Consider the following 57,671-nt stretch of genomic DNA (forward strand, 5'->3'; position numbering starts at 1 on the left):
ATTGGCCATCTCTGTCATCCAGCCCTTCACGATCGGCGTTAACAGTTCAACACGCGCTTTAGCCGCCGTTTGATCACCCTCGATGTGCGAACGATCAATCTCAGCAGCAGCAACTAGGGCCAATGCACGCATCGATTCACAGCCCGAGCGCATCGCCATCAACATGCGACGCACATCGGGATGCTCAATAATAGGGATTTTCGAACCATCTTTACGACTGCCCTGTGTGCGCTCTTTCGCGTAGGCAACCGCTTGCTGATAAGCACGTTCAGAGATCGACAAACCCTGCAGACCCACCGACTGACGTGCATGGTTCATCATGGTGAACATGTAAGCCAAGCCTTTGTTCTCTTCACCGACCAGGTAGCCTACTGCACCGCCATTATCGCCAAAACTCATCGTACAGGTTGGCGAACCATGAATGCCCAATTTGTGCTCTAGAGAGATGCATTTTGCATCGTTTAGCTCTGCAGGCTCTCCGTTCTCATCCAGCAAGAACTTAGGCACGATAAACAGCGAAATCCCTTTTACACCGGCCGGTGCATCTGGAAGTCGCGCCAAGACTAAATGCACAATGTTCGGGGTCATCTGATGATCGCCCCAAGTGATGTAGATCTTCTGGCCTGAGATCAGGTAGTGATCGCCATTCGGTACCGCTTTGGTTGAAACGGCTGCTAAATCTGAACCCGCGTTAGGTTCAGTCAGATTCATGGTGCCGGTCCACTCACCGCTGACTAAGCGCGATAGGTACTGATCTTTTAGCTCATCACTGCCGTGAGCGATCAGTGCTTCAATCGAACCCTGAGTCAACATCGGGCAGAGTGCAAACGCCATATTGGCCGAGTGCCACAACTCATTGACTGCCGTACCTACAACATTTGGCAAGCCCTGGCCGCCAAACGCTTCAGGAGCTGTCAGAGTTGCCCAACCGTTTTCCATATATTGTTGATAAGCATCAGAGAATCCCGGAGTCTCAATAACCTTGTCACCCTCAAGGCGTGCGCCATTTTGGTCACCCACTGCATTGAGCGGAGCCAGTACTTCAGATGCGAGCTTACCCGCCTCTTCAACGACGACATTGGCCAGTTCAAGATTAACTTCATCCAGGCCCATCGCCTGGCAAAGTTGATCGAATTCAACCAATTGATCCAATACAAAAGCGGTGTCCTGTGCAGGCGCGTTATAGATACTCATAGAATAGATTCCCGATTTGGAAAGCGTTGGAAAGCTCTTAAAAACAGAGGGCAGCTAGGCTGCCCTTGTTTGATTTAGATTTTCGATACTAGCTCTGGAAGGATCTCGTGTAGATCACCCACTAGACCGTAGTCTGCAATGCCGAAGATTGGCGCTTCTTCATCTTTGTTAATAGCAACGATAGTGCCTGACTCTTTCATACCTGCAAGGTGCTGGATAGCGCCTGAGATACCTACAGCAATGTATAGCTTAGGCGCTACCATCTTACCTGTCTGGCCAACCTGCATATCGTTTGGCACAAAGCCGCTGTCGACCGCAGCACGTGATGCGCCCACTGCAGCACCAAGCTTATCTGCAAGTTCGAATACCTTAGCGAAGTCCTCTTTAGAACCTACACCACGACCACCTGAAACAACGATATCTGCAGATTCAAGTTCTGGACGATCTGATTCGCTCACCTCTGCACCTACGAAACGTACTTTCGCAGCTGGGACAGTCACTGATGCCGCTTCAACAGCAGCTGAACCGCCATTACCAGCAGCAGCAAATGCAGTACCACGAACAGTCATCACTTTAAGCGCGTCGCTGCTCTTCACAGTCGCGATAGCGTTACCAGCGTAGATTGGACGCTTGAACGTATCTGCATCGATCACTTCGATAACTTCAGATAGCTGATTCACACCGCAAAGTGCAGCAACACGTGGTGCCAAATCTTTACCGAAAGTGCTCGCACCTAAAATAACGTGCGTGTAATCACCTGCAAGCTGCTTAGCGATTGGTGCAACAAACTCAGCAAGTGAGTGTTCAAGAGCAGAATCTTCAACTGTTAGGACACGATCAACACCCGCAACTGAAGCTGCCTGCGCTGCAGCCGCAGCTACAGAAGAACCTACCACTAGCACATCAACTGGCGCGCCTAGTTTAGTTGCAGCAGTCACTGCAGAAAGAGTTGCACCTTTAAGTGACTGACTGTCGTGTTCAGCAATAATCAACGTTTTCATCATCAACTCTCCCTTAAATAACCTGTGCTTCGTTACGTAGCTTGTCGATCAGTGCATCTACTGAATCAACTTTGATACCGCCGCTACGCTCTGCTGGAGTCTCAACAGAGATAAGCTCTACGCTGTTTGTTAGCTCAACGCCAAGGTCAGCTAGAGTCTTAACATCCAGTGGCTTACGTTTAGCCTGCATGATTTTTGGCAGTGCTGCGAAACGTGGTTCGTTCAAACGAAGGTCAGTAGTGATAACTGCTGGAAGATCCATCTCAACAGTCACAAGACCGCCATCCACTTCACGAGTTACCTGAGCTTTACCGTCTGCAATTTTTACTTCAGATGCGAAAGTTGCCTGTGGCACATCTAGAAGAGCCGCAAGCATCTGACCAGTCTGGTTATTATCAGAGTCGATCGCTTGTTTACCAAGAATAAAGATGCCAGCATTTTCAGACTCGTTCACTTTCGCAAGAATGCGAGCAACATCAAGAGAGTTTAGTTTGCCTTCCGCTTCGACCTGCACACCTCGATCTGCACCTAGTGCCATTGCGTAACGCATCTGCTCCTGACAAGACTTGTCACCAATTGAAACCACAACGATCTCAGACACGACACCCGCCTCTTTAAGACGTACAGCTTCTTCAACTGCAATCTCACAGAATGGGTTGATCGACATCTTAGTGTTTGCCAAATCTACATCGCTGTTATCCGCTTTAACGCGAACCTTAACGTTGTAGTCAATAACGCGTTTTACTGCGACTAATGCTTTCATGTTAACTCCTTAAATCCTGGCCACTAAGACCAGTCTACTAAACTGTGTTACAGCGCGTTTGCTTGATCGCGCAGTACGAACTTCTGAATCTTACCGGTCGACGTTTTTGGTAGCGGACCGAAAACAACATTCTTAGGTACTTTGAAACGTGCTAGGTGCTCACGACAGAACTCGATCACATCCGCTTCACTTACCTCTGGCGCACCCTCTTTTAGAGTGACGAATGCACACGGTGTTTCGCCCCACTTCTCATCATTCTTCGCTACAACTGCAGCCTCTTGAATGTGAGGGTGAGAATAAAGAACACCTTCAACTTCGATACTCGAGATGTTCTCACCACCCGAGATGATGACATCTTTCGAACGGTCTTTAATCTGCACGTAGCCATCTGCATGCCATACCGCCAAATCACCCGATGCGAACCAGCCGCCTTTGAATGATTTTTCAGTCGTTGATGGGTTCTTCAGATAGCCCTTCATGACAAGGTTACCTCGCATGAAGATCTCACCCATGGTCTCACCATCTTTAGGCACAAGTTCCATGGTCTCTGGATCCATAACCACCATGCCTTCCATCATTGGCGAACGCACACCTTGGCGAGCTTTAAGCACAGATTTTTCTGCAGGTGATTTTTCATTCCACTCATCTTTCCATGCACAAACAGCACATGGACCATAGGTCTCAGTTAGACCGTAGACATGAGTTACCTCAAAACCAATTGCTTCCATACCAGCGATAACTGGAGCTGGAGGAGCAGCACCCGCGGTCATTACTTTAACTTTGTGGTTGATGCCCGCTTTCATCTCAGCAGGAGATGAGTTCAGCATATTAAGAACGATTGGCGCACCACAGAAGTAGCCAACCTCTTCTTCTTTGATTAGTTCAAAAATCTTATCGGCACGGACATGACGCAAGCTCACACTGACGCCCGCTTGTGCGGCAATGGTCCAAGGGAAACACCAGCCGTTACAGTGGAACATTGGTAGAGTCCAAAGGTACGATGCGTGAATTTCCATACCCCAAGATAACGCATTGCTTGCAGCATTCAGGTAAGCACCACGGTGGTGGTAAACAACACCTTTCGGATCACCTGTAGTACCTGAAGTGTAGTTTAATGAGATCGCATTCCACTCATCAGTAACGCGCGGGAAATCGTATTCCGGATCACCACCAGCGATAAACGCTTCGTAGTCCATCTCACCGATCATCACACCGCCATCATAGCTAGCATCATCAATACCAATCACAAGCGGTTTGTTGTCTAGCATACCTAGAGCAGCCGTAGCCAATTCACCAAACTCTTTATCGACTAGAAATACTTTTGCTTCAGCATGCTGAAGGATAAACGCAACAGCTGCCGCATCTAGACGAGTATTAATTGAGTTGAGTACAGCACCAGCCATTGGTACACCGAAGTGCGACTCAAAATGCTCAGGAAGGTTAGATGCAATGATTGATACAGCCTCACCCTTTTTAACACCCGCTTTATTGAGGGCGCTCGCTAACTGCTTACAACGTGTGAGAGTCTCTAACCAAGTACGACGAACAGCGCCATTCACTGTTGCAGTTCGATCAGGGTAGATGAACGCAGAACGCTCAAGGAAGCTGATAGGTGTTAATGCTGCATAGTTTGCAGAGCATTGATCAAGGTTGGTCTCAAAGGGTGAGTTTTGCATCTAATTTGTTCCCTACATTTTTATTAGTTTAGGCTATCTCTTTGGATAGCTAACATCAACTCGATCACTGAGCATACAACCCTTTAAAGCTGCATGCATCAACTACTGATCATATCGATAAAAACCTACTCCACTCTTACGTCCTAACTGCTGATCAATAACCATTTCACGCAGCATAGGAGCCGGTAGATAACGCGGATCTTTTAACTCAACAAACATCAGATCCAAAATACTTAAACAGGTATCTAGACCGATCATATCTGCAAGCGCCAAAGGCCCCATTGGGAAGCCCGCGCCTAGCGTCATAATCTGATCAACCTGTTCCGCTGTAGCCGTACCCTCTTCAACCACACGAATCGCTTCGTTAATGGTAGGTAGCAAAATGCGGTTTAACACAAACGCCGGGCGATCTTTAACAACCACAGCCGTTTTACCAAGACGCTCTGACAACTCTGTTACAGCAGCAACGGTTTTTTGCGCGGTCGCTTTCGCTTCAATCACCTCAATCAATGGCATAAGCGGCACTGGATTCATAAAGTGCACGCCAATCATGCGCTCTGGATGATCGATAATTGCCGCAAGGCGTCCGATTGAGATAGAGGAGGTATTGCTCGCAAGTATCGCGTCAGACGAGCAGATCTCATTGAGCGAAGAGAAGATACGACGCTTAGTCATCTCATCCTCAGTCACCGCCTCAATTACCAATTCACAATCAGCAACCTGACCCATCTCGGTAGTTACAGATATATTTGGCAGCGGATTAACCTCAGCTGCCAATTTGCCACGCTCTTTAAGCTTAGCGATGCTCGCTTCAGTTGTAGCTAGAGCGGTATCGAGCTGATCCTGTGAGAGATCGACAAGTGTTACGGCAATATCAGCACAAGCGAGCACCTGAGTAATACCTTGCCCCATCTGCCCTGCACCAATAACACCAACACGTTTAATCATCATTCACACTCAAAAACTATATGGAGAAGATTATCTCTAGTTAACCACTAGTAGGAAATGACCATGAAAGACTATTTATTGATATTTTCGGACACAAAATCAATGTATATTGACCAAATAAGACGTTAGTACAACTTAAATAGTTATTTTTTCGGTCAAAAAACATGCGCCATTACGAGAATCACAGTATCTCCTCGCATTTCGCCATCACCACACTGAAATCAGCTTCACGTATGGGACTCGATATTGGCGCACTGCTGCACGACTCTAATCTCGATGGCGAACTGATTGGAAACCCCAAATTTCGGTTAACCCCAAATCAGTTTGGCACACTGTCTCGCCTGACTTGGGAACGTGGTGATGATGAGTTTATGGGTTGCTGTGAACGTCCAGCCAAATACGGAACATTCAGTCTATTTGCGCGCGAAGCAGTGCGAACTCAGAACCTGCGCGACGTATACCAGCACCTTTGCCGATTCTACCGACTTGTGAACGATGGCATTGCACTTAATCTTGAAGTGAGCGATTACCAAGCGACGCTAGAGATGAAGTTTTCGAAGCCGGGGCTGGATCCAGACTACCTGCTTCGTGACTTCTTGATGCTGCTTTGGCACCGTTTTCCGAGCTGGCTGATAGGCCGTAGGATTAATCTATTTGAAGTTCATATGATTGGCCCAAGACCTAGCCATGGCGACGAATATCGTCTGATGTTCCCCTGCCCTGTGAGCTACAATGAATCTGCTAATAGACTTATTTTTGAAATTGAAGCGCTAGACGCTCCAATCATTCAGAACCTAGAGACACTGCGCGAACACCTTCGCAGCGCCCCACTTCAGTGGTTTACTCGCCAAGAGTACCTACCGGTATATACTCGTCGAGTTCGCGACTTTTTAGCGACGATCGAGACAGGTGAGATTGACATGGAGCGCGTTGCCGACGAGTTAAATATCACAGTCCGCACGCTTAGACGTAAACTAGAGAGTGAAGGCACTCGTTTTCAAGAGATCAAGGATGAACTTCGCCACGATAATGCAGTGCATCTACTTAACCAGTCATCCATGTCCGTACAGGAGATAGCGCAACGCCTAGGTTTTTCAGAAACCGCAGCGTTCACACGCTCATTTAAAAAGTGGACAGGACAAACCCCAAGAGCCTTTAGATCTGGTACAAAGTAAATCCGAAAATATCTCTTTTACACTCTTATAGTGCATGATGAAGACTTATGTCCATTTAAGTTTTGTGTAAAAAACCGTCAATGCCATCAACTGCAGATTGGCACATCATATTTTCAGCCATAACATCGCCAGCAAATGCGTAGGCATCTGATAGAGCCATCTGACGTTGCGGATAGAACATTGCTTTGCCAAAGCGGATTGCATCAGGGCTCTTTTCGGTAATTTTAGCAACCTTGTCGGCCACAGCTTGATCAAGCTCTTCATCATCTACGACCTGACTGACTAGACCCCAGTCATACGCTGTATCAGCATTGATAAAATCACCGGTCACGAGCATATCGAAAGCTCGCTTTGGTGCGATAGATCGAGACAACGCTACCGCAGGAGTCGAACAGAAGAGCCCTAGCTTGATACCCGATACTGCGAAGCGGGCAGAACTTGCCGCAATTACCAAGTCACAGCTAGCAGCCAACTGACATCCTGCGGCAGTCGCAATTCCATGAACCTTCGCTATTACAGGCACAGGAAGCGCCACAATGCTTTGCATTACTTTACCACAACGCCCGAAGAGGTCCTGGTAATAACTCTGCTGAGGATGAGCGCGCATCTCTTTCAGGTCATGCCCAGCACAAAAACCGCGACCGCTACCTGCTATCACCACACAGCGCACACTTTCATCCTGTGCAATATCATCGAGTTCGTGCTGCAGCGCTTCAAGCAATGCTTCAGATAGAGTATTGAAGTGATCAGGGCGATTAAGGGTTAGCTTCACCACACCACTTTTGTCTTCACGTATTAAAACTGTCATCACATCATTCCTCTTATTGTTGGTCTGTGACTAGATTAGTTTTCAGAAACTGTTCGATACTCTCAAGCACCTGCTCTGCATTTGTTCTATGCGGAACGTGAGCACAATCGGGAATTATCACCTGGTCAGAGGGGCCTGCACTCTGATCATGAATATATTGGGGAAATGCCTGCGAGCCATACTCGTCCAATTCACCATGAATAGCGAGCACTGGAGATTTTAGCTCATTAAGCGCATCGGTTAGACGCCATTCAGCGAAGTCAGGATTTAGCCACACATCGGTCCAGGCACTAAGTACCCACCGAGCATTCGCACCATGCCAACGTTCAAGCTTTTCGAGCTGACCATCCTGCGTAAAGAGTAACTTTGCTTCGCTGATAGATTTAAGCGTCTGCTTCTCCACAAAAGCCTGTGCTGCAATCGTAATTACCGCCAAACAATCAGGGTCCGAAGCACCAATTTCCACAGCCATCGCACCTCCCACTGAGTGGCCCAAAACTAGATACTCTTTAAACCCTAAAGCAGTTTTAATTTGTGGAAAGTAGTGCTTAGCTTCTTCAGCTATAAAGTCGAGGTTAGGTAATACTGCTCTGGAGTCGGAGTTTCCAAATCCGAGACGGTCATATGCGATAATAGGTCGTTGGAGTCGTTCGAGAAGCTGTTCTGGAAATTCACGCCACAAGTTAACCGAACCAAGGGAATCATGCATAAGTACCAGGGGCGCAATTTCGGGATATAGCTCTGCCCCCCAGATCTTTATGCTAACCAGCCCCTGATCGGTAGTGACCTGTTTCTCCACCCTATTACTCCTGCAACTCTGCTAAATTCTTGAATAGCTCTAGAGCGCGCGGATTCGCTAGCGCTTCCACATTATTAACCTTTTCGCCTAAGACAGTTTTGCGCACGGCCAGTTCGACTATCTTACCGCTAATTGTGCGAGGGATTTCGGAAACCTGAATAATTACAGCAGGCACATGACGCGGCGTTGTATTTTTTAGAATCTGCTGTCGAATCTTCAGTTTGAGCTCATCATCCAGTCGAAAATCTTCACGAAGCACGACAAATAGAACGACCCTCGTATCATCTCTGTACGGCTGCCCAATACAGACACTCTCGAGCACCTCTCCTAACTGCTCAACTTGACGATAGATCTCAGCTGTTCCTATACGCACACCGCCAGGATTCAATACTGCATCAGATCGCCCATGAATTATTAAACCGCCCTGCTTCGTAATTTCGCCGTAGTCACCATGAGCCCAGATATTCTCAAATCGATCAAAATAGGCAGAACGATACTTCACTTGGCCGGGGTCATCCCAAAAACCGATTGGCATTGATGGAAAGGGGTCGCAGCAAACCAGCTCTCCCTTCTGTTCAACTACTGTTTCGCCTCCATCGTCGAGTATTGCCACAGCCATACCCAAACCGCGACACTGCAACTCGCCAGCGTATACAGGCAAAATTGGACAGCCGAGTGCGAAGCAGGAAATAATGTCTGTACCTCCAGAGATAGAGGCGAGTAAAAGATCTTCTTTAATGTCACGGTATACATATTCGAAGCTCTCATTGCTAAGAGGAGAACCCGTCGATAGTATCGTTCGTAGTTGCGATAGATTATGAGACTCACGCGGCTTAAAGCCAGTCTTTTCCAGCGCTGCCAAATATTTAGCGCTCGTACCAAAGATAGTCACAGACTCCTGTTCCGCTATATCCCACAACACGCGAGGTCCAGGAGCGAAGGGAGAGCCATCGAACAACATTAGTGTGGCGCCTGTAGCAAGACCACTCACTAACCAGTTCCACATCATCCAGCCACAAGTTGTGTAGTAAAAGAGGGTATCCTCGCGCCTCAGATCAGTGTGTAACTGATGCTCCTTAAGATGCTGCAAAAGTGTCCCACCGATGCCATGCACTATGCATTTTGGCTGGCCAGTAGTGCCTGATGAATACATAATATAAAGCGGATCATCAAAGGCCATTCGCTCAAACCTGATGTCGGAAGCTGTCTTATCAACAAAGTCTTCCCAGTGCAACGCCTTGCTAATCACAGAGAGTTCAACGTACTCGTCAATGTAGGGAATCACTACCAACTGCTCTACAGACGGTAAAGCATCTACAAGCTGTGCGCTCTTTTCCCACGTTTCGATACGTTTGCCGTTATAGAGATAGGCACTAACGGTGAAAAGAACTTTAGGAGCAACCTGACCAAATCGATCGAGAACCCCCTGAAAACCAAAATCCGGAGAGCAGGATGTCCAGGTTGCACCTAGACTTGTTGCAGCCAGCATAGCAACGCAGGTCTGCGGCAGATTTGGTAAGAAACCAGCAACTACATCGCCCTTCCCAACACCAAGATTACGCAGAGCGGATGCACATTGAGCAACACTAGTATACAAATCAGAGTAGCTTAGGCTCTGTCGCCCACCCTGCTCATTGCGAAATAAAATCGCAGTGCGATTATCACGAAACTTAAGCAGATTTTCTGCAAAGTTTAGCTTTGCGCCGGGAAACCAACGCGCTCCAGGCATTTTTTGCCTATCTACCAGATAAGGCTCACGCCCTTTATCGCCTAACACATCAGCCGAGTCCCAAATGTCAGACCAAAACTGCTCAGAGTTCTCAACTGACCATTCGTGAAGTTGAGAATATTCCTGCAGAGTTAATGAGTATTTGCGATTAACGGTCTGCATAAATTGCCACACCTGAGTATGTTCAATCTGGGACTGAGTCGGTTGCCAAAGTTGTTTAGCCATAATAGGAATCTCTTTTGCGCTAAGGCTTATCTTCAGGTCGACGTTTAAGCATATTAGTCACAAGATAGCTCACGACCTTCTCTCTATGCTGATTAAAGCCCTCTATGCGGTAACGTACGATGCCGATGTTTGGTTTTGATTTTGAAGGGTTTAACTCCTCGATCTGCGCTTCACACCTCAAGGTGTCACCTGGACGCACTGGGATCAAAAAACGGAGCTCATCGATTGCTGGCCCACCCATAGAGCAGGCCCTAAAGTGATCCCGCTGAATAAATAGTCTGAAACAGAGGGCAATCGTTTGAAAGCCACTGGCAATCAAACCTCCAAAATGGCTTTCAGCTGCCGCCTGGTTATCTACATGAAAACTCTGCGGATCATACATCATCGCGAAGTCTATAATCTGAGCTTCAGTTAACGTTGCACTGCCGCCTTCGAGGCGCTCTCCAATAGTGAAATCATCGAAATAACGCATAAAATATAGCTCCGTTGCTCTTACTAGATTCTTAGCCCGCCATCCATCTCAACGATTCGACCGGTGAAGAAGTCATTTTCAATAATATATTGTAGAGTGTGAGCCATCTCTTCGGTTTCACCCAAGCGACGTAGCGGTACAGATGAAATCATCCTGTCGATCGCTTCTGGTTTCATCTGCGCAGTCATTTCTGTAGCAATAACACCTGGTGCAATTCCACCAACACGAATCTTATGACGCGCCAACTCACCCGCCCAGCTTGCTACCATTGTTGCAACAGCCGCTTTAGTTGCCGAGTAGTTGGTCTGACCGATATTACCCGCACGTGAAACTGAGGAGATATTTACAATAACGCCGCCTTCACCCTGAACCGCCATAATCGCAGCAGCCTCACGACCACACAGGAAGCTACCAAGCATATTAACGTTCACAACAGACTGGAACTGATCGAGTGACATCTTGTCTTGCAACTCGCCATCCTTAACTTTTATCAACATACCATCGCGCATGAGTCCTGCGTTATTCACTAATCCATTGATCTTTCCAAACTCTGTTTTGATCTTAGCAAAGCAGTCTTCTACCGCGGCCTCATTAGTGATATCGCAAATATATCCTCGCGCTTCACCACCTAAAGCCAGACACGAAGCAACGACTTCCCTGAGGTTTTCTTCACTCAGATCGATAAGAGCCAAACCAGCCCCCTGCCTAGCAAGACTTTCGGCCATTGCTCGGCCAAGTCCACGTCCACCACCGGTAATAACAAACACGTTATTTTTTATTTGCATGTTGATTTCACCCTGTCTTAAATCATTTCAATCGCGACTGCAGTAGCCTCGCCACCACCAATGCAAAGCGAAGCTAAGCCACGCTTTTTCCCGCTCTGTTTTAGAGCATGCAGAAGAGTCACAAGGATTCTCGAGCCGCTTGAACCTATCGGGTGTCCTAGCGCACAAGCACCACCACGAACATTGACTTTAGAACCATCTAAACCTAGTTCACTAATCGCCAACATGGTCACTACCGCGAAGGCTTCATTAATCTCAAAGAGATCAATGGAATTTAGATCCCAGTTAGCACGTTCAGCTGCTTTCTTAATCGCACCGATTGGCGCAATTGTGAACTCCGCAGGTAGTTGAGCATGGGTACTGTGCGAAGCTATCCGAGCCAACGGTGTGAGCCCCTTAGCCTTAGCCGTGGACTCTCGCATAAGTAATAGCGCAGATGCTCCATCAGAGATCGAGCTAGAATTGGCAGCTGTGACTGTGCCATCTTTTTTGAATGCAGGCTTAAGAGAACGGATCTTATCAATACGAGCGTTACCGGGTTGCTCGTCAAAATCGACGATCACCTCTCTCTTACGAGTTTTAACATTCACAGGAACGATCTCTTCTGAAAATTCCTTACGATCTATGGCACCAAGAGCCTTTTCGAGTGAAGCAATCGCGAAGTCGTCCATTGCCTCTCTAGTAACCTGATAATCATCAGCGCTTTTTTGAGCGTAGAGACCCATCAAGCCACCTTCGTAGGCATCTTCAAGACCATCACAAAACATATGATCAATCACCTGTGAATGCCCCATACGCATACCTGAACGCGCATTAGGAAGTATGTATGGCGCCTGGCTCATATTTTCCATACCTCCAGCCACCATAACATCAACCATGCCTGCCGTAAGCTGATCATGAGCCAACATAACCGCTTTCATACCTGATCCACACATCTTATTGATAGTTGTACAGCCGGCAGCATCAGGTATACCAGCCCCGCGTGATGCCTGACGAGCAGGCGCCTGACCAAGGCCTGCTGGAAGGACACAACCCATGACAACTTCATCAACATCGGCTGGTGCTATACCTGCACGTTCGATGACCGCCCTTATCGCCGTAGCCCCAAGCTCTGGCGCCCTCACGTCTGAAAAGACACCCATCATCCCTCCCATAGGAGTTCGGGCTGCACTTACTATTACAATTGGATCTTGGTTCATGGCTTACCTATCTAAATGAAAGTTTACGTAAACGTAATCCTGAGATTAAAAAGAGAGAGGCAGTGCCTCTCAATTAGTTAACTAAAATTCTTCCTCATGAACTTCTGGAATTCACCCACGATTCCGCTACGGAATGCCAGCACACAGACAACGAAAATTAGCCCCATGATGATATGAATGTAATTACCTAACTCACCACCCGAAAGATAGTTCTGAATAGTAACTACAGAAGCTGCCCCAACAAGCGGCCCCAACAGCGTTCCCATGCCACCCAGAAGGGTCATAAGTACAACTTCTCCTGACATATGCCAGTGAGCATCAGATAACGACGCAAGCTGAAACACCAAGGTTTTTGTCGAACCAGCCAAACCAGCCAGACTCGCCGAGATAATAAATGCGACCCACTTATAGTCATTCACATTGTATCCAAGAGAAACAGCACGAGGCTCATTCTCGCGTATCGCTTTAAGTATCTGGCCAAAGGGTGAATGGATAGTACGGTTTATTAACCAGAAGCCGAACAGGAAAATTACCAGAACGGTGTAGTACATATTTAGACTATCACTTAAGTCGATAAAGCCAAATAATTCACCGCGCGGTATACCCTGCATGCCGTTTTCGCCACCCGTAAATGGGGCTTGTAGATAGAAGAAGAAAGCCAACTGCGCGAGCGCTAAGGTCACCATTGCGAAATAGATGCCCTCTCGCTTAACTGCCAACTTACCATAAAGTGCACCAAGCAAGCCTGCGGCAATGGTGCCACAGAGTATGCCTAGCTCAGGCGACAAGCCGGTCTCCATAACCAAGTAGCCAGTTACATAGCCACCGGTACCCAAGAAGGCTGCATGTCCAAATGAGAGCAAACCTACATAACCTAGTAGCAGGTTAAAAGCCATCGCGAACAGACCGAAACACAGCACTTTCATCACAAAAACAGGGTAAAGGAAATAAGGCGCAATCAGACCCAAGGCCACAAGAATAAGTGTCGATTTAGAAATTTTAAACATCTTAACTCCTACGCCTCTTTACCAAAAAGACCCGACGGTTTAAGTAACAGCACGATCACCATTACGACAAAAATAATCGTGGTTGAAGCCTCGGGATAGAAGTACTTTGTTAATCCTTCTAAAATGCCCATTGCCAACCCTGTAAGAATCGCTCCACCAATAGAGCCCATTCCGCCAATAACTACTATCGCAAAAACAACGATTAATAGATCAGCCCCCATGTATGGAGATACCGAATATATAGGGGCAGCCAGTACGCCACCCAAACCTGCAAGGCCAACACCAAATCCAAAGGTCAATGTGACAATCAATGGCACATTGATACCAAATGCCTGCATCAATTTGGGATTTTCAGTGCCTGCGCGTAGATAAGCGCCCAACTTGGTTTTTTCAATCATGTACCAAGTCAAACCACACACAAGTAACGAGACTACGATAATCCACGCACGATAGGTCGGTAGGTACATGAATGGCAGTTTGAAACCGCCTTTTAACTCGGCAGGAATCTTGTACGACAAGCCTGACGAACCAAATATATGAGTAAATACGCCCTGAAGAATCAGCGCTATACCGAAGGTTAGTAGAAGACTGTAAAGATGGTCTTCATTAGAGATGCGGCGCAATAGAAAACGCTCCATTATTACGCCTATTAAACCGACAGCCAAAGGAACAATAAAAAGAGCTGCCCAATAATTGATTCCAAAATACTGAAGCACCATCCATGCCATGAAGGCACCCAGCATATAAAGTGCACCTTGAGCAAAGTTAATAATTTTTAGCAAACCAAAAATTATTGCCAGTCCTAAACTCAGAAGCGCATAAAATGAGCCATTAATAAGGCCGATTAGAAGCTGCCCAAAGAGCCCGAAAACATTAATATCAAAAAGTGACGCCATTACCTTTTCCTTTGAGGGAATGGCTGATGGGTCATAAAACCCATCAGCACACGTTGGTCAGATTACTTCGCTGCGAAGTTACACTGATCCATCATTGGACCAAATGCCTGGTCACCAGGGACGACATTCTGCACTTCGAAGATGTCATCGGCAGAGCTTCGCTCATCACCTTTTTTGATACGCACTTGGTACATATCATGAACCATACGACCATCGGCACGAAGGTATGCATTGCGTGCGAAGAAGTCGTTAGGCTTGTTCTTCTTCATCACAGCCATAACTGCTTCAGCCTCATCAGTACCCGCTTCTTTAACCGCGTTTAGGTAATGCATGACCATAGAGTACTGCCCTGCCTGTCCCATTGCAGGGATAGAACCATGACGCTCTTTAAAACGCTTAGACCATGCACGTGTCTGCTCATCTAGATCCCAATAGAAACCTGTAGTTGTAAGCATTCCTCCAGCAACTTCTGGATCTAGTGCCTGTGCGTTAGGTGTAAATACCAACAGACCAGCTACATCAGCCGATTCAGTCAAACCAAACTCTGCAGCCGCTTGAAGTGAGTTAACGAAATCAGCGCCCGCATTTGCTAGTGCGACAACATCTGCGCCTGACGACTGAGCCTGAAGAATGAATGAAGAGAAGTCCGTTGTACCAAGTGGTGCACGAGCTGCACCTAGCACCTCACCACCATTATCAGTAACAACTTTACTAGCTACACCCTCAAGCGCATGTCCAAATGCGTAGTCAGCAGTAATGAAGAACCATTTCTTCTTACCAGACTGAACCATTGGCTTAACTGTACCGTTTGCTAGTGCAACTACGTTGTAGGTCCAATGAGCGTTGTAAGGTGAACATGCTTTAGTTGTAAAGGCATGCGATGCAGATGTAGAAATAAGAGCAAGCTTACCTTTCTCTTTTGTAACTTCTGTAACAGCACCAGTTACCGAGGATGCCACCAAACCTGAAACAGCATCAACGCCTTCAGTATCAAGCCACTTACGGGTAATTGAAGCACCAACATCGGCTTTGTTTTGGTCATCTGCACTAACTATTTCGATTGGTTTACCTAATACAGTACCCCCAAAATCTTCTACTGCCATCTGAGTAGCAGTAACACAACCAGCGCCACAGATATCAGCGTAAACACCACCCATATCTGCAAGCACACCAATTTTAACAACATCACCACTAATGCCAGCAGCGCTTGCAGCACTGATTGACATAGCCGCACCGATAGCAGTTGCTAATAGCTGAGGTTTAATTGATTTCATGGATATATCCTTCATTTTTATATTTATTAGCCTAAGGGCCGAAGTAACTTCACCGATAGTTCTTGAGGAAATTCAAAAACTGCTCAGTTCGTTTACACACCAAGAAGTGTGTTTAACAGAGGCGTTTTAGCTTCAAGCTCATGCTTAGCGACCTCTTCGACTATATGGCCATGTTCAACCACATAATGCCGATCTGCGATAGGAGCAGCAAAACGGAAGTTTTGCTCTACCAATAGTATTGTTAGTCCGCGACGTTTTAGCTCAACTAGAACCTCACCCAGCTTCTTGACAATTACTGGAGCCAACCCTTCAGTAATCTCATCAAGCAATAGAATATTGGCACCAGAACGCAAAATACGTGCAATCGCCAACATCTGCTGTTCACCACCCGATAAACGAGTGCCCTGACTAAAGCGACGCTCTAAGAGATTAGGAAAGATTTCGTAGATTTCCTCCACACTCATCCCATCACTACGAACTGTCGGTGGAAGCATAAGATTCTCTTCAACATTTAAACTCGCGAAGATGCCACGCTCTTCAGGACAAAACCCAACGCCAAGATGAGCGACACGATGAGCAGGAAGTTCAAGGGTCTCAGTACCATTAATATTGATGCTACCTGTGCGACGCCCGACCATATTCATAATTGAGCGCAACGTCGTTGAACGACCAGAACCGTTACGACCCAGCAGGGTTACAAGCTCACCCTGCATTACATGCAGATCAATACCGTGAAGGATATGAGACTCACCGTAGAAAGCATGCAAATCACGAATCCGGATTTTTTCATTACCAGTCATCATGCTTCAGCCTCCTCTTCGCTAACACCAAGATAAGCTTCTCGTACCCGGCTATCGGCAGAAACAGTTGCATAGTCACCCTCTGTAAGGATAGCGCCTCGCTGTAGCACCGAAATATTATCGGCAAGTTTTGAGACAACATGAAGATTGTGCTCGACCATCAATATCGTTCTATCCTTCGATACCTTTTTAATCAATTCAGCAACCGTCTCAACATCTTCATGACCCATACCCTGAGTTGGCTCATCCAGCAACATCAACTCAGGATCTAGCGCCAACGTAGTTGCAATCTCAAGTGCTCGCTTGCGACCGTATGGCTGATCAACCGTTAAAGAGTTCGCATGGTCCGCCAATCCAACCGAATCTAATAGCTCGATAGCTCGATAGCTCGATCATTTAATCGATCTAAAACTTTCTCAGACTTCCAAAAATGAAAGCTATTACCCTCTTTGCGCTGCAATGCAATACGAACATTTTCCAGGACTGTCAGGTGAGGGAATACCGCAGAGATCTGAAAAGAACGAATCACGCCACGACGTGCAATTTCAGCGGAACGCATATTCGTAATGTCGTTGCCATTAAAAAGAATCTGCCCCGAGGTCGGGATCAAAAATTTGGTTAACAGATTGAAGACCGTGGTTTTACCAGCCCCGTTAGGACCAATAAGCGCATGAATACTTCCGCGCTCAATGTTCAAGTTCACATTATCTACAGCAGTGAATCCCTTGAACTCTTTAATCAGATTCTTCGTCTGCAATACGTAATCGGCACTCATGAAGCTTAGCTTTTCCCGTCTATTCGATGTTGTTTTTATTGCAGCACAGCATGAGAAAACGACTTTCAAAATGCTTTAGCTTGAGCGTAAACTTAGCAAGTAATAACCCGGAAAGCAAAGTACTACTTTAGTAATGCGAGAGGGTATTTTTACTAAAAAAACTCAATATTATTATTATTTTTCAACAACTTAAGAAAAAATTCACATCATTAAAAATAAATAAAGGTTTTCACTTATTAATGTTTACGTAAACGTAAAGCTGGGTTATTGTAGCTTTATATATTTTTTATAAGGCAGCCCATGACCGAGCAAACCACCTTCTCAATTAGCGATCTTGCAAAAGAGTTTGACCTAACCACCCGAAGCGTTCGCTTCTACGAAGACCAAAATCTTCTCTTCCCAACAAGAAGAGGACAGACACGAATTTACTCCAAGCAGGACCGCGTGCGTTTGAAGCTTATTCTACGAGGCAAGCGCCTAGGCTTCTCTTTAGCTGAGATAGGCGAGCTATTCTCTCTCTGGGACGAAACTAGTTCGGGCAGTGAAAAGCAACTCAAGCGACTACTAGAGGTAATCAACACCAAGCGAGCAGAACTGGCACAACAGCTTGAAGATATAGCCAACCTCCAAACCGAACTTTCCGCTGCCGAGGTTCGATGCCTCGAGGCACTTAACGAACTTCGTGAGCAATCAACAAACAAACGCAACGCTGTTTAATACAAATAATAGGAATATACGATGATTTCACAATACTCTGGACTCAACTTTGGCCTTGGCGAAACCATTGAAATGATGCGTGACCAAGTCAATGCTTTTGCTGCAAAAGAGATCGCACCTCGCGCAGCCGAAATTGATCTTAATAACGAATTCCCCAAAGACCTGTGGCGCAAGTTTGGAGACATGGGTCTGTTAGGCATTACTGTTAAGGAAGAGTATGGCGGCGTTGACATGGGCTACCTTGCACACGTAATAGCAATGGAAGAACTTAGCCGAGCTTCTGCATCTGTTGCCCTATCATACGGCGCTCACTCCAATCTTTGCGTAAATCAGATTCACCGAAACGGCACTGAAGAACAGAAACAGAAATACTTACCAAAGTTAATTAGTGGGGAACACGTAGGGGCTCTCGCAATGTCTGAGCCTAATGCTGGTTCCGATGTTGTATCAATGAAATTAACTGCGCGTGATAACGGCGATCATTACCTACTTAACGGTAATAAAATGTGGATCACAAACGGACCAGACGCTGATACATATGTTATCTACGCAAAAACAGATACATCTGCTGGAGCAAAAGGCATTACAGCATTTATCGTAGAGCGTGATTACCCTGGTTTTTCGCGTCACCAGAAGCTTGATAAATTAGGTATGCGAGGATCCAACACTTGTGAACTAGTTTTCATCGACTGCCCTGTTCCTAAAGAGAACATTTTAGGCGAGCTAAATGGTGGTGTTCGTGTACTTATGTCTGGATTAGATTATGAGCGTCTAGTTCTAGCTGGTGGGCCTCTGGGAATTATGGAAGCGGCGATGGATATCTCCATCCCATACATCCGTGACAGACAGCAGTTTGGCCAAGCCATTGGTGAATTTGAACTAGTGCAAGGAAAGGTGGCTGATATGTACACGTTGATGAACGCATGTAAGTCATACACATACACGGTAGCTCAAGCTGCGATGCGTGGTGAAACAAGCCGTAAAGACTGTGCTGGTGTTATCTTATACACAGCAGAGACGGCGACAAAGCTAGCACTCGATGCTATTCAACTCCTCGGCGGCAACGGTTACATCAATGAATTCCCTACTGGCAGACTTCTTCGCGACGCTAAGCTTTATGAGATTGGCGCCGGCACATCAGAAATCCGTCGAATGCTTATTGGCCGAGAGCTGTTCCTAAACAAGTAACAGAACCAATCAGAGGTGGAGAGTCATTCATCACCTCATCATCATTTGATACAAGTTGTGAGGAACAGTGTATGCCTATCCTGCAAAGCAAGGTTAATAAACGTGCAATTGAATTTATTAACAACAACACAAGCATGACCAATGCAGTCAACGATCTTAGAGAAAAAGTAAAGCTAGTCGAACAAGGGGGTGGCGCTAAGTATCAAGAGCGCCATCTTTCACGCGGCAAGCTGCTTCCTCGAGATCGAGTAAACGTCCTTCTGGATGAAGGTTCACCTTTTCTAGAGCTATCACAACTAGCAGCCTATGAAGTTTACGACGATAACGTACCTGCTGCAGGCGTTATTACTGGCATTGGCAGGGTTAGCGGCCAGGAATGCATGATTATCGCAAATGATGCGACGGTTAAGGGCGGCACCTACTTCCCTCTTACGGTTAAAAAGCATTTGCGTGCGCAAGAGATTGCCGAGCAAAACAATCTACCTTGCATCTACCTTGTAGACTCAGGGGGTGCGAATCTACCCCAACAAGATCAAGTATTTCCGGATCGTGACCATTTCGGTCGCATCTTCTTCAATCAGGCCAGAATGTCAGCAAAAGGGATACCGCAGATTGCGGTAGTAATGGGGCTTTGTACGGCAGGTGGAGCTTATGTTCCTGCAATGGCGGACGAATCAATCATTGTACGCAATCAAGGCACTATCTTCCTAGCAGGCCCTCCCCTCGTAAAAGCCGCTACAGGTGAAGTGGTGAGCGCTGAAGATCTTGGCGGTGCCGATGTTCACTGTAAAATTTCAGGCGTAGCAGACCACTATGCAGAAAATGACGCACACGCTTTACAGATCGCACGAACCTGTGTGGCTAACCTAAACCGCCGCAAGCAGGTTGAAGGAGATATCCGAGCACCAAAAGCACCACTTTTCGATGCGAATGAAATCTACGGAATTGTAGGAACAGATCTTAAAAAACCATTCGATGTTAGAGAAATTATCGCTCGTATCGTCGATGGTTCTGAATTCGATGAATTCAAAAAGCTATACGGCACAACACTTATTACGGGATTTGCCCACATCCACGGATATCCAGTAGGCATCTTGGCCAATAACGGCATCCTGTTTAGCGATTCAGCCCAGAAAGGGGCACATTTTATTGAGCTATGTTGCCAAAGAAAGATTCCTCTTATCTTCTTGCAAAATATAACTGGATTCATGGTTGGACAAAAAAGTGAATCGGAAGGTATTGCCAAGCATGGTGCGAAACTAGTCACAGCAGTTGCTTGTGCTGATGTTCCTAAGCTTACAGTTTTGATTGGCGGCTCATTTGGTGCTGGTAACTATGGAATGTGTGGCAGAGCCTATAGCCCTAACTTCTTGTGGATGTGGCCGAACGCTCGCATATCTGTGATGGGCGGTGAACAAGCAGCAGGCGTTCTAGCCACAGTAAAAAGAGACGGTTTAGAGCGCCAAGGACAAACCTGGTCTGCTGAGGAAGAGGCTGAGTTCAAAAAGCCTGTGTTAGACACATATGAGCGTCAGGGGCATCCATACTATGCTAGCGCTCGACTGTGGGATGATGGCGTCATAGATCCAGCACAAACTCGTGAAGTTCTAGCTATGGGGCTCTCTGCAGCGCTAAACAAACCGGTCCCGGACACTAAGTTCGGCGTATTCCGTATGTAAGAGGTGAATATGTCTGAATCTTTAGTTCTTCTCGAAAAAACCAAATCAGGCTGTGCGAATCTTGTAATCAATCGTCCTGAAGTCCACAACGCTTTTGATGACACTATCATCGAGCAGCTCATTACTGGACTTAAAGAAGCCGAAAACGATCCCGATGTTCGCGTCTTAGCACTACGATCTAATGGTAAGAACTTTTCTGCCGGGGCTGATCTTGGCTGGATGAAACGGATAGCAAATAACAGTTATGCAGAAAACCTCGTTGATGCAGGCCGACTTGCCGAGCTGATGCGTTGTCTTTACCAATTTTCTAAACCAACTATCTGCCTCGTTCAAGGTGCTGCTTATGGCGGTGCGGTTGGACTAGCCGCATGCTGCGATATCGTGATTGCTGAAGAAGGAAGTCGATTCTGCTTGAGTGAAGTGAAAATCGGACTAATTCCAGCAGTTATATCGCCATATGTCGTTCGTGCAATTGGCGAAAGACAATCACGAAGATTTTTCCTAACTGCTGAGCCATTTAATGCACTTGAAGCATATAGATTTGGATTAGTTCATGAGGTAGTGAGTGACTCAACTCAATTTGATGAGGCCCTAGAAAAGTTCACAAGCATTTTGATCGGGAACAGCCCTCAGGGAATGCATGCAGCTAAAGATCTCATCTTTGCCGTTAGCAATAAAGAAATTGATGAACCTCTAATAAATGATACAGCTCGCCGCATAGCAGAAATTCGTGTAAGCCCAGAAGGTCAGGAAGGACTAGGTGCCTTCCTTGAAAAGCGCAAGCCGAACTGGATTCAGGAGTAACCCAAGATGTTTAGTAAAATATTAATTGCAAACCGTGGCGAGATCGCATGCCGCGTTATTCAGACAGCACATCGTTTAGGCATAAAATGTGTTGCGGTTTACTCAGAAGCAGATGCGAATGCGCGACATGTAACCATGGCCGATGAAGCATTCCTATTAGGCCCTGCACCTAGTTCAGAAAGTTATTTACGCACAGATGCGATTATAGATATCTGCAAGCGCTCAGGTGCACAAGCAGTCCACCCAGGCTATGGTTTCTTATCTGAAAACACCTCTTTTGCAGAAGCTCTTGAAGCACAGGGAATAACATTCATTGGCCCTCCTTCGTCCGCTATTGCTGCGATGGGCTCCAAATCTGCCGCGAAAGCAATTATGGAAGATGCAGGTGTTCCATTAGTTCCTGGCTACCATGGTGAAGATCAATCACCTGAGTTGCTGCGCAAAGAGTCAGAGCGTTGTGGTTACCCACAGCTTCTCAAAGCCATTGCGGGTGGCGGTGGTAAAGGGATGCGCGTTGTAAATTCATTAGAAGAGTTTGATAGTGCATTGCAGTCTGCTCGCCGAGAAGCGCAAAACGCTTTTGGCAATCCCGACATGCTTATTGAACGCTATCTTACTCAACCTCGCCACGTAGAAATTCAAGTTTTCTGTGATCAATTAGGTCATTCAATTTACCTTGCTGAACGCGATTGTTCTGTGCAGCGCCGCCATCAAAAAGTAATCGAGGAAGCTCCTGCTCCAGGACTTTCAGATGAAACCAGGCGTGCGATGGGAGAGGCCGCTGTTCGAGCAGCAGAGGCTATTAATTACGTTGGCGCCGGCACAGTTGAATTTCTGTATGACGTAGATGGCTCCTTCTACTTCATGGAGATGAATACACGTCTACAAGTAGAACACCCTGTAACAGAAATGATTACAGGCCTAGACCTAGTCGAATGGCAACTTCGTATAGCTAGTGGCGAAGCACTTCCTCTTGCTCAGAACGAACTAACAATTAAAGGGCATGCACTTGAAGCGCGCATATATGCTGAAGACCCAGAGAATGACTTCCTTCCAGCTACAGGCAAACTGAACTACCTGAGAACGCCTGTAGAAAGCAATCATGTCCGAGTTGACACTGGTGTTGTTGAGGGTGACGAAGTCAGCATCTATTACGACCCTATGATTGCTAAATTGATTGTATGGGATGAGTGCAGAGAAAAAGCCGTTGATCGCATGGTACAAGCACTTGAGGATTATCGTATTTCAGGTGTTAAAACTAACACCCAATTCCTTCATGCACTTGCTGATTCAACTCCATTTAGAGAATGCGAATTAGACACAGGATTCATTGAAAAACACGAAAAACTAATTTTCAAATCACAGTCTGCAGATAAAAATCGCTTACTTGCTATTGCTACGGCTTTCTTTTGCGAATCTGAACGAAGCAACTCAATCATTCCAGGCGACCAGTTCTCCCCTTTCAGCTCAACTAGTAGCTGGCGTTTGAACTCTTCATATTCTCGGCCAGTTACGTTAGTGATTGATGATGAGCACTATGATCTTAATGTATTAGAGATAGGAAATTGCTATCACCTCAGTCTCGGTGATATCCACTATGAAGTGAAAGCTTGCCTATCGGAGGATCTCCTTTCTCTGGTGATTGATGGCCATAAACTCTCTGTTCATGGGAATTTAGATGGAGACAAGCTGGCACTATTTTACCAAGGCGAACAATTTGAATGTATTCGCCATCGTCAGACATTTACTGATACAAATGAGAACAACGAAGGTTCACTCTCAGCTCCAATGAACGGAGCGGTGGTAGCCGTTCTAGTCGAAGAAGGTCAAGAGGTGACTGCGGGACAGGCGCTTGTGATTATGGAAGCTATGAAAATGGAGCATAAAATTTCCGCACCGTACGACGGGAAGGTAAGCTCAATTTTTTATGCTGATGGTGACATGGTTAGCGAAGGCGCAGACCTTATTGCGATAGAGCCACTCGCGGAGGTTGAAGCTTAATGAATTTACCCAATTCAGTAAGAATCGTTGAGGTAGGCCCCCGTGATGGTCTTCAAAATGAAAAAGGTGAATTCATTAGCACCGAGGTTAAGGTTGAACTGATCAATTCCCTGGCGGATGCTGGGCTCACTCATATTGAAGCTGCAAGCTTCGTTTCACCGAAATGGGTGCCTCAGATGGCAGATGCTACTGAAGTCATGAGTGGTATTGAACGCAAGAAGGGTGTGACCTATTCAGCATTAACTCCTAACTTGATTGGCCTTGAAGGCGCAATTAGCGGTCGCGCTAATGAAATTGCCGTATTCAGTGCAGCTTCTGAGGCGTTTACTGAAAAAAACATCAACTGTTCAATAAGTGAAAGTTTAGAGCGTTTTAAGCCCGTCATGTCCGCCGCCGAAAAGGCTGGTATTCCTGTTCGCGGATATGTCTCGACAGTAATTGGCTGCCCCTACGCTGGAGATATCGATCCAGAGGCTGTGGCGAAAGTTGCGGAAGCTATGTACAAAATGGGCTGCTATGAGATATCGCTAGGTGATACGGTAGGGGTCGGAACTCCATTAAAAGTGAAGCGCATGCTGGCCGCAGTGAGTGCTCTCGTCCCTAAAGAGCGTTTGGCTGTTCATTTTCACGATACCTACGGGCAAGCGTTGGCGAATATTTACGCAGCTCTTGAAGAGGGAATTGCAGTCATCGATAGTTCTGTTGCAGGCCTTGGAGGATGCCCATACGCTAAGGGTGCCTCTGGGAATGTGGCAACTGAAGATGTGGTCTACTTGCTGGAAGGTTTAGGCATTTCATCAGGTATTAATCTGGACGCTTTAGTGAGAACTAGCCACTGGATTACCGAAAAACTGGATAAGAAAAATAACTCAAAGGTCGCATTGGCAATGGGAGCTAATCGATCACAGTTGGAGAAATAATAATGAGTGCACAACCAAAACATATAACCGCTCTCGAACTTGGCATACCAGCACGAGAAGAGCTGCCAGATAATTTTCAAAAATACTTTAATGTTTGTGATGAAAAGCTTGGAATGGTTCCAAATGTTCTAGCAGCCTACAGCCATAGAACCGATCAACTGGACGTCTTTTCTCGCATTTACAACGAGCTAATGTTCGGTGAAAGCGGCGTAACCAAATTAGAGAAAGAGATGATTGCTGTTGCTGTTTCAGCATCGAATAGCTGCTACTACTGTCAAGTAGCTCACGGAGCCGCCGTGCGGGGATACTCTGGTGATCCAACCTTAGGTGAATTAATGGTGATGAACTATCGTGCAGCTGAGCTTTCCGAGCGTCAGCGCGCAATGCTCGACTTCGCAGTAAAGTTAACAGAGTCTCCACAGGCTATGATCGAAGCTGATCGCCAAGCGCTCCGAGATGTTGGCTTCAGCGATCGCGACATTTGGGATATAGCCAATGTCGCTGGTTTCTACAATATGACCAACCGCGTAGCAAGTGCTGTCGATATGCAACCAAACCTTGAATACCACACACAGAATCGGTCTTAACCTTAAATCACTACAACTCTAAGGAGCTAAGGAATGAAAACAATAAACCTAAGCTACACGAATGGCGTTTCAACTACACCTTTACTCGGCACTACAATCGGTGACAAGTTTGATGAAATTGCTCATCGCTTTGCTGATAATGACGCATTAATTGTGCGTCATCAAAACATCCGCTGGACCTATGCTGAGCTGGCTGAAAGAGTGGAACAGGCGGCTAAAGCCTTCATCGCGATCGGTGTCGAACCTGGTGATCGTGTTGGCATGTGGTCACCGAACTGCGCTGAATGGACTATTACCCAATTCGCTACTGCAAAAGTCGGTGCGATTCTAGTAAATATCAACCCTGCTTACCGCTTACATGAACTTGAGTATGCACTCAACCAATCAGAGGCCAAGTATTTAGTAACCGCAGATTCTTTTAAGAGCTCCGACTACCGCGGCATGCTCTATGAATTAGCACCTGAATTACAACACGCTGCTGTTGGAGCACTCGAATCGACCAAGTTGAACCACCTAAAAGGAGTGATCAATCTCGATTCAGACAAACATTCCGGCATGTGGCGCTGGAACGACTTTGTAGAGCTAGGACAGGGTGTCTCAAGTGAGCACCTTGAATCTGTTCAGTCGGCACTACAGGCTGATGATGCAATTAATATTCAATATACATCTGGTACCACCGGCTTCCCGAAAGGTGCCACCCTGTCGCATCATAATATTCTTAACAACGGTTTCTTCGTGGCAGAGTCGATGAACCTGACCGATCAAGATCGCATGGTTATTCCAGTCCCTCTATACCACTGCTTCGGTATGGTGATGGGTAACCTCGGATGTGTGACTCATGGCGCGACAATGATTTACCCATCCGATGCGTTCGAGCCCCAGTCAGTGCTCGAAACCGTTGAGGCTGAACGAGCTACCGCACTTTACGGTGTTCCTACAATGTTCATTGCTGAACTTGAGCACCCGGAATTTGATAAGTACGACGTATCAACTCTTCGTACTGGCATCATGGCCGGCTCTATCTGCCCCGCCGAAGTGATGAAAGCTGTCAACTCAAAACTACACATGAAAGAGGTACAGATCGCCTACGGTATGACTGAGACTAGCCCAGTATCTACCCAGACTGCTGCCAGTGATCCATTCGAAAAACAGGTCACCACTGTTGGTCGCACTCAACCGCACCTGGAGACGAAACTGGTGGACCCAGCCACGGGCCATACGGTCCCACGAGGCGAGATTGGTGAGCTTTGTACTCGCGGATACAGCGTAATGCTTGGGTACTGGAACAACTTAGAAGCGACTAGCAATGCGATTGATGAGGCACGCTGGATGCATACAGGTGACCTCGCCATTATGGACGATGAAGGCTATATCCAAATCGTGGGCCGCATCAAAGATATGGTGATTCGTGGAGGTGAAAATATCTACCCGAAAGAGATTGAGGAGTTCCTATACACCCATCCACACATCTCTGACGTACAGGTGATCGGGGTTCCTGACAAACGCTTCGGTGAAGAGTTAGTCGCATGGATTAAGCTGGTTGCAAATGCACCTGAGGTAAGCGCAGATGATTTGAAGGAGTTCTGTAAAGGACAGATCACACACTTCAAGATTCCTAAGCACTTCAAATTTACTGATAGCTTCCCAATGACCGTGACCGGCAAGATCCAGAAATTCAAGATGCGTGAAATATCTATTAGTGAGTTAGAGATCGAGAGCGAGTAATAGTCAACAAGGGGAGCTAAATACTCCCCTTATCTTCTCAGGTAAATATGTCTGTAACAATTCAAAATCACTACCAAAATGAACTCGATGTAGAACTGATCGTCGGGCAAATTCGCAAACATTTCTCTGAAGGCGCAGAAGACTTTCAACTAGCGCCAGTTGACCAACTACATGTCGGTGGTTTGGGCGCATCAAAAAGGCTACTTGAGCGACTAACACCTCTGAAACCGCTACATGTTTTGGAGGTCGGGTCAGGTTTAGGTGGATTAATGCGTCAAGTGGAGTCACACGGGACGATGCAAGTCACCGGAATCGACATCTGTCACGAATTCAACCGCCTTAACCGCGAGCTTAGCCGTGTTGCAGTGGGCGATTTCAGAGGTCGAGTAGTAACAGCTGATGCACTTGCTTTACCTTTCAAAGACTCCAGTTTTGATCTAATTATATTTCAACATTCTTTACTCAACATACCCGATACTCAAGCGCTGTTAAACGAGTGCCATAGGCTTTTGCGTGAGAAAGGTTCACTATTGCTGCACGAAATTTTTACAGGAACCACACCCGAAATGATGGTCTATCCTGTTCCTTGGGCACGCTCTAGCGCGACATCGCATATAATCAGCATAGAAAAAATGACTGAGCTACTGAAGTCTGCAGATTTCGACATCCAGTCAATAGAAGATTGGACAGAGGAGGCGCTTAACTGGCGCCAAAAGCAAGTAGCCAAAGAAACAACTTCTCAACAGTCGCGTGCAAAACTAGCGCCTACTATGATCTTTGGACAAGAATTTTTAGCCATGGGAAAGAATATTGTGTTTAATATTTCTAATAACGCGGTACGCGTCGTAGAAATATTAGCAAGGGCGAGATGATAAAACCGATCGACGAACTTCAAAACTGCCGCGAAGATGCCGACAGATATCGTCTGCTTGCAGAGCAGTCGACTGATATGATCTCTCGCCATACCACTTCGCCTGATTGGACCTATATAGATGTCAGTCCTGCGGTAGAGAAGATTCTAGGGTACACCGCTGAAGAGATCATTGGCACTTCTGGTTATGCAGCATTCCATCCCAATGATGCAGACAACCTCACCAAGCGTGACGCCAGCGTGCGATACCGTGAAGGGTTGTATAGCAACATATATCGCTATCGTCATAAAGCGGGACACTACATCTGGTTAGAAACCACTAGTCGCGTCATCCGTGATTCAGCCGGGAAACCGCTGGAAATCATCTGTGTCTCACGCGACGTAACCGAACGCGAAGAGATTCAGCAGACTATGGCACGTCTTGCAAGAGTAGTCGAAGCATCTTCAGATATGATCATGTTTTGTAACCATGAGACGCACAGGCTTACATACCTAAATGAATCCGCCTACCACACACTAGGAACGGAACAAGAGACTCCAGTAAGCTATTACCTACCAGAGCTATTCACTCAAGAAATATATCACTCACTGGTATGCGATGCTTTGAAGCACGCTTTTGATCACGGAGTCTGGTACGGCAGCATCCCGATGGAGTTGCCTGATAGTCTAGAGCGGGTCGCTGAAATTCGTGAGATCATCGCGCACCGCAATCGCCGCGAAGACGATAAAGTCGACTACTATTCTATTATTGGTCGCGATATAACCCTCAAATTAAGAGCAGAGGAAGCTGCAAAACGACACCAGCTTGAAATTGCACATATGTCACGTCTGATGTCTGTAAGTGAGATGGCTGCCGGATTGGCACATGAGATCAATCAACCTCTCGCAACCATTCTCAATTACTGTCACGGAACGGCCTTACGTTTAAGTGAGGGAGTTACAAATCCGGTTGAAACTGTAACCCAGTCAATGAAACTGATCACTCAACAGGCGAAACGTGCATCGGATATCATCAAACGTATGCGTGCATTTGTGGCAAAGACCGAGCACCATCAGGTGGAGTTCTCAATTAACGAGTGCTGCCGCGAGGTTTCTACCTTCCTCTATCAGGAAGCACTGGATCACAATATCCGCTTCATTTTCGAGTTAGCTAAGCAGGACCCTCTTCTGGTGGCCGATAAAATACAGATTGAGCAGGTACTTCTTAATCTGATCCGTAACGCGATTGAGGCATACAGTGATTGCGAGCGATCGCAGAGGTCCGTTACCATAAAGACAGAATTGAATGAAAAGCAACTGGTTATTCATGTAGAAGATAAGGGCAGCGGTATATCTCAAGAGGGGCTAGAGAGACTATTTGAACCTTTCTATACTTCCAAATCGACCGGCTTAGGGATGGGCTTATCCATATCACGAACCATTATAGAGACACACGGTGGGCAGCTGTATGCGACCAGTGATGCAGAAGATGGAACTCGATTTACACTCAAGCTTCCGATAAGAGACTAGCCATGGATCAGCTAACCAATAGCACAATATACATCGTTGACGATGACGAAGACTTCCGCAACTCGATGAGTTGGTTATTGGAGTCGGTTAACTGCAGGGTTGAGTGTTTTTCAAGTGCTCGGAGTTTTCTAGAACGCTACGACGGCGGCCTTGGATGCATGTTGTTGGATGTACGTATGCCTGAGATCAACGGACTGGCGCTGCAACAGATTATGATCGAACGGAATATTAAGATGCCTATCATCGTGATCTCTGGTCATGGAGATATTCAGATGGCAGTTAGTGCAATGAAACAGGGCGCAATAGATTTTATAGAGAAGCCGTTCGATGGTGATGTACTTATACGTTTGGTAAAAAAGGCACTTTCGCTCGCCGAGGACAATTACGAGCTGCGTACCGAAGAGACACGCATTCGTGAGCTATACGCCAACCTCAGTCAGCGCGAAGTGGAGGTTATGGATTTAGTTGTGCAGGGTAATGCCAATCGCGAAATTGCAGATCAGCTTAATATCAGTCCAAAGACGGTAGAGGTACACCGTTCCCGTGTAATGGCAAAAATGCAAGCAAGCAACATTGCCGATCTGATTCGCCTTCACAACAATCTAGCCCCTAAGTAATACTTAGACCGGTATTGCGTAGGTCATGGTGGCATGTGCAACCGGATCAGTATCCCCTTCCGAAACTATAGTCACCTCTCCTACTGCCAGCCTTTTTCCTACCTTGAGCATCTCAGCGATCGCTACAATGTTAGCATCAGCTTTGGGTTTTCGAAGAAAGTTGATATTCAAATTGGTGGTTACGGCCAAGCTGACCGGGCCAATAACACTCAGTAAAGCTGCATAGACTGCAACATCAGCCAAAGCCATCATGGTAGGACCTGATACAGTACCACCAGGGCGAAGATGATCATCACCCACGGCTAGTACCATTGTTGCTTTTCCAGGCTCCAACTCAACTAACTCGCCAAACCGATCCCCTTGAGGAAACTGTTCGGCAAGAAATGCCCGCATCTCATCTAACTGCATTTTTACCTCGTATGAACTTGCTTAAAGGAAGAACCCCTAAGAGATAAGTCCCAAAAATCTGATGACTCACCCTTAGTAGGCGTCGACTTCGTCGCGAGCACGATTGCGGAGCACAAAACGCTGTATCTTACCGCTTGGTGTCTTAGGCAGCTCGTCAACAAACTCGATTTCTCTTGGGAAAGCATGAGTCGAAAGACGACTACGGACATGAGTCTGCAGCGTCTCCGCCAGCTCTTCTGTCGGCGCAAAACCAGATTTAATCACAACATACGCCTTAATAATTGCACCACGCTTCTGGTCGGGTTTACCCACCACACCGGATTCCGCGACCGAATCATGCTCTAGTAACGTACTCTCCACATCAGCCGGTCCGACGCGATACCCTGCGGTAGTAATAATGTCATCATCTCGACCAGTAAACGAGAAACTTCCATCGCCATGACTGAGTACCACATCACCCGTGAGATAGTAGTTACCATGATAGGGCTCTTTCTCCTGCCAGGTGTATCCTGGAAAGAAGAAGAGGGGGGAGTTAGATATATCAACCGCCAACTGCCCCTGTTCGCCCTCATTCACTTCATTGAAATCAGCATCTAGAGCTACGACTCTATGCCCTGGCATTGAAAAGCCCATCGAACCCACGCGAACAACCGACTGGTCCAACGCATGGTGGTTACAAGCGGTCATCCCTGTCTCTGTCTGCCCATAGTGATCCATCACAGGGCACCCCAAGCGACGTTTAACCCAGGAAATAACTTCTGGGTTAAGCGGTTCACCCGCGCTGCTCGCAAGTCGAAGGTTGAAGCGTTCATCCGCCCCTAATTGATCATCATTTGCCATCAACATGCGATAAGCCGTAGGAGCCGCAGCTAAGTTGGTGATCCCATATTTACGAAGCATCTGATAGGTGGTTTCAGGTGTAAAGCCAGCCTCGCAGAAATGAGTAGTGTTTCCTAAGAGTAAGGGGCCTACAACAGCGTAATAGAGACCGTAGGCCCAGCCCGGATCGGCTACGTTCCAAAACTTATCTTCGGGCACCAAGCCAATGGCATAGCGCATATAGACGTAGAAAGAGAGTATCGCTCTCGTAGGTACTGCAACCCCCTTAGATTTGCCTACAGTACCCGAGGTAAACATCTGCAGAAAAGGCTCATCTTTACCCACACGCACGGGGACAAACTCAGTGGACTGATTATATACAGACGTAACGAAATCAGGCTCTTGAGCATATTGCTCCGGAGCTTGAGCCGCGTTAACTAACAGCACCGCTGGGCAACCTTCGACATCATCCAGTTTTGAGCGATTTGCAGGATCTGTCACGATCAACCGCGTATCCGCTTGCTGCACTCGATATTCGATGGCTCCTGAACCAAAAGCAGTGAAGAGCGGCTGATAGACACCTCCAACTCGAAGAGTACCGAGAATCACTACCATCAATTCCGCTGAACGAGGCAGGAGTGCAGAAACTCGATCACCCTGACCAATACCCTGCGAGGTCAAATAGTTGGCGAACTGCGCAGCTCTGTCACGCAGCTCCACAAAGGTATAAGCGGATGAAGTTCCATTCACCGACTCATGCCTAAGGGCAACGGCGGTAGGATCAGAGCACCACTTATCGATCATCTCTTCACAGACGTTAAAGCCTTTCTCTAGCGTACCTAACATCTCCTGTTCAACTGATTCAACGCTAAACTGGTCGTAGAATTTCTGGTAGTTTTGTGCGCTCATTTTCGCTCCTTAAACTATTTTTATTGTTTTTTACTACCTAAGAGCTACAAGAGCTCTAGTTGTTTTAAAATCTCATTGTTGTCGCAACCTAACAGCGGTGCAGGCTTTGGCAACGGATTCGAATGGCCGTTAAAACGAATGGCGGGGGCTACTTGAAGCTCTGCGCCATTGCTATGGGCCACCATGTCTCGCGATTTGAACAAGGGGTGCTCTGCCGCCTGTTTTATACTGAGTACAGGCTCAACACAGGCATCAGCTGCGGCAAATTTCTCGATCCAGTAACTTTGATCTGCCGATAAAAAACGCTCTTGCAGCTTATCTTTGAGAGTACAGTCATCCAAAGCACCCAGCTCAGAAATATTTAATTGCTCTAGTAGCTGTTGCTTAAACTTGGGCTCAAGGCTACCAATAGCCATATATCGCCCGTCGCGCGTGGGGTAGTAATCGTAAAAGCCACCACCGTTTAGAAAGTGCGTCTCCAGCCCTTCGTCGGACGCACCATTTAACTGACCGGGCGCCAACAAGGGCTGAAGCGCAAGACAATTATCCGCCATCGAAATATCGATGTGAGCACCCTCCCCCGTGCGGGTGCGATGAATAACCGCACTCAAAATACCAATCACTGCGGGTTGAGAACCGCCAGCTAGGTCAGCCATCTGTAGGCCACTTAAGCAAGGGCCACTGCTGACACGTCCTGTATGACTTGATATACCTGCAAGTGCTAAATAGTTGATGTCATGGCCAGCCCGATCGGCATACTCCCCATCTTGGCCATAACCAGTGATTGAGCAGTAGATCAAATCAGGTTTGTATTGTTTAAGTTGTTCGTACCCTAGTCCCAACTTGGCCATTACACCAGGCCTGAACTGCTCAACTACAATATCGAATTCTTCCAGAAGCTTATGAACTATCTCTATCGAATTAGGATTTTTTAGGTCTAACGCTAACGACCTTTTACCTCGATTGAGGTAACGAAATGCAGCAGACTGCCCCTCTATTTGGGGCTCAAGATCACGCACAATATCTGGCTTATCAGGGGACTCGATGCGAATGACATCCCCCCCCAAATCCGCGAGCAACATAGTGGCATATGGCCCTGGCAAGAGTGTCGAAAAATCGAGTATTTTTAATCCTGTTAAGGGTTTCATCGACTAACCTAATTCACGCAAAATTTCGCGCGAAATGATGACCCGCTGAATTTCACTAGTCCCTTCGTAAATCGTGGTGATTCGAGCATCTCGACTGAACCGCTCGAGCGGAAACTCCCGCATGTAGCCGTATCCACCTAAGAGCTGAAGCGCGGTGTAACAAGCAGCATTCGCCTTCTCGGTAGAAAATAGTTTCGCCATAGAGGCCTCTTTGGCAAAGCTCATACCGCGATCCTTTCGATCTGCCGCTGACATCAGTAAAAGTCGGGCTGCTTCAAGCTCAGTATAACGATCAGCCATCATCCACTGTATGCCCTGAAAATCGGCAATCGCTTTTCCGAATTGTTGACGCTCAGTAACATATCGCGATGCGTAATCCATCGCAGCTTGCCCAATACCCAATGCGAGAGAGCCCACACCGATTCGCCCACCAGCCAACTCAGCAACAGCAATCCTAAAGCCATCATTAAGTTTTCCCAGCAGAGCCGATTCCTTCACAAAAACCTGATCGAAGTGTACTTCGTTAGTTGCTGATCCCTGTTGCCCCATCTTATGTTCGGCAGGGCCGATGCTGATTCCAGCGAGATCAGCATCCACCAAAAAGCATGAGATACCCTTACCCTTGGGTGCATTTGGATCGGTGACAGCCCAAACAACAAATACACCAGCGAACTGTGCACTGGTAATCCACTGTTTGGTACCTGAGATTGAGAAACCACCTTCGACCCGCTCCGCTTTCGTGCGCATAGATGCAGGGTCTGAACCAGCTCCTGCCTCCGTTAGACAGAAACTACCCGCTTTGTATTCCCCAGAGCAGATTTTAGGTAGATAGTGATTTTTTTGCTCTTCGTTACCAACCGCCTGTATAACTTCCGCAACCATATTAGTTACAGACATGGTGACAGCAGTTGAAGCACAAGCGCGACCTATTTCAGTTAGAGCAAGACTAAATGCAACAGTCCCCGCTTCAGTACCTCCATACTTAGAGTCAATATTCAGCCCCATGAAACCTAACTCAGCTAATGACTTGCAATTCGCTAGTAGCGGGGAGATCTCTTTTGTGCGATCAAGATCAGCGGCAACATCTGCTATCTGGGACTCGGCAATACGCTTTGCAGTCTCTTGTATCAGAAGCTGTTCTTCACTCAATTGCAGATTCATTACGGGAACTCCTGTAGGGGTTTTCCCTTATTAATATCCGAATCTGAATTACTAGTAAACCCTTTTCTTCAGTTTCTAGTTAATTAAGGCAGTCTTTTAACATCACCAACTAATTCAACCCATGGGTGTTTGCGCGACTCATAAATTGAGGTACGCGGTGCTGGGAAATCAGCATCAGCAAAAGCACCAATAGGTATACCGATCATGCCTTTAGCACGCTCGGCGCGATACCAAACCTGACTCCCGCAGCAAGGACAAAAATTAAACGTTACACTAAACCCCTCGTCCCCGATCTGTGTGTACTCCCTTGATTCGCCTTCAATATGAACAGACTCCTGTTCAAACAGTGCCTGATGGCCAAAGGCACTCCCGGTCCTTCGCTGACAATCGAAGCAGTGACAGACAAAAACTTGTAATGGATCAGCCTGAACTACAGCGTTTAACTGTCCACAACTACAGCGTGCTTGGTATTTAGGCATGCTTAGATTCCTTTAAGTCAGAGCCTTGCGATATTGGCTAGGTGAAATCCCAATCTGCTTTCGAAAGATACGCGAAAAGTAGTAAGCATCCTCATAACCTACCTCAAATGCGATCTCCTTTATTTCCATAGCAGTGGTATCGAGCAAGTAGCAAGCGCGCTCTATTTTAAGTTGAATGAAGCGATTAATCGGTGTTGTGCCAGTAATAGCTCTGTAGCGCTTCACAAAATGGTACTTCGACAAATTCACACTGGCTGCCAAAGTATCTAAGTCTATCTGTTCATGGAGGTGCGTTTGCATGAGTGTATGAAGGCTATCTAAGTCCAAACTCTCTCGTTGGCGACGCAACTGTTCAGGCGGCTTAAGAAACGCAACATGTGACAAAATTTGACGAAGCAAGCTTGCCGAAAAGATATGAACTGTCAAATCATGGGCAGAGTAGCGGCAACTCAATAAGGCATCAAAACTACCAGTTAACTGCGGATGAAAACCAATATTTTTTAAATAAAACCCTCCAGGCGACCGTTCAACTTGAGTGTTACTGCAAAATTTTTTCACTAGCGCTCCCTCGAAGTGAACCCAATAAATTGTCCACGGAGAAGCTAGAGACGAAGTGTAACGATGTGATAAGCCCGACGGGACTATTAATACATCTCCCATTTTTACTGAGCTTGAATGACCACTTGCACTAACAACCCCCTCCCCCTGGATACAGTAAATCATCAAATAATCATCGTGTATCAATCGTTCCATCATGTGCCCTTTAGCGTGGCAATAATATCCCATCGCTTTAGGGAATAGATCGCAACTGAGTGGATTATTTGAGAGTTCCTTATAAAGGGCTTTTGGGACCAAATAGCGAACACTTTCAGGAGGTAGAGGCCAATTGGAGGGTCTGCTCATTTTTATGAATCTTCTACTAATGAATTAATTGTTATCGCAATATAGTCCATCAACTAAACAAGATTATCAATCTCATTCCACTTAAAACGGTGCTACAAATGTAAGCGAAATACAAAAGTAATATATATCAGGAGTTTCTCATGACTGTTCGTGTTCCTTTACTTATTGATGGCCAGATGGTTCAAAGCCAATCAGACAAATTCATTCCAGTTACCGATCCTGCTACACAAAATGTTATCGCAGAGGTACCTTGCGCTACTGAAGCAGAAGTTGATCAAGCTATCGACTCAGCTAAGAAAGCATTTGAAACCTGGAAAGAGACACCCGTCGGCGAACGTGCCCGCTTAATGCTTCGCTATCAGGCGCTTTTGAAAGAGCATCATGATGAGATTGCCACCCTACTATCAAGCGAAACTGGCAAAACGTTTGAAGATGCTAAGGGTGATGTATGGCGTGGAATTGAAGTCGTAGAACATGCCTGTAACATCGCGTCATTGTCTATGGGCGAAACTGTTGAAAACGTAGCTCGCAAGATCGATTGTTATAGTATTACTCAGCCTTTAGGTGTCTGTGTAGGCATTACCCCATTCAACTTCCCCGCAATGATTCCTCTTTGGATGTTCCCCATGGCTATTGCATGCGGAAATACATTTGTACTTAAGCCATCAGAACAGGACCCGTTGACACCTATGCGTCTCGCGGAGTTGTTTATCGAGGCTGGTGCACCAGCTGGCCTACTCCAGGTAGTCCATGGCACCAAAGAAGTTGTTGATCAACTACTCACTCACAAGGACACGCCTGCTATATCTTTCGTAGGATCTGTTGCAGTTGGTGAACATATCTACCGCACAGGTACCGAACACCTAAAACGCGTGCAAGCGTTCGCCGGAGCAAAAAACCACATGGTGATAATGCCTGACGCTTCGAAAAACCAGGTTATTAACAATTTAGTAGGCGCCTCTGTAGGTGCAGGCGGACAACGCTGTATGGCCATATCTGTCGCACTATTTGTAGGCAGTGCTAAAGAGTGGATTCCTGAGTTGCGCGAAGCTATGAAGAAGGTTCGCCCTGGCGCATGGAATGACCCCGAAGCTGGATACGGTCCTCTAATCAACCCAGCAGCACGCCAGCGTGTTCTCAATTTTATTCAGCAAGGCAAAGACTCGGGGGCAAATTGTCTGCTTGATGGTACTGACTGCCAAGTTGAAGGCTTTCCTGACGGTAACTGGGTGGGTCCGACACTTTTTAGCGGTGTAACTACTGACATGTCTATATACCAAGAGGAGATCTTTGGTCCTGTACTTTGCGCCATCGAGTTGGATTCTCTCGAAGATGCTATTGAGTTAATCAATGCAAATCCATACGGTAATGGAACATCGATCTTTACATCATCTGGAGCTGTCGCGCGTAAATACCAGCATGAAATCAAGGTTGGTCAGGTTGGCATTAACGTACCTGTACCTGTACCGCTTCCAATGTTCTCTTTTACTGGATGGCGCAAATCTTTCTACGGCGATCAGCACGCTTACGGGAAACAGGCAGTTAAGTTCTACACCGAAACCAAAACAGTAACAGCACGCTGGTTTGAAGAGGATATCGATACTGGGGTAAACACTACTATTCAGCTAAAGTAAGTCATCCACTTTTAACAGATAAAGATAACAAAGGATAAGTGTATGGATTTTGAACTAAACGAAGACCAAATTGCTTTTGCAGATATGGCTCGCAGTTTTGCACAGAAAGAACTCGAACCTCACGCGGCCATGTGGGACGAAGAGCAGATATTTCCGGTTGATACGCTTAAAAAAGCGGGAGAGCTTGGATTTTGTGGACTCTACGCATCAGAAGATGTTGGCGGTCTAGGTCTTAGCCGCCTTGACGCTAGTATCATCTTTGAAGAGCTAGCCATGGGTTGCACTTCAACTACTGCTTACATCACCATCCATAATATGTCGACTTGGATGATCGCGGAATTTGGCAACAGCGATACTCGTATGGATTGGTGTCCAAAACTAACCGCTGGTGAACAATTCGCATCTTACTGTTTGACAGAGCCCAACGCGGGATCAGATGCAGCTTCCCTCAAAACCACTGCTCGTCGCGATGGTGATGGCTACGTAATCAACGGCAGCAAAATCTTTATATCTGGAGCTGGTTCAACTGATGTCCTAGTCGTTATGGCCCGTACTGGTGAAGCTGGCGCGAAAGGCATCTCTGCATTTGTGGTAGATGCCAAACTACCGGGTATTAGCTACGGACGTAAAGAACAAAAAATGGGGTGGAATAGTCAGCCAACACGAATGATCACCTTTGACGATGTACGTGTACCTGCCTCTGCCATTCTTGGAGCCGAAGGCGATGGATTCAAGATAGCGATGAAGGGGTTGGATGGTGGACGCATAAATATCGGGGCCTGCTCGATAGGTACTGCTCAAGCGGCACTTCAACGTGCTCGCGACTATATGCTCGACCGCAGTCAGTTTGGAAAAACCCTAAGCAATTTTCAAGCTCTGCAATTCAAAATAGCTGATATGACGACCCAGTTAGTAGCTGCTCGCCAGATGATACGTATGGCAGCTAGCCGTCTAGATGCTGGACATCCCGATCGAACTGTTTATTGCGCTATGGCGAAGCAGTTTGCCACGGATGCAGGTTATAACATCGCCGATGAAGCACTGCAGATATTTGGAGGCAACGGCTACATCAAAGAATACCCAATGGAGCGTTATCTGCGTGATAACCGTGTACACCGTATTCTTGAAGGGACTAATGAAATAATGCGTTTGATCATTGCTAGACGCGCACTAATGCAAGATTGCGCCAAAATTCTTTGATCACAAATAGGAGACAGCATGACAGATACACTTCTACTCGAAAAACAAGGCCATACAGCCATCATCACAATGAACAATCCTCCAGCTAACACTTGGACAGAGGAGAGTCTAAAAGGGCTTATTTCATTAGTGAATGAACTGAATGAAGATCGAAATATTTTTTCATTAGTTTTGAAATCAGATAGCGATAAATTCTTCAGTGCAGGTGCAGACCTAAATATGTTTGCAGACGGCGATCGCGCTACAGCACGTGATATGGGACGTTATTTTGGAGAAGCATTTGAAGCTTTATCTAATTTTAGGGGCGTATCTATCGCTGCTGTAAATGGATTTGCTATGGGAGGGGGCTTAGAAGTCGCTCTCGCTTGTGATATCCGTGTTGCAGAAGAGCAGGCTCAATTAGCTTTACCTGAGGCAAAAGTTGGCCTACTTCCCTGTGCAGGCGGCACTCAAAATTTAACCATGCTGGTTGGAGAAGGCTGGGCCAAGCGCATGATTCTCCTTGGCGAACGCGTAAACGCTACTAAAGCAAAAGAGATCGGTTTAGTTGAAGAGCTTGTTGCAACCGGTGAATCATTCAACCGTGCTATGGAGCTGGCCAAACAAGCGGATCAACAGAGCCCAATGTCTATTGCAAGCTGTAAGCTACTTATTCAAAACAACCGAAAACATCACTGGAATGCAGGCTATATGCTTGAGCGTGAACTTTTTGTCGATCTATTCCACTCTGAGGACCAGAAGGAAGGCGTAAATGCTTTCCTCGAAAAACGTAAGCCAAACTGGAAAAACTGCTAAGGGCATCATTATGAGTTGCGTACTATTTACCGAACACGCGACCCAGGATAACCACCTTATCCTGGAAATTTCACTCAATTCAGAAAGGTCGCTAAACGCGTTAACCCTGGAGATGATTGAGCTGATTCAACCGCGCCTGACCGCAGCGGCAAACGACGAACGCGTGAAAGCAGTCCTCCTTACGAGTGCTGGCGAGAAAGCCTTCTGTGCAGGTGGTGATGTAGTCGGACTCTACAAGTCAATCACATCAGGTGAACAGCCGAACTTCCCTGAAAACTACTTCACACGTGAGTACCAGCTCGACTATCAGATCCACACCTACCCCAAACCAATCATATGTTGGGCCAGCGGCATCGTTATGGGTGGAGGCATGGGACTGATGAATGGCTGTAGCCACCGAGTAGTGACTCAGACGTCACACCTTGCTATGCCGGAAGTCACCATTGGTTTGTACCCTGATGTTGGAGGAAGCTTCTTCCTCAACCGTATGCCAGGACGAACCGGTCTGTTCCTTGGCTTAACCGGCAACCCTATTTATGCAGCCGATGCTATCTTTTTAGGCCTTGCGGATCGTTTCGTCGACGCGGGTAAATATGGGGAAATGGTGGCCCAGCTACAAGCTAGCGACTGGAGCGGCGATGCCTACACCAAAGTGACGCAGGTGCTTCGTGCGTTTGAACAGAACTCTACTGACAGTTTCCGGGCTGACTCTCCTATTCAGAATCACTTTGCATTTATCCAGCAGATCACCGACCAAGATTCACTGTCCGACCTTATGTCTGCGATGCACGAACTGGAAAGCGATGATCCATGGATTCAACGTTCGAAAAAAGCGATCTCTCATGGTTCACCTCTCTCAGTACACATTATCGCAGAGCAACTCCAGCGCTCTCGCCACCTATCCCTTAAAGAGGTATTTATGGCCGAACTGGTGCTTTCGGTGCAGTGCTGTCGTAATCGCGAGCTCCCCGAGGGAGTCCGAGCGCTTTTGATCGATAAAGATGGTAGTCCTGATTGGATCTATAAAACCGTGCAAGATGTTAATAGCAACTTTGTAGCGCAGTTTTTCGAGTCACCCTGGAGCGAGAACCCACTCGCTTCGCTCTAAACTTGAGCACATTAAAAATAAAAACAGAGGAAATACAAATGGCAACAATTGGATTTATTGGCTTAGGCAATATGGGTTGCCCAATGGTGGCTAATCTAGTTAAAGCGGGCCACATGGTAAGGGTTTTTGACCTCAACAGTGCCGCTATTACACAAGCTGAAGAGGCCGGCGCAGTAGCTACCACTTCAGCTTATGAGGCAGTGAAAGGTGCCGAGTTTGTAATCACCATGCTTCCAGCCGGCAAGCACGTTGAGAGCCTTTACGTAACGGGCGATCAACCACTATTTGATGCAGTTGAGGCAGGAGCTCTGTTGATCGACAGTTCAACTATCGACGCTGAGACCGCCAAGCGTGTCGCTGCAGCAGGGGCCTCTCGAGGCATCGACTTCATCGATGCGCCTGTATCAGGTGGTGTTGGTGCTGCAACTGCTGGCACGTTGGCATTTATGGTAGGTGCGAGTGAAAACCTTTTCGCTAAAGCCGAACCGATTCTCCAAGGAATGGGCAAAAATATATTCCGCGCGGGCGATAGTGGCGCAGGACAAATCGCCAAATGCTGTAACAACATGATGCTTGGAATACTGATGACTGGCACTGCAGAAGCCCTCAATATGGGAATGAAAAATGGGCTAGACCCAGCTGTTCTCTCAGAAATCATGAAACAGAGTTCTGGCAACAACTGGGCTCTACAAGTATACAACCCAGTTCCTGGCGTAATGCCAAATGTCCCATCGTCCAACAACTATCAAGGCGGCTTTCAGGTTGATCTGATGTTCAAAGACCTCGGGCTCGCAATGGATGTGAGTCAGCAGAGTGCATCTCCTACACCAATGGGTGCCGCAGCTCGCTCATTATTCATGCTACACAAAAGCAAAGGTAATGGCGGACTGGACTTCTCTAGCATCTTAAAACTCTATCAAGATCAGTAACGACTTAACTCACTATCAACAATAAATATAAGTGGAAGGTTATGAGATACGACAACGAATACAGCGCAGCTTTTCAAGATCCGCAAGCTTATTGGGCGTCTCAGGCGAGTCGCATCGATTGGTTCAAAGCACCAAGCACGACACTTAGCAAAACAGATTTTGGTACCTACAGCTGGTATCCCGATGGCGAACTGAATAGCTGTTATCTAGCTCTAGATCGTCATGTAGCCGCTGGCCGCCAAGATCAGGTCGCTCTCTACTACGACTCACCGGTTAGTAATACCAAAGAGGAGATCACCTACTCAGATCTTTTAACTCGAGTACAGCGGTTCGCCGGTGCACTCAAAGCACGCGGTGTTAAGAAGGGTGATACGGTGCTGATCTACATGCCGATGATCCCAGAAGCGGCAGTCGCGATGCTCGCCTGCGCACGCCTAGGAGCAGTGCACTCGGTCGTGTTCGGTGGTTTCGCCCCACACGAGATGGCTATCCGAATAGACGACGCAAACCCCAAGATGATACTTACCGCATCATGCGGCATCGAATTCGACAAACAAATCGCCTATAAACCGTTAGTCGATCAAGCGATTGACTTAGCGACTCACAAACCACAGAACACTGTCGTTTGTCAGCGCCCCATGCTATCTGCGGAACTCGACAAGCCATGGGATCTAGACTGGCAAGAATTTCAAAAAGATGCTGAACCTGCAGAGTGTGTCGTCGTCAAAGGTTCAGATCCACTTTATATACTCTACACCTCAGGCACTACAGGTCAGCCCAAAGGGATAGTGCGCGATAACGGTGGCCATGCTGTTGCACTGAGTTATGCCCTAAACAACGTCTACGGGATGCAGGCAGGCGATGTTTGGTGGGGCGCTTCAGATATTGGCTGGGTCGTGGGTCACTCATTTATAGTATACGGCCCGTTAATGGGGGGGTGCTCAGCAATCTTTTTTGAGGGTAAACCAATTAAAACGCCAGACGCCGGCACATTCTGGCGTGTGATTGCGGAGTACGGCGTCAACTCTATGTTCTGTGCACCGACCGCCTTCCGCGCCATTCGAAAAGAGGATCCGAGCGGCAGTCTCGCCAATCAGTACGACCTCAGCTCACTTAAATGGGTATTTGTTGCAGGTGAAAAACTTGATTCGTCGACCTACGGCTGGCTAGATGAATTGCTAAATGTTCCTATATTGGATCACTGGTGGCAGACTGAAACCGGCTGGCCAATGACCGCACCCATGATGGGTTGGGAGAGCCCCTCAAAAGAGCGACTAGGTTCGACTAACAAACCAATTCCCGGCTATGACATCCGTGTTCTCGATGATGAAGGAGTCGAGGTCGAGAGAGGTAATGCAGGCAATATTTGTGTCTCCCTCCCCATGCCACCAGGAGTGGCCTGGAGCATCTGGAACAATAACGAACGATATCGCTCTTCATACTTGGAAAGCTTTCCAGGCTTTTACCACACAGGCGACGGCGGTTATATCGATGAAGATGGATATATCTACATTACAGGTAGAACCGATGACGTAATCAACGTATCTGGTCACCGTCTTTCAACTGGTGAGATGGAGGAGATTCTTTCAGCCCACAATGCTATAGCAGAGTGTGCCGTTATCGGAGTGCCAGATGAGCTAAAAGGGCAAGTCCCTCTTGGGCTAGTTGTGCTTAAAGCAGGCGAGAATATCTCTGAAGAAGATTTAGTCACTCAACTAGTTAATATGGTTAGAGACCAAGTTGGAGCTGTTGCGTGTTTCAAACAAGCTTTTGTAGTCCAACGTCTACCTAAAACAAGATCAGGCAAAGTGCTGCGAGCAGTTCTTCGTAAGATAGCTGCTAAAGAGGAATACGTGATGCCTTCAACTATAGATGACCCTCTGATTTTAGATGAAGTCCAACAGGTATTATCTAAAGCAGGCTTATAAAAACTCAATAAATTAGTAACTTCCAAAGCTGCTGGCATAAACAGTGTAAATGGCAATTTATCAATAAAGACAAATTGCCTTTTACTACACATCAAATTAAACGCCTCAGTTTTTGCTGCTTGACCTTTCGAGACCACTTAGGCTGTAGCGAGGGTGCACTTAAATTCACTTAGCTTTCGATAGCGACTCCAGTAATCGATGTACTGCGTCAAGGTGTTCTGGTTCGTTATGACACATTCCTTGAAAACAGGCACACAGATCGAGAAAGTCTTTTAACTCCATACGCTGCGCCATTTTCATCAACCTTTTAGTTAGGCGCGTTGCTTTTGGCGGTTGTGCCGCAATGCGGTTTGCCAATTCCAATGATGCGTTTAAAAGCTGATCATCTGGAACAACCTCCAGTACAACTCCGAGTTCTTTTGCCTCTATCGCATCGATTACTCTGCCCGTCAGAGTCAATTCAAAGGCACGTTGATAACCGATTAGTCGCTGCAGAAACCAAGCCCCTCCATCTCCAGGAATAATTCCCAAATTGAGAAATGTTTCACCAAATTTTGCGTGTTCTGAAGCAAGTCTCACATCGGCCATATTTGCCAGATCAAATCCTGCACCAATTGCAGCACCATTCACTGCTGCTATTATTGGTACCTCTAATGATTGCAGTGCCACCGGTAACCGTTGAATGCCATGCCTATAACGCGTTGCACATTCCGCAACATCACCAGCAAAATCTGCTTCCCGATTAGCCATATCATGAACATTACCGCCCGCACTGAATGAGGAACCAGCTCCAGTAATGATGAGTACAGAAATCTCCGATTCACGATTAATCCACTCAACTGTTGCAAGGATATCTTCAACCAGATTTGTCCCTGTCAATGCATTTCGAACATCGTCGCGGTTCATGGTTAAAATAGCGACTCTTCCTTCTTTGCGAATAAGAGCGTCTTTTAAAATTGGTATGGTCACTCTATACCTCGAATATAAAAATGCTTTGATTGAAGGTCTTAATGATTGTTTGCAACAGACTTATCTAATACTAAATAGATACCCAACGCCATTATCAGCAGTCCAGCGATTCGCTTAAGGGTAATAACATATTGCTGCGCACCGAATAGCCCAAAGTGATCAATTGCGCTCATCGCTATTAGCTGTCCAAGCAACGCAAAAGCGATAGCATTAGAGACGCCAAATCGAGGAACAATCCAGGTTACGCTGATGACGTAAAAAGCAACGCAAAAACCACCCAAGTAGAAATAGATGGGTAGATCATCTGCAACAAATTTACTCGGGAAGCCCTCTGTTACGAGCAAGTAAACTGCAACTGATGTAAAACCTAATGCAAGCGCCATTGCAGTAGCCAATGATGAACTCATTAGACGACCACCTAAGCCACCATTTAAGGTTGCCATAGTCGGAATACCAATCCCTGCAAGCAACATTACCAAAGCATATACAATTGAATTATTCATTTCTGATACTCCCACAAAGCCTTCATAGCCTAACTTTAGATAATTATTTTTATTGTTTGAAATAATAGCAATCTACCTGATCTACGGAAATCAACTCAAAGATAGTTTCTCGATCCGATATACAAAAATCTATAAAATAAAATGTTTAAGAAGCCCCCATAACCCAGCGACAACAAATGAGCTCATGCATTCAGATCAATTAATCAACTTAACTCGAAAGCCAACTAAAATTACTAATGGCATTTATCAAATACGGCTCCCTCTTCCCTATGCATTAGATCATATAAATGTATACCTTATTGAGGATCATGACGGATGGATTCTGGTTGATACTGGGATCAAGAGCGAACACTCGCAAACTATTCTAAAAGAGATTCTAAATACGCTACCAAAAGCAAAGCCCCTTAAAGCCGTCCTCGCAACACACACTCATGTGGATCACATTGGAGTAGCTGGTTGGATTTGTGAAACCTGGCAGGTGCCTCTCTGGGTCACTAAAGCGGAGTATGATGGATTACAGCATTTTCTGGGAATGGATCCGAAAAATGACACCACTCTAGCTACTGAGTTAAACGACTTTTATCATTGCGGGGGCATACCTGAGACAGATTACGAGCTAATAATTAGAGGCTTATTGGGCTTTCAGAAAGCATTCCACCCCCTCCCAGATAAATACCTATCGCTAGAAGAGGGGAAATTAGTCATCAATGGTGAAACCTGGCAGATACAAATCAATGATGGCCATACGGTTGCACACACATCACTGTTTAATCAGGACCGGAGCATATTAATATCGGGCGACCAAGTGCTCGCTAGGATTAGCTCTAATGTCAGCGTCCGTTTTGGAGAACTCAATAGCAACCCACTAAAAAGTTGGATTGCTGGTTTAGAGCGACTTAAATCACTACCTAAAGACACATTGGTTCTTCCATCACATGAGAAGACGATGTCCAATCTCCATGATCGTGTAGATGAGCTTATTAAAGGTTATCTAGACAACGCTCACAAAATACTCAGCTTTTGCCAAACACCGAGTACTGCCGAAGAGATTCTGAGAGCTCTCTTTCCAAGGGAGCTCTCACCTTTGGATCATCACCTAGCTTATGGTGAGACAATGGCTTATATCAACTACCAGTTGACTGAAAAGAATATTCAAACACTGGGGGCTGAGAGTGATATTCCACTTTATAAAGCTGCCTAACCAATAACATTAAAGAGACGTTACGATGCTCTATTTAGAAGATTTAAAAGCAGGCGATAAATATATAAGTGAAAACTATGAGATCACTGACGAGAATATCGTAGCTTTTGCCGAACACTACGACCCTCAACCTTTCCATTTATCTAATGAATCAGCCCAAGACTCCTTCTTTGAAAGCCTTGCAGCGAGTGGTTGGCAGGTAGGCTCAATTACAATGCGCCTGATCGCAAAATCACTTCCGATTGCCTCTGGCGTTATTGGCGGCGGCGTTAGCCTACGCTGGTTAACACCCACTCGTCCTGGCGATGTGCTTCACGTAGAGACCGAGATATTAGAGGTGATACCGTCTAAGTCGAAACCCGACCGTGGTGTGGTGAAGATTCATGCTAAAACCATCAATCAGCATGGGGAAACACGCCAAACATTTGATAGCTCGCTATTGGTATTTCGCACCAGCGCGGGAGTGAAAGGCGGAATTTTCGCTCCAAAATAGTCAACTAATTTAAATGAGCAATCAACCAGATGTGGCATAGCGAAACGACCACCGTTAGATGAGTTCTCAATCTCCGATAATCGCCATCTTCAATCTGAGTATGATCCCAGGCCCACCAAACCAAAAAGGCAATTAACCCAACCCACAAACCTAAATAGAGGGGGAGTAAAAGTGCCAACCAGGCTAAAAGTGAAGGGAGCATGCAAATGGCCAAACGAGCATCAGAAGCAAAGTTGCTATCCCGCATAGCAACTCCCCAGTGAATCCCTCCTAAAAACGAGAGGATCACAGCGGAATAACTCATAAAAGCCGAGACAGACGCTGCATCTTCAAACTGAAAAGCCAATCCGACGAAAGGGATCAACCCGGCATAACCCAGACGGTGTGCTAACTTAATCACGCGAAATACTCTTAACTGTTTCTATGAGTTACGCAGCTGTCGGTATTCAGGATCTTATTCGATATTCTGTATCTGCTCGCGCATCTGTTCAATCAAAACCTTAAGCTCTACCGCGCTTTGAGTCGTTGCGACGACAACGGATTTGGAGCCCAGTGTGTTAGCTTCACGGTTCAACTCTTGCATTAGAAAATCCAGCTTACGACCAATTGGCCCCTTCTCTATTAAGATGCGTCTTACTTCAGTCACATGGGTATCTAGACGGTCCAGCTCTTCTGCAACGTCGGCACGTTGTGCCAACAGCACTACCTCTTGCTCAAGACGTTCGGCATCAAGGTCGACTCCTAATTGCGACACTCTTTCGACTAGATTCGCTTTTTGATTTTCGATAATTTGCGGCATTTTTGATCTTATTTTGCCGACGATCGCCGCAATTGACTGCAACCTATCCTCTATCAAACCCGCCAACTCAATCCCTTCGCGATGACGGCCCTCAATAAGTTGAGCCAATGCGTCATCAAATAGCGCTAGCGCGGCCTGACCTACCTCACCAGGATCAGCTGAAGTGCTGTTCATCACGCCCGGGAATTGAAGCAGAGCCAAAGGATCAACCCTTCCCTCTGAAGCACCACTGAGTTTAATCTGCTGTAGCGCTTCATTAATCTGCTGCAACCGCACTTGATCCACTTGAACACTCTGCTGACCCACCGATTCATGGAACCGAAGCGAACATTCAACTTTGCCGCGGGCCAGGCGTTTGCGCAGCTTGTCGCGAATGGCTATCTCGTGCTGACGCATAAAGTCTGGAAGTTTGAAATGAGGCTCTAAGAAACGCTGATTAACCGAACGAATTTCCCAAACCAAGGTACCCCATGAAAATTCAGCTTCTGAACGGGCAAAAGCGGTCATACTCTGTGTCATATACTGTCAAACTCGATTACCATAGATTGATTGTCACTATAACAGCCGATGCCGGCACTTTTAAGGTACCTACATGAGCTCTCCACTCTCTGATCAATTGAAAAACCTAGGTTTAGATGCAATGCGCCCAAGTGGGCGTCAACCAGACCAAATGCGCGACGTTAAAGTCACTCGTAATTTTACAATGCATGCAGAAGGTTCGGTTTTGATCGAGTTTGGCAATACAAAAGTCCTTTGTAATGCGTCAGTTACTCGAGGTGTACCTCGCTGGTTGCGCGGATCAGGCTCAGGTTGGGTAACCGCTGAGTATGGCATGCTGCCTCGTGCAACCAATAGCCGCACCGATCGTGAGGCATCGCGCGGTAAGCAGTCAGGACGCACGCTTGAGATTCAGCGCCTGATCGGCCGTTCACTGCGTGCTGCGATTGATCTAGATAAGCTAGGCGAGAACACCATCACCATCGACTGTGATGTTCTGCAAGCAGATGGTGGTACTCGTACCGCCTCAATTACCGGTTCGTACATTGCGCTGATTGATGCGATCAACGAACTGAAAAAAGACAAAAACGGCGCACTTAAAGGCAACCCGATTAAAAACCAAGTCGCAGCTATTTCGGTGGGCATCTATAAAGGCCAAGCGGTATTGGATTTGGATTATGCAGAAGATTCAACAGCCGAAACTGATATGAACGTCGTCATGACTGAAACCGGCGGTTTTGTTGAAGTCCAAGGCACAGCAGAAGGTGCTCCTTACACTCAAGATGAACTGAATCAGTTGCTAACCTTAGCTAAGAAAGGCATTGAAGAGCTCACAGCAATCCAAAAAGCCTCACTGGCGTAAGCAACTAAAATTTAATTTCCTGGAACTAAGAATGACTATCAAACAACTCGCTACAGCTCTATCTTTGATGATTTTCAGCAGCATGGCGTTTGCCCATACTGGTGAAGGTATCAACACAGGTTTTGCATCTGGCTTCTGGCACCCCATCATGGGTTGGGATCATGTCGTTGCAATGGTTGCAGTCGGCCTTTGGGGTGCTTTTTTAGGCGCACCCGCCATCTGGATACTTCCGGTCGTTTTCCCACTGGTCATGGCAATTGGCGGTGCTTTAGGCATTGCCGGTATGCCGCTTCCTGCAGTGGAGACGGGTATTGCGCTTTCGGGTGTGGTTCTTGGTCTGCTGATTGTCTTTGCTGTTAAGGCACCGCTATGGATAGCCGCTGTGATCGTGGGCATCTTTGCGATCTTCCATGGTCACGCTCACGGCACAGAGTTCCCAACAGAGTTTAACGCTTACGGTTATGCCGTTGGATTTGTTATTGCGACTGGTCTACTGCACCTTATCGGTATCGCGTTCGGCTTCCTAACCAAACTCGATTTTGGTGCGAGTTTGGTTCGTCTAGGTGGGGCGATCATTGCATTAGTCGGTGCTGGCTACCTATTTGGTGTGCTTTAACCTATGGTCTATCCATCACGCTCAATACTGCTTCTTTTGACCTCAGTGTTACTGCCTAACCTGGCAGTAGCGCATAGTTTTGGGGCTGGCACCGATCAATTTGCTAGTTTTGTTGAAGGGGCCAGCGTGGTGATCTTTGATCAAGTCACTCTATTTGCCACCCTCTCTTTAGGCCTAATGATTGCACTGTGGAAGAATCGCGGTGTGGTTCAAGCCCTTCCCCTCTTTGTTGTGGGGTTAGTCTTGGGCTTTTTACTGGCGCCTTCAGTAACCACCTGGGTGATGATGGGGGCTACGGTTGTCGGCGCTATCACTGCAACCCTGGGTGCTAGCTTGAACCAGCAGTTCAAACCGCTAACACTGATCCTTGCACTGTTTACTGGCCTGCTTGTCCAGATGGTCTCTTTGGAGGGGCATGTCTGGATGGAGTTAAGCGTCTCCATCTATGTCGGTGTGACACTTGGGGCGATATTGCCAGTGATGCTTGGCGCCGCAACCGGTGAGTTACTACTGGAAAAGCTGCCCGCAACCTTTTCACGAATTGCCGTCAGGGTAGCCTGCTCTTGGCTCGCAGCGATTCAGATCATGATGTTAGCTTTCTTCTCGCACTAACAATAAAATACCCTCGTAAAGAGGGTTTCTAAAATCCAATTCTCAATTAAAAATCGAGATCGTAATCCACGATGTAGGGTGCATGCTCAGAGAACTGCTGACCTTTGTAGATACTGCAGTGCTGAATGGTTTTACGCAGACCTTGAGTCGTAATCTGGTAATCCAAGCGCGCACCTTCATTTAGCTCACGGGCACGGTTGTAGTCTGGCCACCAAGTGTATTCGCGATCCGCTTTTGTACACTCACGCATTGTGTCGACGTAGCCCATTTCACCGAATAGCTCCTCCATGAACTCACGCTCTTCTGGAAGGAATCCAGATACGGTCTGATTGGCATACCAGTTACTCAAGTCGACCGGTTTGTGCGCAATTTTCATGCTACCGGCGAAGATGAATTCACGACGCTTGCGAAGAGTCTTCTCAAAGTGACTTTCAAATTGCTCAATGAACTTCTCTTTCTCTGCTTGAGCGTCTGGTCCTTTGAGACCCGATGGCACATTAAAAGAACCGACGCTGAATCGTTCGAAGTCAGCCTGAATATAACGGCCTTGGAAATCGCACTGTTCAAAACCTAAGCCGATCATAATCGCTTTAGGTAGACGGCGGGTGTAGATCGCTACACCGCTGTAGTCATCATCAAAGGCTTCAAAGAAGTAGGCTTCGTAACCCTCAGGGTGGTAGCGAGAATCATCTAATTGATACTCACGTGCACGAATGTTTTGCAAGCAGACAACATCCGCATCCTGCTTAACCATCCAATCGAAAAAGCCCCGATCAGCGGCTTGAACAATGCCTTGAGTATTAAAAGTAATTACGCGCATGAGTTCGAAGCGCTCCGTATAACTATTGTTGTTAGACTAAAGATTGCAATTGTAGCGATAGATTCATAAAAACGGAATTTTTTAAAGCTGAAAGAAGTTGGTTTGGGAGTTGAACTCTGTTCAGGTATCCTACGCGGATTAAACCCAGTTCTAAGGATTTCACTATTATGCAAAGCTACCAGCGTGAGTTCATCGAATTCGCAATCGAAAAAGGCGTTCTTAAATTTGGTGAGTTCACCCTAAAATCGGGTAGAACTAGCCCTTACTTTTTTAACGCAGGCCTTTTCAATACCGGTGATGCCATAGCAAAACTGGGTCGTTTCTATGCAGCGGCAATTGAAGACGCGAAGATCGATTACGACGTCATGCTTGGGCCTGCTTACAAAGGCATTCCCCTTGCAACAACGACCGTCGTTGCACTGGCAAATGATTTCGGTAAAGACGTTCCTTATGTTTTTAACCGCAAAGAGGTTAAGGATCACGGTGAAGGTGGCAACCTAGTGGGCGCACCACTCGCTGGCCGTGTTCTGATCATCGACGATGTCATTACCGCGGGTACCGCTATCCGTGAGGTGATGACGCTGATCGACGAAAATGGTGCAACACCAGCCGCCACGGTGATCGCACTGAACCGTATGGAACGAGGTACAGGTGAGCTTTCCGCCATTCAGGAAGTTGAGCGTGACTACAACATGCAAGTTGCTAGCATCATTTCCTTAGATGATCTCGTTGAGTACCTTGAAGAGCAAGGTGGTCGTGATGCTGAGTTAACGGCCATTCGAGCCTACCGTGACGAATACGGAATCAGCGCATAACTTATGCAGTTTAAAGCAGTCCTACTTAGATCAATACTCACGCTGAGTCTGGCTGCTTTTGCATCCTCACAAGCCGTTGCAAACACACTTACTGTGTTTGCAGCAGCGAGCTTAAAAAATGCGATCGATGAGATCACAGAACATTACGAGGCAGACCATTCAGACTCGATTGTTGTCTCTTATGCGGGGTCTGCCACCTTAGCACGTCAAATAGAGATGGGCGCACCAGCCGATATTTTCATCTCTGCCAACACTGCCTGGATGGATTACCTATCTGATAGGGCGCTAATTAATGAACCGACTCGCTTCAACCTGGCCAGTAATCAGTTGGTACTGATAAGTCATACTCCAGACGCAAAACTCACCCTCACCAGGTCGCAAGAACTGCTCGATTGGCTGGACAATGAATACCTGGCCATGGGTCTTGTGGAATCTGTACCTGCTGGCATTTACGGTAAGCAAGCACTTACTTATTTTGATCTTTGGGACCCCCTTAAGCAGCAAGTCGCTCAATCAGACAATGTGCGGTCTGCACTTGCATTAGTTGCTTCAGGTGAAGCACCTTTAGGGATCGTCTATCACTCGGATGCGGTGGCTGAACCCAAGGTCTCAATAGCTGCCACCTTCCCTACAGAGTCCCATGACAGAATTCTATATCCGGTTGCGGCTGTTACAGAGAGTGATAAATCAACCGCGGCATTTTTAGAGTTTTTGCGCTCAGAGCAGTCTAGGGCGATACTAGAGCGCAACGGCTTTTTAATGGATTCGCAACAACGTGACTGATTGGCTAGGCCCCAACGAGTGGGCGGCAGTTCTCCTATCAATTAAGGTAGCTTTTTGGGCAACACTGCTTAGCCTGCCTGTGGCCATTGGCGTTGCCTATCTTCTGGCGAAAAAGGAGTTTGCAGGGAAACAGCTTCTCAACGGAATTGTCCATCTACCCTTGATCTTACCGCCCGTTGTAACGGGTTATCTGCTGTTAATGACCTTCGGAAAACGCACGCCTGTCGGATCATTCCTTGCTGAGTGGGGAATTGAGTTTGCTTTCCGCTGGAGCGGTGCCGCATTAGCAGCAGCCATCATGGCTTTTCCATTACTGGTTCGTGCTATTCGTCTCTCCATTGAAGCCATTGATCCTAAATTAGAGGAAGCGGCCGCAACCCTGGGTGCCTCAAGGCGCTGGGTGTTTATCACCATCACCCTACCTTTAATGCTTCCTGGTGTGATCGCCGGCTCCGTTCTGGGCTTTGCCAAAGCGATGGGTGAGTTTGGAGCCACCATCACCTTTGTATCGAATATTCCAGGTCAGACTCAGACACTCCCTTCGGCTATCTATGCGTTTCTTCAGGTACCCGGTGGTGAAAGCTCTGCGACCAAACTGGTGATCATCTCTATTATCATTGCGATGAGTGCACTTCTTGCCTCTGAATGGCTGTCACGTCGTATGAGCCGGAGGTTGCAGTCATGACACTGTCAGTCACTTTGCAGCAGTCGATGCCAAACTTCTCGCTTGATATAGCCTTTGAAGCCCCCAGTGGCATCACGGTTCTATTTGGCGAGTCAGGTTCAGGGAAAACCACCACAATCAATGCGATAGCCGGCTTGCAAAGCAACAGCCAAGGCCGCGTCACTCTGTCCGATCGGGTGTTATTTGATAGCGCTTCAAACACGAGCTTAAAGCCCTATCAACGCAACATTGGCTACATTTTTCAAGAGAGCCGACTCTTTCCACATCTGACAGTAGAGCAGAATCTAAATTACGCGAAACGCTTCAATAAGGTCGACAAAAGCGTCGATTTTTACCAGATCGTCGAACTTTTAGGTATAAAACCCCTACTTAGGCGAACGCCAAATTCACTCTCTGGTGGTGAAAAACAGCGTGTTGCGATTGGTCGTGCGTTATTAAGCGCACCAGATCTTATTCTGGCCGATGAACCCCTTGCAGCACTCGATGGCGCCCGAAAAGCGGAGCTACTCCCCTACTTCAAAAAATTAAACCGGGAATTGGGTATTCCTATGCTCTACGTAACCCACTCACCCGAAGAGGTATTAGAGCTGGCTGACCATGTCATCGCACTGGAGCAGGGCCGCATTGTGACTCAAGGGCCTGCGCGAGAGGTGATGGCCAACAGCAAGGTCGCGCGAACCGCCAATCGTGCGATCAAGTCGACACTGACAACCCAGTTAGTGGCACAACACCCCGATGGACTGTCCGAGCTTCAAGTGGCCAGCGAAACACTCTATGTGCCGACCCTTGATGCACCCATAGGTTCAGCGGTCTGCCTTGAACTGGTCGCGAACGATCTAATCCTATCGACCGCAAAAGTGGCAGGCATCTCTGCCTTGAATCAGGTTTCCGGAAGGGTTGAATCCATTGAAACGACTTCATCGAGTGATGTACTTATTAACGTGTGCATTGCAACAGATATCGTCTCAACACACATCACCAAACGCTCCCTTAACAATCTAAACCTCAAGATCGGCGATCCCTGCGTTCTGATCATAAAATCGGTCAACATCTGCCCCTCTAACCGCTGCCAAGGTTGAGATTTTCTCAACTAGTCGTGAGCATTTATCGTTAAGACTTTAGATATATATCAATTACTTTTGACTATATAACCGATTACAATTCTGAAACTTTGTGCAGTGCACATAATTTTTGTGCTTAATTTGTCTACTGGAGGCATCCCCGATGATTTCAGAATCGGTTGTGGAACTATCGCGTTGGCAGTTTGCTATTACCGCGATGTATCACTTTCTATTTGTACCACTGACCCTCGGTCTATCCTTCCTGCTGGCCATCATGGAATCTGTCTATGTCATGACCGGCAAGCAGATCTACCGCGATATGACCAAATTCTGGGGTAAGTTGTTCGGTATTAACTTCGCGCTAGGTGTGACCACCGGTTTGACCATGGAGTTCCAATTTGGAACCAACTGGGCCTACTACTCGCACTACGTGGGCGACGTCTTTGGTGCACCGCTGGCGATTGAAGGTCTGGTAGCCTTCTTCCTTGAATCCACTATGATCGGCCTGTTCTTCTTCGGTTGGGATCGCCTGAGCAAGGTACAGCACCTTGCTGTGACCTGGTTGGTCGCACTGGGCTCTAACTTCTCTGCGTTGTGGATTTTGATCGCCAACGGTTGGATGCAGAACCCTGTTGGGGCCTACTTCAACTTTGAAACCATGCGCATGGAGATGGACAGCTTCGCGGAAGTCCTGCTAAACCCAGTGGCGCAGGTTAAGTTTGTTCACACTGTCTCTGCAGGTTATGTAACGGGCGCTATCTTCGTTCTAGCCGTCAGCAGCTACTTCATGCTGCGTAACCGTGACATTCCATTTGCACGTCGTTCATTCGCGATCGCTTCAGCCTTCGGTTTAGCCTCTGCGATCTCTGTCATCGTGTTAGGTGACGAATCTGGCTACGAAGTGGGCGAAGTGCAGAAGGTTAAATTGGCAGCGATCGAGGCGGAGTGGGATACACACCCAGCACCTGCAGCCTTTACCGTTGTCGGCCTTCCCAATGAAGAGACCATGACAACTGACTACGCTCTGAAAATTCCGGGCGCCTTGGGTCTAATTGCAACCCGCTCCTTGGATGAGGAGGTTACCGGTATTAAAGATCTAGTGGCTCATGCTGAAGATCGCATTCGCAACGGCATTGTCGCTTATGGCCTTCTAGAGAAACTGCGTAACGGTGAAGACACTCCTGAAAATCGTGCTGCGTTCTCTAAAGTCAGCGTTGATCTGGGCTACGGTCTGCTGTTGAAGCGTTACACGCAGGCGGTTGTTGACGCGACCGAAGAGCAGATCAAACTGGCGGCTCGGGACACCATTCCACAGGTGGCTCCGATGTTCTGGACCTTCCGTGTCATGGTCGGTGCAGGCTTTACGATGCTGCTTCTATTTGTCCTAGCCTTCTACTACACCGCTAAGCGTAAGGCTTACCAGACACGTTGGTTGCAGTGGTTCGCACTGCTCTCTCTACCGCTTCCTTGGATTGCCAGTGAGATGGGTTGGTTCGTTGCTGAATTTGGCCGTCAACCTTGGGCGATCGGTGAAATTCTTCCGACCTATGTCGCAACCTCTCACCTAACTGAGACGGATCTGTGGATGAGCTTGGCGGGCTTTATTGGACTCTACACTCTGTTCTTGGTCATCGAGATCTACCTGATGGTGAAATACATCCGCAAAGGCCCAAGCGCCTTGCAGACTGGCCGTTACCACTTTGAACAGAACACAGCGACTCAAGGAGCTTAATGATGTTTGATTACGAAACGCTTCGACTTGTTTGGTGGCTGTTGGTGGGTGTTCTACTGATTGGTTTTGCCATTGCAGACGGCATGGATTTGGGTACTGCTATGATGATCCCTGTATTGGGTAAAACGGACACTGAGCGCCGCGTCATCATCAATACCATCGGGCCTCACTGGGACGGTAACCAGGTGTGGTTAATCACTGCCGGTGGTGCCATCTTTGCCGCTTGGCCACTGGTTTACGCAACAGCATTCTCTGGCTTCTACTGGGCCATGCTACTGGTACTGTTCGCACTATTCTTCCGTCCTGTCGGATTTGAGTACCGCTCTAAGAAGGACTCTGTCGCTTGGCGTCGCAACTGGGACTATGCACTGGCAGTGGGCTCGTTTGTTCCATCACTGGTCTTTGGTGTGGCATTCGGCAACCTATTCTTAGGCGTGCCCTTCTACTTTGACGAGTTTACCCGCCCAATCTACACCGGTTCTTTCTGGGCTCTGTTGAACCCATTCGCCATTGTCTGTGGCCTAGCCAGCGTGGTAATGCTTGCTCTGCAGGGTGCAACTTGGTTGCAGATGCGTGCCGGCGGTGAGGTTCAAGGCCGCGCTCAAACTATGGCAACTCTGCTAGGTCCGGTTCTAACGGTACTCTTAGCGGTTGCGGGTGCATGGTTGTACTACGGTATTCCTGGTTACGAAATCAGCTCTACTGTCGTGGGTGATGCTCCTTCTAACCCGTTGAGCAAAACCGTAACGACCACTGACAACTGGTTCGGTAACTACACCGATTACCCAATCCTTTGGACATTGGTAGCGGCATCTGTGGCACTCCCTCTGCTAACAAGCTTAATGGCTAAAGCGGGTAAAAGTGGTTTTGCCTTTACGTTGAGCTCACTGGCGATCGCAGCGATCATTCTTATGACCGGTTTCACCCTATTCCCATTCGTGATGCCTTCATCGACTGATCTAGCCAGCGCTCTAACGCTGTGGGATGCGACGTCGAGTGAACTGACACTTGAGATCATGTTCTGGGTGGCTCTGTTCTTTGTACCGATCATTTTGGGTTACACCCTCTGGGGCTACTACAAAATGTGGCGTCGAATTGAACCTGAGTTCATCGAACAAAACAGCGTTTCAAACTACTAGGAGATTAAGAAGATGTGGTATTTTGCTTGGATCCTTGGCGTACTCCTAGCCTGCAGCTTCGGCATCATCAACGCGATGTGGTTGGATGCTGAAGAGGAGCAGCGCGCAGACGATTAATCTGTACGCTCTAGCTGTACGTAATCAAGGGGCTTTCGAGCCCCTTTTTTTGTAAACCTTAGTGAGTGTTAAGTTGGCCAGACAACGAAAATCCAACCCGACCGCAATCCTCGATCAGCACCAGTTTGATCTGAAGGGTTCCATGCGCCTGTCGCTGCTATTGGGCGTGATTCAAACGCTTTGTACTATTGGATTCGCCTACTGGGTCGCTCTGCTAATCGATCAGCTATTAACTCAGGGCAGCTTAGATCACAGCCCGCTTCTTTTGGTCGCTGCGGCCTTCCTCATTCTTGCCGTTAAAGCGGCTGCATCACTCTGGCAATCGACTATCAATCTGCGCAACTCAGTCACCATCCGCGATCGCTTGCGAGAGCAGATTCTTAGCCTCAGTTTTAAAACTG

Annotated in this window: 57 protein-coding genes and 1 pseudogene (2 of these 58 cut by a window edge); 31 read left to right on the top strand and 27 right to left on the bottom strand. The window is 47.1% G+C overall.

Translation table 11 applies throughout. From position 1 onward, the window contains the following. The 5 genes from XMD530_RS05865 to XMD530_RS05885 all read right to left on the bottom strand — a co-directional run. A protein-coding gene (locus XMD530_RS05865; protein WP_173482579.1) for an acyl-CoA dehydrogenase crosses the window boundary here: on the bottom strand, nt 1-1,194 show its 5' portion. The gene continues 576 nt to the left of window position 1, outside the view; only the first 1,194 of its 1,770 coding nucleotides appear in the window; it begins with the start codon at nt 1,192-1,194; its stop codon lies off the left edge, out of view. Between the two features lie 74 nt (nt 1,195-1,268). After that, on the bottom strand, nt 1,269-2,195 hold the full coding sequence (locus XMD530_RS05870; protein WP_173495335.1) for an electron transfer flavoprotein subunit alpha/FixB family protein: 927 nt from the start codon (nt 2,193-2,195) through the stop codon (nt 1,269-1,271). A gap of 13 nt (nt 2,196-2,208) precedes the next feature. Beyond that, complete coding sequence (locus XMD530_RS05875) at nt 2,209-2,958, bottom strand: electron transfer flavoprotein subunit beta/FixA family protein (RefSeq protein ID WP_173481716.1); 750 nt, start codon at nt 2,956-2,958, stop codon at nt 2,209-2,211. A 47-nt stretch (nt 2,959-3,005) separates the two neighbouring features. Further along, nucleotides 3,006-4,634, bottom strand: coding sequence for an acyl-CoA synthetase (locus XMD530_RS05880; RefSeq protein WP_173506885.1), 1,629 nt, complete (start codon nt 4,632-4,634; stop codon nt 3,006-3,008). A 102-nt stretch (nt 4,635-4,736) separates the two neighbouring features. Continuing rightward, complete coding sequence (locus XMD530_RS05885; RefSeq protein ID WP_173506886.1) at nt 4,737-5,585, bottom strand: 3-hydroxyacyl-CoA dehydrogenase family protein; 849 nt, start codon at nt 5,583-5,585, stop codon at nt 4,737-4,739. Nucleotides 5,586-5,746: 161 nt separating this feature from the next. On the opposite strand from XMD530_RS05885, the gene XMD530_RS05890 reads away from it, so the two are divergent. Beyond that, nucleotides 5,747-6,757, top strand: a complete 1,011-nt coding sequence (locus tag XMD530_RS05890) for an AraC family transcriptional regulator (protein WP_173506887.1) — start codon at nt 5,747-5,749, stop codon at nt 6,755-6,757. A gap of 55 nt (nt 6,758-6,812) precedes the next feature. Here XMD530_RS05890 and XMD530_RS05895 read toward each other — a convergent pair whose 3' ends face one another. From XMD530_RS05895 to XMD530_RS05945, 11 genes and pseudogenes are all read right to left on the bottom strand, one after another. Further along, nucleotides 6,813-7,568, bottom strand: coding sequence for an enoyl-CoA hydratase (locus tag XMD530_RS05895; protein WP_371731736.1), 756 nt, complete (start codon nt 7,566-7,568; stop codon nt 6,813-6,815). Nucleotides 7,569-7,578: 10 nt separating this feature from the next. Continuing rightward, the gene (locus XMD530_RS05900) at nt 7,579-8,364 is read right to left on the bottom strand and encodes an alpha/beta fold hydrolase (protein WP_217363843.1); all 786 of its coding nucleotides are present in this window, start codon (nt 8,362-8,364) and stop codon (nt 7,579-7,581) included. A gap of 4 nt (nt 8,365-8,368) precedes the next feature. Beyond that, nucleotides 8,369-10,318: an acetoacetate--CoA ligase gene (locus tag XMD530_RS05905; protein WP_173481711.1), complete on the bottom strand. Its 1,950-nt coding sequence runs from the start codon at nt 10,316-10,318 to the stop codon at nt 8,369-8,371. 19 nt (nt 10,319-10,337) lie between these two features. After that, nucleotides 10,338-10,790 (bottom strand): MaoC family dehydratase, encoded by a 453-nt coding sequence (locus tag XMD530_RS05910; protein ID WP_173506223.1) that lies wholly within the window; start codon nt 10,788-10,790, stop codon nt 10,338-10,340. A gap of 23 nt (nt 10,791-10,813) precedes the next feature. After that, the gene (locus tag XMD530_RS05915) at nt 10,814-11,575 is read right to left on the bottom strand and encodes an SDR family oxidoreductase (RefSeq protein WP_173506222.1); all 762 of its coding nucleotides are present in this window, start codon (nt 11,573-11,575) and stop codon (nt 10,814-10,816) included. 17 nt (nt 11,576-11,592) lie between these two features. Beyond that, a complete protein-coding gene (locus XMD530_RS05920; RefSeq protein WP_173506221.1) occupies nt 11,593-12,774 on the bottom strand; it encodes an acetyl-CoA C-acyltransferase in 1,182 nt (393 codons plus the stop codon). 77 nt (nt 12,775-12,851) lie between these two features. Further along, nucleotides 12,852-13,781 carry a branched-chain amino acid ABC transporter permease gene (locus tag XMD530_RS05925; RefSeq protein ID WP_173506889.1) on the bottom strand — a complete coding sequence of 310 codons (930 nt, stop codon included), beginning with the start codon at nt 13,779-13,781 and terminating at the stop codon, nt 12,852-12,854. An 8-nt stretch (nt 13,782-13,789) separates the two neighbouring features. Beyond that, on the bottom strand, nt 13,790-14,677 hold the full coding sequence (locus XMD530_RS05930; RefSeq protein WP_173506890.1) for a branched-chain amino acid ABC transporter permease: 888 nt from the start codon (nt 14,675-14,677) through the stop codon (nt 13,790-13,792). A gap of 62 nt (nt 14,678-14,739) precedes the next feature. Next, entirely contained in the window at nt 14,740-15,951 is a 1,212-nt protein-coding gene (locus XMD530_RS05935) for an ABC transporter substrate-binding protein (protein WP_173506891.1), read from the bottom strand. A gap of 92 nt (nt 15,952-16,043) precedes the next feature. Further along, nucleotides 16,044-16,754: an ABC transporter ATP-binding protein gene (locus XMD530_RS05940; protein WP_173506217.1), complete on the bottom strand. Its 711-nt coding sequence runs from the start codon at nt 16,752-16,754 to the stop codon at nt 16,044-16,046. Then, nucleotides 16,751-17,526, bottom strand: a pseudogene (locus XMD530_RS05945) (ABC transporter ATP-binding protein). Before XMD530_RS05945 ends, XMD530_RS05940 begins: the two are co-directional and overlap by 4 nt. Before the next feature lie 300 nt (nt 17,527-17,826). Between XMD530_RS05945 and XMD530_RS05950 the strand changes: the two are divergent. The 11 genes from XMD530_RS05950 (at nt 17,827) to XMD530_RS06000 (ending at nt 30,144) form a co-directional block, all read left to right on the top strand. After that, nucleotides 17,827-18,243 (top strand): MerR family DNA-binding transcriptional regulator, encoded by a 417-nt coding sequence (locus XMD530_RS05950; protein WP_173481702.1) that lies wholly within the window; start codon nt 17,827-17,829, stop codon nt 18,241-18,243. Nucleotides 18,244-18,264: 21 nt separating this feature from the next. Then, nucleotides 18,265-19,431, top strand: coding sequence for an isovaleryl-CoA dehydrogenase (locus XMD530_RS05955; RefSeq protein WP_173481701.1), 1,167 nt, complete (start codon nt 18,265-18,267; stop codon nt 19,429-19,431). 71 nt (nt 19,432-19,502) lie between these two features. Further along, nucleotides 19,503-21,110, top strand: coding sequence for a carboxyl transferase domain-containing protein (locus tag XMD530_RS05960; protein WP_173481700.1), 1,608 nt, complete (start codon nt 19,503-19,505; stop codon nt 21,108-21,110). A 9-nt stretch (nt 21,111-21,119) separates the two neighbouring features. Continuing rightward, a complete protein-coding gene (locus XMD530_RS05965; RefSeq protein ID WP_173481699.1) occupies nt 21,120-21,914 on the top strand; it encodes an enoyl-CoA hydratase/isomerase family protein in 795 nt (264 codons plus the stop codon). 6 nt (nt 21,915-21,920) lie between these two features. Further along, nucleotides 21,921-23,915: an acetyl/propionyl/methylcrotonyl-CoA carboxylase subunit alpha gene (locus XMD530_RS05970; protein ID WP_173481698.1), complete on the top strand. Its 1,995-nt coding sequence runs from the start codon at nt 21,921-21,923 to the stop codon at nt 23,913-23,915. Continuing rightward, nucleotides 23,915-24,835: a hydroxymethylglutaryl-CoA lyase gene (locus XMD530_RS05975; protein WP_173506892.1), complete on the top strand. Its 921-nt coding sequence runs from the start codon at nt 23,915-23,917 to the stop codon at nt 24,833-24,835. The genes XMD530_RS05970 and XMD530_RS05975 overlap by 1 nt, the downstream gene beginning before the upstream one ends. A gap of 2 nt (nt 24,836-24,837) precedes the next feature. Then, on the top strand, nt 24,838-25,422 hold the full coding sequence (locus tag XMD530_RS05980) for a peroxidase-related enzyme (protein ID WP_173506212.1): 585 nt from the start codon (nt 24,838-24,840) through the stop codon (nt 25,420-25,422). Nucleotides 25,423-25,455: 33 nt separating this feature from the next. Then, nucleotides 25,456-27,147 carry an AMP-binding protein gene (locus XMD530_RS05985; protein ID WP_173481695.1) on the top strand — a complete coding sequence of 564 codons (1,692 nt, stop codon included), beginning with the start codon at nt 25,456-25,458 and terminating at the stop codon, nt 27,145-27,147. Nucleotides 27,148-27,194: 47 nt separating this feature from the next. Further along, on the top strand, nt 27,195-28,019 hold the full coding sequence (locus XMD530_RS05990; RefSeq protein WP_173481694.1) for a class I SAM-dependent methyltransferase: 825 nt from the start codon (nt 27,195-27,197) through the stop codon (nt 28,017-28,019). After that, on the top strand, nt 28,016-29,527 hold the full coding sequence (locus XMD530_RS05995; RefSeq protein WP_173481693.1) for an ATP-binding protein: 1,512 nt from the start codon (nt 28,016-28,018) through the stop codon (nt 29,525-29,527). The genes XMD530_RS05990 and XMD530_RS05995 overlap by 4 nt, the downstream gene beginning before the upstream one ends. A gap of 2 nt (nt 29,528-29,529) precedes the next feature. Continuing rightward, the gene (locus tag XMD530_RS06000) at nt 29,530-30,144 is read left to right on the top strand and encodes a response regulator transcription factor (protein WP_173481692.1); all 615 of its coding nucleotides are present in this window, start codon (nt 29,530-29,532) and stop codon (nt 30,142-30,144) included. Nucleotides 30,145-30,147: 3 nt separating this feature from the next. On the opposite strand, the gene XMD530_RS06005 is transcribed toward XMD530_RS06000, so the two are convergent. The 6 genes from XMD530_RS06005 to XMD530_RS06030 all read right to left on the bottom strand — a co-directional run bounded on the left by XMD530_RS06005 (nt 30,148) and on the right by XMD530_RS06030 (nt 35,971). Then, entirely contained in the window at nt 30,148-30,552 is a 405-nt protein-coding gene (locus XMD530_RS06005; protein WP_173481691.1) for a PaaI family thioesterase, read from the bottom strand. Nucleotides 30,553-30,624: 72 nt separating this feature from the next. Then, nucleotides 30,625-32,280 carry an AMP-binding protein gene (locus XMD530_RS06010; protein WP_173481690.1) on the bottom strand — a complete coding sequence of 552 codons (1,656 nt, stop codon included), beginning with the start codon at nt 32,278-32,280 and terminating at the stop codon, nt 30,625-30,627. A gap of 44 nt (nt 32,281-32,324) precedes the next feature. Further along, complete coding sequence (locus XMD530_RS06015; RefSeq protein WP_173481689.1) at nt 32,325-33,428, bottom strand: CaiB/BaiF CoA-transferase family protein; 1,104 nt, start codon at nt 33,426-33,428, stop codon at nt 32,325-32,327. A 3-nt stretch (nt 33,429-33,431) separates the two neighbouring features. After that, entirely contained in the window at nt 33,432-34,589 is a 1,158-nt protein-coding gene (locus tag XMD530_RS06020) for an acyl-CoA dehydrogenase family protein (RefSeq protein ID WP_173481688.1), read from the bottom strand. A gap of 83 nt (nt 34,590-34,672) precedes the next feature. Further along, complete coding sequence (locus XMD530_RS06025) at nt 34,673-35,068, bottom strand: GFA family protein (protein WP_173481687.1); 396 nt, start codon at nt 35,066-35,068, stop codon at nt 34,673-34,675. Between the two features lie 12 nt (nt 35,069-35,080). Then, the gene (locus XMD530_RS06030; RefSeq protein WP_173481686.1) at nt 35,081-35,971 is read right to left on the bottom strand and encodes an AraC family transcriptional regulator; all 891 of its coding nucleotides are present in this window, start codon (nt 35,969-35,971) and stop codon (nt 35,081-35,083) included. 140 nt (nt 35,972-36,111) lie between these two features. Here XMD530_RS06030 and XMD530_RS06035 point away from each other — a divergent pair, with 140 nt between their 5' ends. Genes XMD530_RS06035 through XMD530_RS06060 form a run of 6 tightly spaced genes read left to right on the top strand, consistent with a single transcriptional unit; the run spans nt 36,112 to nt 43,565 of the window. Beyond that, on the top strand, nt 36,112-37,605 hold the full coding sequence (locus XMD530_RS06035) for a CoA-acylating methylmalonate-semialdehyde dehydrogenase (RefSeq protein WP_173481808.1): 1,494 nt from the start codon (nt 36,112-36,114) through the stop codon (nt 37,603-37,605). A 42-nt stretch (nt 37,606-37,647) separates the two neighbouring features. Further along, nucleotides 37,648-38,805, top strand: coding sequence for an acyl-CoA dehydrogenase family protein (locus tag XMD530_RS06040; RefSeq protein ID WP_173481685.1), 1,158 nt, complete (start codon nt 37,648-37,650; stop codon nt 38,803-38,805). Between the two features lie 18 nt (nt 38,806-38,823). Further along, complete coding sequence (locus XMD530_RS06045) at nt 38,824-39,600, top strand: enoyl-CoA hydratase (protein ID WP_173481684.1); 777 nt, start codon at nt 38,824-38,826, stop codon at nt 39,598-39,600. Between the two features lie 10 nt (nt 39,601-39,610). Then, nucleotides 39,611-40,708 (top strand): enoyl-CoA hydratase/isomerase family protein, encoded by a 1,098-nt coding sequence (locus tag XMD530_RS06050; RefSeq protein ID WP_173481683.1) that lies wholly within the window; start codon nt 39,611-39,613, stop codon nt 40,706-40,708. Nucleotides 40,709-40,746: 38 nt separating this feature from the next. Beyond that, the gene (gene mmsB, locus XMD530_RS06055; protein ID WP_173481682.1) at nt 40,747-41,637 is read left to right on the top strand and encodes a 3-hydroxyisobutyrate dehydrogenase; all 891 of its coding nucleotides are present in this window, start codon (nt 40,747-40,749) and stop codon (nt 41,635-41,637) included. A 41-nt stretch (nt 41,638-41,678) separates the two neighbouring features. After that, a complete protein-coding gene (locus XMD530_RS06060; RefSeq protein ID WP_173506893.1) occupies nt 41,679-43,565 on the top strand; it encodes an AMP-binding protein in 1,887 nt (628 codons plus the stop codon). 165 nt (nt 43,566-43,730) lie between these two features. On the opposite strand, the gene XMD530_RS06065 is transcribed toward XMD530_RS06060, so the two are convergent. After that, nucleotides 43,731-44,534 carry an enoyl-CoA hydratase-related protein gene (locus XMD530_RS06065; protein WP_173506209.1) on the bottom strand — a complete coding sequence of 268 codons (804 nt, stop codon included), beginning with the start codon at nt 44,532-44,534 and terminating at the stop codon, nt 43,731-43,733. A gap of 38 nt (nt 44,535-44,572) precedes the next feature. Beyond that, complete coding sequence (locus XMD530_RS06070) at nt 44,573-45,037, bottom strand: DMT family transporter (RefSeq protein ID WP_173506208.1); 465 nt, start codon at nt 45,035-45,037, stop codon at nt 44,573-44,575. A gap of 184 nt (nt 45,038-45,221) precedes the next feature. On the opposite strand from XMD530_RS06070, the gene XMD530_RS06075 reads away from it, so the two are divergent. Together XMD530_RS06075 and XMD530_RS06080 are read left to right on the top strand one after the other, a co-directional pair. Beyond that, on the top strand, nt 45,222-46,238 hold the full coding sequence (locus tag XMD530_RS06075; RefSeq protein ID WP_173506894.1) for an MBL fold metallo-hydrolase: 1,017 nt from the start codon (nt 45,222-45,224) through the stop codon (nt 46,236-46,238). Between the two features lie 25 nt (nt 46,239-46,263). Further along, complete coding sequence (locus XMD530_RS06080) at nt 46,264-46,731, top strand: MaoC family dehydratase (protein ID WP_173506895.1); 468 nt, start codon at nt 46,264-46,266, stop codon at nt 46,729-46,731. A 4-nt stretch (nt 46,732-46,735) separates the two neighbouring features. Here XMD530_RS06080 and XMD530_RS06085 read toward each other — a convergent pair whose 3' ends face one another. Together XMD530_RS06085 and XMD530_RS06090 are read right to left on the bottom strand one after the other, a co-directional pair. Then, nucleotides 46,736-47,131, bottom strand: coding sequence for a DUF3429 domain-containing protein (locus XMD530_RS06085; protein ID WP_173481664.1), 396 nt, complete (start codon nt 47,129-47,131; stop codon nt 46,736-46,738). Nucleotides 47,132-47,185: 54 nt separating this feature from the next. Continuing rightward, complete coding sequence (locus XMD530_RS06090; RefSeq protein WP_254443079.1) at nt 47,186-48,037, bottom strand: YicC/YloC family endoribonuclease; 852 nt, start codon at nt 48,035-48,037, stop codon at nt 47,186-47,188. An 85-nt stretch (nt 48,038-48,122) separates the two neighbouring features. On the opposite strand from XMD530_RS06090, the gene rph reads away from it, so the two are divergent. Genes rph through XMD530_RS06105 form a run of 3 tightly spaced genes read left to right on the top strand, consistent with a single transcriptional unit; the run spans nt 48,123 to nt 50,118 of the window. Next, nucleotides 48,123-48,890 carry a ribonuclease PH gene (rph, locus tag XMD530_RS06095; protein ID WP_305792178.1) on the top strand — a complete coding sequence of 256 codons (768 nt, stop codon included), beginning with the start codon at nt 48,123-48,125 and terminating at the stop codon, nt 48,888-48,890. A gap of 31 nt (nt 48,891-48,921) precedes the next feature. Then, nucleotides 48,922-49,506, top strand: coding sequence for a HupE/UreJ family protein (locus tag XMD530_RS06100; RefSeq protein ID WP_173481947.1), 585 nt, complete (start codon nt 48,922-48,924; stop codon nt 49,504-49,506). Between the two features lie 3 nt (nt 49,507-49,509). Beyond that, the gene (locus XMD530_RS06105; RefSeq protein WP_173481946.1) at nt 49,510-50,118 is read left to right on the top strand and encodes a hypothetical protein; all 609 of its coding nucleotides are present in this window, start codon (nt 49,510-49,512) and stop codon (nt 50,116-50,118) included. Between the two features lie 46 nt (nt 50,119-50,164). Here the strand turns inward: XMD530_RS06105 and XMD530_RS06110 are convergent, their stop codons facing one another. After that, complete coding sequence (locus XMD530_RS06110; RefSeq protein ID WP_173481945.1) at nt 50,165-50,938, bottom strand: exodeoxyribonuclease III; 774 nt, start codon at nt 50,936-50,938, stop codon at nt 50,165-50,167. 167 nt (nt 50,939-51,105) lie between these two features. Here XMD530_RS06110 and pyrE point away from each other — a divergent pair, with 167 nt between their 5' ends. From pyrE to cydD, 8 genes are all read left to right on the top strand, one after another. Beyond that, entirely contained in the window at nt 51,106-51,753 is a 648-nt protein-coding gene (pyrE, locus tag XMD530_RS06115) for an orotate phosphoribosyltransferase (protein ID WP_173481944.1), read from the top strand. A gap of 3 nt (nt 51,754-51,756) precedes the next feature. Continuing rightward, nucleotides 51,757-52,536 (top strand): molybdate ABC transporter substrate-binding protein, encoded by a 780-nt coding sequence (gene modA, locus XMD530_RS06120; RefSeq protein ID WP_173481943.1) that lies wholly within the window; start codon nt 51,757-51,759, stop codon nt 52,534-52,536. Further along, complete coding sequence (modB, locus tag XMD530_RS06125; protein WP_173481942.1) at nt 52,529-53,221, top strand: molybdate ABC transporter permease subunit; 693 nt, start codon at nt 52,529-52,531, stop codon at nt 53,219-53,221. Before modA ends, modB begins: the two co-directional genes overlap by 8 nt. Further along, on the top strand, nt 53,218-54,300 hold the full coding sequence (modC, locus tag XMD530_RS06130; RefSeq protein WP_173481941.1) for a molybdenum ABC transporter ATP-binding protein: 1,083 nt from the start codon (nt 53,218-53,220) through the stop codon (nt 54,298-54,300). Before modB ends, modC begins: the two co-directional genes overlap by 4 nt. Before the next feature lie 145 nt (nt 54,301-54,445). Continuing rightward, nucleotides 54,446-56,014, top strand: a complete 1,569-nt coding sequence (locus tag XMD530_RS06135; protein ID WP_173481940.1) for a cytochrome ubiquinol oxidase subunit I — start codon at nt 54,446-54,448, stop codon at nt 56,012-56,014. Between the two features lie 2 nt (nt 56,015-56,016). Then, nucleotides 56,017-57,153, top strand: coding sequence for a cytochrome d ubiquinol oxidase subunit II (gene cydB, locus XMD530_RS06140; protein ID WP_173506961.1), 1,137 nt, complete (start codon nt 56,017-56,019; stop codon nt 57,151-57,153). Nucleotides 57,154-57,165: 12 nt separating this feature from the next. Next, nucleotides 57,166-57,270 (top strand): cytochrome bd-I oxidase subunit CydX, encoded by a 105-nt coding sequence (cydX, locus tag XMD530_RS06145; protein WP_173481938.1) that lies wholly within the window; start codon nt 57,166-57,168, stop codon nt 57,268-57,270. 73 nt (nt 57,271-57,343) lie between these two features. Beyond that, nucleotides 57,344-57,671 carry the 5' portion of a thiol reductant ABC exporter subunit CydD gene (gene cydD / locus XMD530_RS06150; protein ID WP_173506896.1) on the top strand. Its footprint extends 1,358 nt past the window's final position, so 328 of the gene's 1,686 nt are visible here — the first part of the coding sequence; the start codon lies at nt 57,344-57,346; the stop codon falls past the right edge of the window.

The organism is Marinobacterium sp. xm-d-530, from assembly GCF_013283365.1.
Taxonomy (GTDB): Bacteria; Pseudomonadota; Gammaproteobacteria; order Pseudomonadales; family Balneatricaceae; genus Marinobacterium_E.

Coding starts and splice junctions, on each gene's coding strand:
- XMD530_RS06015 (WP_173481689.1), bottom strand. CDS start 33,428: ATGAAACCCTTAACAGGATTAAAAATACTCGATTTTTCGACACTCTTG.
- XMD530_RS05915 (WP_173506222.1), bottom strand. CDS start 11,575: ATGCAAATAAAAAATAACGTGTTTGTTATTACCGGTGGTGGACGTGGA.
- XMD530_RS06075 (WP_173506894.1), top strand. CDS start 45,222: ATGCATTCAGATCAATTAATCAACTTAACTCGAAAGCCAACTAAAATT.
- XMD530_RS05890 (WP_173506887.1), top strand. CDS start 5,747: ATGCGCCATTACGAGAATCACAGTATCTCCTCGCATTTCGCCATCACC.
- XMD530_RS05970 (WP_173481698.1), top strand. CDS start 21,921: ATGTTTAGTAAAATATTAATTGCAAACCGTGGCGAGATCGCATGCCGC.
- XMD530_RS06020 (WP_173481688.1), bottom strand. CDS start 34,589: ATGAATCTGCAATTGAGTGAAGAACAGCTTCTGATACAAGAGACTGCA.
- XMD530_RS06025 (WP_173481687.1), bottom strand. CDS start 35,068: ATGCCTAAATACCAAGCACGCTGTAGTTGTGGACAGTTAAACGCTGTA.
- XMD530_RS06105 (WP_173481946.1), top strand. CDS start 49,510: ATGGTCTATCCATCACGCTCAATACTGCTTCTTTTGACCTCAGTGTTA.
- XMD530_RS05905 (WP_173481711.1), bottom strand. CDS start 10,318: ATGGCTAAACAACTTTGGCAACCGACTCAGTCCCAGATTGAACATACT.
- rph (WP_305792178.1), top strand. CDS start 48,123: ATGAGCTCTCCACTCTCTGATCAATTGAAAAACCTAGGTTTAGATGCA.
- XMD530_RS06050 (WP_173481683.1), top strand. CDS start 39,611: ATGAGTTGCGTACTATTTACCGAACACGCGACCCAGGATAACCACCTT.
- XMD530_RS06135 (WP_173481940.1), top strand. CDS start 54,446: ATGATTTCAGAATCGGTTGTGGAACTATCGCGTTGGCAGTTTGCTATT.
- modA (WP_173481943.1), top strand. CDS start 51,757: ATGCAGTTTAAAGCAGTCCTACTTAGATCAATACTCACGCTGAGTCTG.
- XMD530_RS05885 (WP_173506886.1), bottom strand. CDS start 5,585: ATGATGATTAAACGTGTTGGTGTTATTGGTGCAGGGCAGATGGGGCAA.
- XMD530_RS05965 (WP_173481699.1), top strand. CDS start 21,120: ATGTCTGAATCTTTAGTTCTTCTCGAAAAAACCAAATCAGGCTGTGCG.
- XMD530_RS05875 (WP_173481716.1), bottom strand. CDS start 2,958: ATGAAAGCATTAGTCGCAGTAAAACGCGTTATTGACTACAACGTTAAG.
- XMD530_RS05935 (WP_173506891.1), bottom strand. CDS start 15,951: ATGAAATCAATTAAACCTCAGCTATTAGCAACTGCTATCGGTGCGGCT.
- XMD530_RS05990 (WP_173481694.1), top strand. CDS start 27,195: ATGTCTGTAACAATTCAAAATCACTACCAAAATGAACTCGATGTAGAA.
- XMD530_RS05910 (WP_173506223.1), bottom strand. CDS start 10,790: ATGCGTTATTTCGATGATTTCACTATTGGAGAGCGCCTCGAAGGCGGC.
- XMD530_RS05950 (WP_173481702.1), top strand. CDS start 17,827: ATGACCGAGCAAACCACCTTCTCAATTAGCGATCTTGCAAAAGAGTTT.
- XMD530_RS06030 (WP_173481686.1), bottom strand. CDS start 35,971: ATGAGCAGACCCTCCAATTGGCCTCTACCTCCTGAAAGTGTTCGCTAT.
- XMD530_RS05920 (WP_173506221.1), bottom strand. CDS start 12,774: ATGAACCAAGATCCAATTGTAATAGTAAGTGCAGCCCGAACTCCTATG.
- XMD530_RS06000 (WP_173481692.1), top strand. CDS start 29,530: ATGGATCAGCTAACCAATAGCACAATATACATCGTTGACGATGACGAA.
- XMD530_RS06090 (WP_254443079.1), bottom strand. CDS start 48,037: ATGACCGCTTTTGCCCGTTCAGAAGCTGAATTTTCATGGGGTACCTTG.
- XMD530_RS06080 (WP_173506895.1), top strand. CDS start 46,264: ATGCTCTATTTAGAAGATTTAAAAGCAGGCGATAAATATATAAGTGAA.
- XMD530_RS06070 (WP_173506208.1), bottom strand. CDS start 45,037: ATGAATAATTCAATTGTATATGCTTTGGTAATGTTGCTTGCAGGGATT.
- XMD530_RS06100 (WP_173481947.1), top strand. CDS start 48,922: ATGACTATCAAACAACTCGCTACAGCTCTATCTTTGATGATTTTCAGC.
- XMD530_RS05880 (WP_173506885.1), bottom strand. CDS start 4,634: ATGCAAAACTCACCCTTTGAGACCAACCTTGATCAATGCTCTGCAAAC.
- XMD530_RS06005 (WP_173481691.1), bottom strand. CDS start 30,552: ATGCAGTTAGATGAGATGCGGGCATTTCTTGCCGAACAGTTTCCTCAA.
- cydX (WP_173481938.1), top strand. CDS start 57,166: ATGTGGTATTTTGCTTGGATCCTTGGCGTACTCCTAGCCTGCAGCTTC.
- XMD530_RS05925 (WP_173506889.1), bottom strand. CDS start 13,781: ATGTTTAAAATTTCTAAATCGACACTTATTCTTGTGGCCTTGGGTCTG.
- XMD530_RS05980 (WP_173506212.1), top strand. CDS start 24,838: ATGAGTGCACAACCAAAACATATAACCGCTCTCGAACTTGGCATACCA.
- XMD530_RS06110 (WP_173481945.1), bottom strand. CDS start 50,938: ATGCGCGTAATTACTTTTAATACTCAAGGCATTGTTCAAGCCGCTGAT.
- XMD530_RS05955 (WP_173481701.1), top strand. CDS start 18,265: ATGATTTCACAATACTCTGGACTCAACTTTGGCCTTGGCGAAACCATT.
- XMD530_RS06035 (WP_173481808.1), top strand. CDS start 36,112: ATGACTGTTCGTGTTCCTTTACTTATTGATGGCCAGATGGTTCAAAGC.
- XMD530_RS05870 (WP_173495335.1), bottom strand. CDS start 2,195: ATGAAAACGTTGATTATTGCTGAACACGACAGTCAGTCACTTAAAGGT.
- XMD530_RS05995 (WP_173481693.1), top strand. CDS start 28,016: ATGATAAAACCGATCGACGAACTTCAAAACTGCCGCGAAGATGCCGAC.
- XMD530_RS06040 (WP_173481685.1), top strand. CDS start 37,648: ATGGATTTTGAACTAAACGAAGACCAAATTGCTTTTGCAGATATGGCT.
- XMD530_RS06060 (WP_173506893.1), top strand. CDS start 41,679: ATGAGATACGACAACGAATACAGCGCAGCTTTTCAAGATCCGCAAGCT.
- XMD530_RS05985 (WP_173481695.1), top strand. CDS start 25,456: ATGAAAACAATAAACCTAAGCTACACGAATGGCGTTTCAACTACACCT.
- XMD530_RS05940 (WP_173506217.1), bottom strand. CDS start 16,754: ATGATGACTGGTAATGAAAAAATCCGGATTCGTGATTTGCATGCTTTC.
- XMD530_RS05960 (WP_173481700.1), top strand. CDS start 19,503: ATGCCTATCCTGCAAAGCAAGGTTAATAAACGTGCAATTGAATTTATT.
- mmsB (WP_173481682.1), top strand. CDS start 40,747: ATGGCAACAATTGGATTTATTGGCTTAGGCAATATGGGTTGCCCAATG.
- XMD530_RS06045 (WP_173481684.1), top strand. CDS start 38,824: ATGACAGATACACTTCTACTCGAAAAACAAGGCCATACAGCCATCATC.
- XMD530_RS05930 (WP_173506890.1), bottom strand. CDS start 14,677: ATGGCGTCACTTTTTGATATTAATGTTTTCGGGCTCTTTGGGCAGCTT.
- pyrE (WP_173481944.1), top strand. CDS start 51,106: ATGCAAAGCTACCAGCGTGAGTTCATCGAATTCGCAATCGAAAAAGGC.
- cydB (WP_173506961.1), top strand. CDS start 56,017: ATGTTTGATTACGAAACGCTTCGACTTGTTTGGTGGCTGTTGGTGGGT.
- XMD530_RS05975 (WP_173506892.1), top strand. CDS start 23,915: ATGAATTTACCCAATTCAGTAAGAATCGTTGAGGTAGGCCCCCGTGAT.
- XMD530_RS06010 (WP_173481690.1), bottom strand. CDS start 32,280: ATGAGCGCACAAAACTACCAGAAATTCTACGACCAGTTTAGCGTTGAA.
- modC (WP_173481941.1), top strand. CDS start 53,218: ATGACACTGTCAGTCACTTTGCAGCAGTCGATGCCAAACTTCTCGCTT.